The organism is Pseudomonadota bacterium (genome assembly GCA_027624955.1).
Taxonomy (GTDB): Bacteria; Pseudomonadota; Alphaproteobacteria; order UBA828; family UBA828; genus PTKB01.
Genome location: JAQBTG010000032.1, coordinates 1 through 45,172, shown reverse-complemented (window position 1 = coordinate 45,172; position 45,172 = coordinate 1). Strand labels below are relative to the sequence as shown.

General features: G+C 58.6%; 38 protein-coding genes, 1 tRNA gene and 1 riboswitch. Of the genes, 27 read left to right on the top strand and 12 right to left on the bottom strand.

Going from position 1 to position 45,172, the window contains the following annotated elements:
- Positions 1-277: 277 nt before the first annotated feature.
- Positions 278-2,359 carry an FAD-dependent oxidoreductase gene (locus O3A94_12720; protein MDA1357114.1) on the top strand — a complete coding sequence of 694 codons (2,082 nt, stop codon included), beginning with the start codon at positions 278-280 and terminating at the stop codon, positions 2,357-2,359.
- A 22-nt stretch (positions 2,360-2,381) separates the two neighbouring features.
- On the opposite strand, the gene O3A94_12715 is transcribed toward O3A94_12720, so the two are convergent.
- Positions 2,382-3,362, bottom strand: coding sequence for a dipeptidase (locus tag O3A94_12715; GenBank protein MDA1357113.1), 981 nt, complete (start codon positions 3,360-3,362; stop codon positions 2,382-2,384).
- A 77-nt stretch (positions 3,363-3,439) separates the two neighbouring features.
- Positions 3,440-4,672, bottom strand: coding sequence for a crotonyl-CoA carboxylase/reductase (gene ccrA / locus O3A94_12710; GenBank protein ID MDA1357112.1), 1,233 nt, complete (start codon positions 4,670-4,672; stop codon positions 3,440-3,442).
- A 344-nt stretch (positions 4,673-5,016) separates the two neighbouring features.
- Here ccrA and O3A94_12705 point away from each other — a divergent pair, with 344 nt between their 5' ends.
- From O3A94_12705 to O3A94_12690, 4 genes are all read left to right on the top strand, one after another.
- Entirely contained in the window at positions 5,017-5,397 is a 381-nt protein-coding gene (locus tag O3A94_12705) for a cupin domain-containing protein (protein MDA1357111.1), read from the top strand.
- Positions 5,398-5,502: 105 nt separating this feature from the next.
- Positions 5,503-7,980 (top strand): molybdopterin-dependent oxidoreductase, encoded by a 2,478-nt coding sequence (locus O3A94_12700; protein ID MDA1357110.1) that lies wholly within the window; start codon positions 5,503-5,505, stop codon positions 7,978-7,980.
- Between the two features lie 200 nt (positions 7,981-8,180).
- Positions 8,181-8,576, top strand: coding sequence for a heme-binding protein (locus O3A94_12695; GenBank protein MDA1357109.1), 396 nt, complete (start codon positions 8,181-8,183; stop codon positions 8,574-8,576).
- 71 nt (positions 8,577-8,647) lie between these two features.
- Complete coding sequence (locus tag O3A94_12690; protein MDA1357108.1) at positions 8,648-9,889, top strand: diaminopropionate ammonia-lyase; 1,242 nt, start codon at positions 8,648-8,650, stop codon at positions 9,887-9,889.
- On the opposite strand, the gene O3A94_12685 is transcribed toward O3A94_12690, so the two are convergent.
- A complete protein-coding gene (locus tag O3A94_12685; GenBank protein ID MDA1357107.1) occupies positions 9,890-11,419 on the bottom strand; it encodes a Ppx/GppA family phosphatase in 1,530 nt (509 codons plus the stop codon). It abuts the gene before it with no gap.
- 203 nt (positions 11,420-11,622) lie between these two features.
- Here O3A94_12685 and O3A94_12680 point away from each other — a divergent pair, with 203 nt between their 5' ends.
- Together O3A94_12680 and O3A94_12675 are read left to right on the top strand one after the other, a co-directional pair.
- Positions 11,623-12,780: a pyridoxal phosphate-dependent aminotransferase gene (locus O3A94_12680; GenBank protein ID MDA1357106.1), complete on the top strand. Its 1,158-nt coding sequence runs from the start codon at positions 11,623-11,625 to the stop codon at positions 12,778-12,780.
- Positions 12,781-12,816: 36 nt separating this feature from the next.
- Positions 12,817-13,620: a fumarylacetoacetate hydrolase family protein gene (locus O3A94_12675; GenBank protein ID MDA1357105.1), complete on the top strand. Its 804-nt coding sequence runs from the start codon at positions 12,817-12,819 to the stop codon at positions 13,618-13,620.
- Between the two features lie 28 nt (positions 13,621-13,648).
- Here the strand turns inward: O3A94_12675 and O3A94_12670 are convergent.
- Positions 13,649-13,719: transfer RNA gene (locus O3A94_12670), tRNA-Gly, on the bottom strand.
- 166 nt (positions 13,720-13,885) lie between these two features.
- On the opposite strand from O3A94_12670, the gene O3A94_12665 reads away from it, so the two are divergent.
- The 5 genes from O3A94_12665 to O3A94_12645 all read left to right on the top strand — a co-directional run bounded on the left by O3A94_12665 (position 13,886) and on the right by O3A94_12645 (position 19,056).
- Positions 13,886-14,860, top strand: a complete 975-nt coding sequence (locus O3A94_12665; protein ID MDA1357104.1) for a radical SAM protein — start codon at positions 13,886-13,888, stop codon at positions 14,858-14,860.
- Positions 14,861-14,903: 43 nt separating this feature from the next.
- A riboswitch (SAM riboswitch) is annotated at positions 14,904-14,982 on the top strand.
- A 45-nt stretch (positions 14,983-15,027) separates the two neighbouring features.
- Positions 15,028-16,242, top strand: coding sequence for an O-succinylhomoserine sulfhydrylase (gene metZ / locus O3A94_12660; GenBank protein MDA1357103.1), 1,215 nt, complete (start codon positions 15,028-15,030; stop codon positions 16,240-16,242).
- A gap of 110 nt (positions 16,243-16,352) precedes the next feature.
- Positions 16,353-16,745 carry a Co2+/Mg2+ efflux protein ApaG gene (gene apaG, locus O3A94_12655; protein ID MDA1357102.1) on the top strand — a complete coding sequence of 131 codons (393 nt, stop codon included), beginning with the start codon at positions 16,353-16,355 and terminating at the stop codon, positions 16,743-16,745.
- 131 nt (positions 16,746-16,876) lie between these two features.
- Positions 16,877-17,521, top strand: a complete 645-nt coding sequence (gene folE, locus O3A94_12650) for a GTP cyclohydrolase I FolE (protein MDA1357101.1) — start codon at positions 16,877-16,879, stop codon at positions 17,519-17,521.
- 77 nt (positions 17,522-17,598) lie between these two features.
- The gene (locus O3A94_12645) at positions 17,599-19,056 is read left to right on the top strand and encodes a TrkH family potassium uptake protein (protein ID MDA1357100.1); all 1,458 of its coding nucleotides are present in this window, start codon (positions 17,599-17,601) and stop codon (positions 19,054-19,056) included.
- Between the two features lie 5 nt (positions 19,057-19,061).
- On the opposite strand, the gene O3A94_12640 is transcribed toward O3A94_12645, so the two are convergent.
- Positions 19,062-22,205, bottom strand: coding sequence for an efflux RND transporter permease subunit (locus tag O3A94_12640; GenBank protein ID MDA1357099.1), 3,144 nt, complete (start codon positions 22,203-22,205; stop codon positions 19,062-19,064).
- The gene (locus O3A94_12635; GenBank protein MDA1357098.1) at positions 22,202-23,452 is read right to left on the bottom strand and encodes an efflux RND transporter periplasmic adaptor subunit; all 1,251 of its coding nucleotides are present in this window, start codon (positions 23,450-23,452) and stop codon (positions 22,202-22,204) included. Before O3A94_12635 ends, O3A94_12640 begins: the two co-directional genes overlap by 4 nt.
- 171 nt (positions 23,453-23,623) lie before the next feature.
- On the opposite strand from O3A94_12635, the gene argE reads away from it, so the two are divergent.
- Positions 23,624-24,793 carry an acetylornithine deacetylase gene (gene argE / locus O3A94_12630; GenBank protein MDA1357097.1) on the top strand — a complete coding sequence of 390 codons (1,170 nt, stop codon included), beginning with the start codon at positions 23,624-23,626 and terminating at the stop codon, positions 24,791-24,793.
- 13 nt (positions 24,794-24,806) lie between these two features.
- On the opposite strand, the gene O3A94_12625 is transcribed toward argE, so the two are convergent.
- A complete protein-coding gene (locus O3A94_12625; GenBank protein MDA1357096.1) occupies positions 24,807-26,756 on the bottom strand; it encodes an ATP-binding protein in 1,950 nt (649 codons plus the stop codon).
- A 21-nt stretch (positions 26,757-26,777) separates the two neighbouring features.
- Positions 26,778-27,929 (bottom strand): DUF2336 domain-containing protein, encoded by a 1,152-nt coding sequence (locus O3A94_12620; GenBank protein MDA1357095.1) that lies wholly within the window; start codon positions 27,927-27,929, stop codon positions 26,778-26,780.
- 258 nt (positions 27,930-28,187) lie between these two features.
- On the opposite strand from O3A94_12620, the gene O3A94_12615 reads away from it, so the two are divergent.
- The 10 genes from O3A94_12615 to ureG are packed head-to-tail and all read left to right on the top strand — an operon-like array spanning position 28,188 to position 36,782.
- The gene (locus O3A94_12615) at positions 28,188-28,910 is read left to right on the top strand and encodes a cysteine hydrolase (protein ID MDA1357094.1); all 723 of its coding nucleotides are present in this window, start codon (positions 28,188-28,190) and stop codon (positions 28,908-28,910) included.
- Between the two features lie 49 nt (positions 28,911-28,959).
- Positions 28,960-29,580, top strand: a complete 621-nt coding sequence (locus O3A94_12610) for an ABC transporter substrate-binding protein (protein ID MDA1357093.1) — start codon at positions 28,960-28,962, stop codon at positions 29,578-29,580.
- A 16-nt stretch (positions 29,581-29,596) separates the two neighbouring features.
- Positions 29,597-30,415, top strand: coding sequence for a tetratricopeptide repeat protein (locus tag O3A94_12605; protein MDA1357092.1), 819 nt, complete (start codon positions 29,597-29,599; stop codon positions 30,413-30,415).
- Positions 30,384-31,616 carry a VacJ family lipoprotein gene (locus tag O3A94_12600; protein MDA1357091.1) on the top strand — a complete coding sequence of 411 codons (1,233 nt, stop codon included), beginning with the start codon at positions 30,384-30,386 and terminating at the stop codon, positions 31,614-31,616. Before O3A94_12605 ends, O3A94_12600 begins: the two co-directional genes overlap by 32 nt.
- A gap of 58 nt (positions 31,617-31,674) precedes the next feature.
- On the top strand, positions 31,675-32,124 hold the full coding sequence (ureE, locus tag O3A94_12595; protein ID MDA1357090.1) for an urease accessory protein UreE: 450 nt from the start codon (positions 31,675-31,677) through the stop codon (positions 32,122-32,124).
- Positions 32,117-32,797, top strand: a complete 681-nt coding sequence (locus O3A94_12590; protein MDA1357089.1) for an urease accessory protein UreF — start codon at positions 32,117-32,119, stop codon at positions 32,795-32,797. The genes ureE and O3A94_12590 overlap by 8 nt, the downstream gene beginning before the upstream one ends.
- Positions 32,798-32,821: 24 nt before the next feature.
- Positions 32,822-33,517, top strand: coding sequence for an urease subunit beta (locus O3A94_12585; protein ID MDA1357088.1), 696 nt, complete (start codon positions 32,822-32,824; stop codon positions 33,515-33,517).
- A gap of 4 nt (positions 33,518-33,521) precedes the next feature.
- Complete coding sequence (gene ureC / locus O3A94_12580) at positions 33,522-35,231, top strand: urease subunit alpha (GenBank protein MDA1357087.1); 1,710 nt, start codon at positions 33,522-33,524, stop codon at positions 35,229-35,231.
- A gap of 11 nt (positions 35,232-35,242) precedes the next feature.
- A complete protein-coding gene (locus O3A94_12575; GenBank protein ID MDA1357086.1) occupies positions 35,243-36,118 on the top strand; it encodes an urease accessory protein UreD in 876 nt (291 codons plus the stop codon).
- A gap of 28 nt (positions 36,119-36,146) precedes the next feature.
- Complete coding sequence (ureG, locus tag O3A94_12570; GenBank protein MDA1357085.1) at positions 36,147-36,782, top strand: urease accessory protein UreG; 636 nt, start codon at positions 36,147-36,149, stop codon at positions 36,780-36,782.
- A 357-nt stretch (positions 36,783-37,139) separates the two neighbouring features.
- Here ureG and O3A94_12565 read toward each other — a convergent pair whose 3' ends face one another.
- From O3A94_12565 to O3A94_12550, 4 genes are all read right to left on the bottom strand, one after another.
- Positions 37,140-38,174 (bottom strand): ornithine cyclodeaminase family protein, encoded by a 1,035-nt coding sequence (locus O3A94_12565; protein ID MDA1357084.1) that lies wholly within the window; start codon positions 38,172-38,174, stop codon positions 37,140-37,142.
- A gap of 318 nt (positions 38,175-38,492) precedes the next feature.
- Positions 38,493-39,236, bottom strand: coding sequence for a hypothetical protein (locus O3A94_12560; GenBank protein MDA1357083.1), 744 nt, complete (start codon positions 39,234-39,236; stop codon positions 38,493-38,495).
- Positions 39,237-39,249: 13 nt separating this feature from the next.
- Positions 39,250-40,452, bottom strand: a complete 1,203-nt coding sequence (locus tag O3A94_12555) for a thiolase family protein (GenBank protein ID MDA1357082.1) — start codon at positions 40,450-40,452, stop codon at positions 39,250-39,252.
- Positions 40,453-40,486: 34 nt separating this feature from the next.
- Positions 40,487-42,040 (bottom strand): AMP-binding protein, encoded by a 1,554-nt coding sequence (locus O3A94_12550; GenBank protein MDA1357081.1) that lies wholly within the window; start codon positions 42,038-42,040, stop codon positions 40,487-40,489.
- Between the two features lie 619 nt (positions 42,041-42,659).
- Here O3A94_12550 and O3A94_12545 point away from each other — a divergent pair.
- The 4 genes from O3A94_12545 to O3A94_12530 are packed head-to-tail and all read left to right on the top strand — an operon-like array spanning position 42,660 to position 45,008.
- Entirely contained in the window at positions 42,660-43,643 is a 984-nt protein-coding gene (locus O3A94_12545) for a thiamine pyrophosphate-dependent dehydrogenase E1 component subunit alpha (GenBank protein ID MDA1357080.1), read from the top strand.
- Positions 43,643-44,626, top strand: a complete 984-nt coding sequence (locus O3A94_12540; protein MDA1357079.1) for an alpha-ketoacid dehydrogenase subunit beta — start codon at positions 43,643-43,645, stop codon at positions 44,624-44,626. Before O3A94_12545 ends, O3A94_12540 begins: the two co-directional genes overlap by 1 nt.
- Positions 44,627-44,646: 20 nt before the next feature.
- Positions 44,647-44,775, top strand: coding sequence for a hypothetical protein (locus O3A94_12535; protein MDA1357078.1), 129 nt, complete (start codon positions 44,647-44,649; stop codon positions 44,773-44,775).
- A complete protein-coding gene (locus O3A94_12530; protein MDA1357077.1) occupies positions 44,772-45,008 on the top strand; it encodes a biotin attachment protein in 237 nt (78 codons plus the stop codon). Before O3A94_12535 ends, O3A94_12530 begins: the two co-directional genes overlap by 4 nt.
- The last annotated feature ends 164 nt before the right edge of the window (positions 45,009-45,172 follow it).

The window sequence follows — 45,172 nt, the reverse complement described above, 5'->3', positions numbered from 1 at the left end:
GCCATCGACTGGCGCGGGAATTTGAATCGGAAAATCCGCAACATCCGCTGCCCTGGATTCGCGAGCGCCAAATTTGGGGCCACGAAATCTATCCGAAGCTGGCAAAATGATGCGAGGTTTGGAAGCATTGACCAGGCGCAACGGGATTGCGCACTATGACCAAGCGCAATTGGTTTGCGCACTATATCGAAAGCATTGCTTAGAGAATTAGCAAACGCCCCACCACACAAGGCGCGCGTTCCGCTCATCCAAGAGACGCCGCGCCAGGGAGAATAAAATGGCCCGCGATCCGCGCTATGATGTGCTTTTTACGCCGCTCAAGATTGGTCCCAAAACAGCGAAAAATCGGTTCTTTCAAGTGCCCCATTGCAACGCCATGGGGTATACCGAGCATCATGGCGACATCGCCCATCGGCGCATGAAAGGCGAAGGCGGGTGGGCGGTTATCTCGACCGAGCAATGTTCCATCCACCCGAGCTCCTGTGCCGCGCCTTATGGGGAACGGCGCCTGTGGAACGAGGATCACGTGACCCAGTTGCGCGAATGGGCGGACGCCGTGCACGAATATGGCGCCCTAGCGGCGGTCGAACTTACACATAACGGTTCCGGCTTCTCCAACCGCAAGACCAAGGAATATCCGCTCAGCCCGTCGAGCAGTACGGTCCACTATAACTGGGACCCGATCCAGGGGCGCGAGATGGACAAGGCAGACATCCGAGAATTCCGTCGTTGGCAGGTAGACGCCTCCTTGCGCGCCGTCGAATGCGGCTTTGACATCGTCTATGTCTATGCTGGCCATAATATCGCCCTGCCGCAAAGTTTCCTGTCGCCGCATAGCAACCATCGCACGGATGAATATGGCGGCAGCGTCGAGAATCGCGCGCGCCTCATTGGCGAGCTGTTGGAGGACACTAAGGAAGCGGTCGGCGACAAGGCCGCCGTGGCGCTTCGCATCGCGGTCGACGAGATGCGCGGCGCAGATGGCATTCAATGGCAGGAAGAAGGCCAGGCGGTGGTCGAGATGTTTGCCGATCTTCCCGATCTCTGGGATGTGAACATCAGCGATTGGGCCGAAGATTCGGCGACCGCGCGCTTTAGCAAAGAAGGGTTTCAAGAGCCCTACATCGCCTTCGTCAAGCAAAAGACCGACAAACCTGTGGTGACTGTCGGGCGCTTCACGTCGCCAGACACCATGGTCTCGCAGATCGAGCGCGGCATCACAGATATGATTGGCGCGGCGCGGCCGTCCATCGCCGATCCGTTCCTGCCCAAGAAAATTGAGGAGGGGCGCAATGAAGATATTCGCGAATGCATCGGCTGCAATATTTGCGTGTCATCGGAGAATACATCCAGCCTGTTCCGCTGCACGCAAAACCCGACCGCGGGCGAGGAATGGCGACGCGGCTGGCACCCGGAAACCATCGCCAAGAAAGGCTCGGACAATGGCGTGCTGATCGTCGGTGCCGGTCCGGCCGGCCTTGAGTGCGCACGCGCGCTGGGCTTGCGTGGCTATACCGTGCATCTGGTGGATGCACGCGACGAAGTTGGCGGGCGGGTGACGTTTGAAAGCAGCCTTCCCGGCCTGTCCGAATGGGCCCGAGTGCGCGACTACCGCAAGGCTCAGCTCGCCAAGATGAAGAATGTCGAAGTGCACACGGGCACTGAACTTACGGCCCAAGATATTCTCGACTATGGCGCCGAGATTGTCGTCCTCGCCACCGGCGCAAGCTGGCGGCGGGACGGTGTTTCCTATAGCAACGCGCATGCGATTCCGGGAAGTGACGGCAGCCGGGTCTTTACCCCGGATGACATCATGAACGGCAAGAAGGTCGAAGGGCCGGTCATCGTGTTCGATGACGATCACTATTATATGGGCGGCGTGATCGCCGAAAAACTGCGCGCTGAAGGCCATGAGGTGACCATCGTAACGCCGCTGATGGAGCTTTCGCGGTGGACCGAATACACCCTTGAAATGGAGAAAATTCAGAGCAGGATTCTATCTCAGGGCATTCGGATGATTAAGGATCACAATATTGTTTCGATCGGCGATAACAGCATTGAAATCGCCAACGTCTATCATGGCGCGATCCGTGAGAATTTGAGCTATCAGTCGCTCGTCTTGGCGGCGTCGCGGCTGCCGAATGACGCGCTCTATAAGGAATTGTCGGCGAATCCAGAAAAATTGGAAGCGGCGGGTATCACCAAACTGACGCGTATCGGCGACGTCGTCGCGCCGAGCACGATCCAGTTCGCCGTCTTTGAAGGCCATCGCTACGCCCAGGAGCTCGACGCCGCAGCGGCCGGCGACGTGCCCTACAAGCTCGAACAAGTCCGCCTCGAAAGCGCTGCGGCGGAGTAAGGTCAGGGGCGCTTGGCGCGGGTCAGGCGCCCCAAACTTCTTTCAGCACTCGAAGCCAGTTCTCGCCCATAATTTTTCGCACTTTCACCTCGGGCCAACCCTGGCGCAACATTGCGTTCGTTAGGTTGGGGTAATCGCCGATGGTGCGCATGCCGAGCGGATTGACGATCTCACCAAAGACGGTTAGCTCGCGGCCGTCGCCCTTGTCGTGCATGAGCGAGTCGAAAAACGCCTGGTCCTGATCCTGGGTGAAATCGGTGCCGAAGCCGACGCAGTCTTCACCGACCAGATTAATCACGTAGTCCATCGCCTCGACATAATCGTCGACCGTTGAATCAGTGCCGCGCCGGAGAAATGATGGAAACATAGTGACGCCGATAAAGCCGCCGCGATCGGAGATGAACTGCAACTGCTCATCCGATTTGTTGCGTTGGTGCTCCTTCAGGCCGGACGGCAAGCAATGGGAATAGGCCACCGGTTTTTTGGAATGGCGGATAGCTTCGTCACTGGTTTTGGGTCCGACATGGGATAGGTCGACAAGGATGCCGAGGCGGTTCATTTCATCGACGACATCGCGGCCAAAATCCGACAACCCGCTATCGACGCTTTCATAACATCCGGAGCCGACAAAATTCTGCGTGTTGTAGGTGAGCTGCATGACGTTGACGCCGAGCTGCTTGAAGACCGCCAGATATTCGATGCGATCCTCGATCCCGCTGGTGTTCTGCCAGCCGAGAATGATGCCGGTCTTAGCCTCTTGCTTGGCGCGGGTGATGTCTTCGGTGGTTCTGACCTGTAGAATCAGATCGTCATGGGCCGTGAACATGCGCATCCATTCGGCGACATTGTCGAGCGACCCGCGGATGCCTTCCCAGACGGAGCAGGTGCAATTGGCCGCCGTGAGCCCACCCTTGCGCATATCTACAAATACGTTCCGGCTCCATTTTGAAATCACCAGGCCATCGATTATCAACGCGTCATCGTGCAGATCCTTATTCGTCACCGCGGTTACCGTCATGGCCTATATCCTTTCGGCACTGTCTTTAATTCGATGGCTCGCGCGCGCTTGGTCACATGCTCCTAGGACGCCCCTTGGCCGAGCGCTGTCGCATTCACCAAGGCCGCCATGTTGCCGTAGGGGTGACGATTCTCATGCATGAGCTGATGAGCTTTGCCGATTTCGTCGAAGGTGAATGTTTGCGAGAGACAAGGGTCAACTTTGCCGTCGATGACGAGCTGGTTCACTGCTTTCGCCTGCGGGTCATTCGATAGATGGCTGCCCTGGAAGCGTTTTTGGCGCATCCAGTGATAGCGCAGGTCCAGCGTTACATTGTAGCCGCTGGTGCCGGCGCAAATGACGATCATGCCGCCGGTGCCGCAAAGAAAACCCGAGGTTGGTAGGGTCGCTTCGCCGGAATGTTCAAACACAATGCTCGGACTCACTTTGCCGCCGGCAGCTTCCCAAAACGCCTTGCCGAATTCACGCGCGCCTTTGAACCACACCCCCCATTCCGGGCTGTTGGTGTCAGGCATCGTTCCCCAATGGGAGAAGTCATTGCGATTGATGACGCCGACGGCGCCATGGTCGAGGCAGAATTGCCGCTTGGCGTCATCGGAGACAACGGCGACTGGTTTGCCGCCATGCGCTGCGACAATTTGCAGCGCCATGCTGCCCAGCCCACCTGCGGCGCCCCACACCAGGACATAATCATCTTTCTCGACGATGTTCGGCTGCCACCCCATGAGCATGCGGTAGGCCGTTGAGGCGCACAGCAAGTAGCTGCCTGCCGCTTCCCAGGTCAGATGTTTCGGTTTCGGTTGGCATTGATGGGATTGGGCGCGGGCGAACTGACAGTAACTGCCGTAATTGGTCTGATAGCCCCAAATACGCGTGCTCTCGGCGAGCATCGGATCTTTGCCCGACAGCACCCAAGGATCATCCGGCTCCCACCATCCACTATGCACGACAACTTCATCGCCGGGTTTTACATTTGTGACTTGCTCGCCAATTGCCCAGACAATGCCTGAACAATCGCTGCCGCCGGCGTGAAAGTCTTCCGGCTCGCCCTTCTTCTGGCGGTCAGCGATGACATCGACCGGTTTGCCAAGCGCGGCCCACACATTGTTGTAATTGATTCCCGTCGCCATGACGTAAACCAGTACATCCAAAGGCCCGATCTCGGGCGTGTCGATAATCTCACGCTGCCACGCGTCTTCAGGTTCGCCGAACCGATCTTGGCGAACAACGAAGGCATGCATTTTTTTCGGAATTTCAGTTAGCGGCGGATGATCGCCGAGGTCACACAGTTCCATGGGTCCCCAATAGCTCCTTAGTGTTCAAATAATATTTGTTGTGGCGTGCAAGACTCAACAGCGCCCGGCTTCAGAATATCGATTTTCGTCGGATCGGGCGGGATATCCAAAACGATTGGCTCATATTGAGGGCTCCGCTTCAAGATTCGTCAGCATATATCGGCAATTTATATTTCAAGTTTAGCCACGGCAAACGGGCACTCCTGAGACGCCGACGGCGAACAAATGCGACCTGGGTGGAATCTCGGTGCTCGGGAAATCTCCAGGTAATTATTCACGCATTCGGTTATTGTCGGCTTGATGCCCGTTTCTAGTGGGCTCCACTTTAAGAAGGAATTGAATAAATGCTGGATTACACAGCGCTCAAAGACAAAGGCGCACTTGAGCCATGGCCATCATTGGAAGATTTGCCGTTCGTCAATGAGATCAAAGGAAATCCAGTGCATTCTGGGCGTTTTGATGTCGGTGGGTTCGGTAAGCGGACGATGGTCGGCGTCTGGGAATGCACGCCGGGCAGTTTCGAATATACCTATCCGGGCGACGAAATATGCACCCTGCTCGCCGGTAAGATCCGGCTCAAAGACGAAGATGGCAACATGCATGAATATATAGCCGACGATACTTTTTATACCCGCAAGGGGGAAGTCGCCGAGTGGGAAGTCGTGGAGACAATTCGCAAGATCTTCTTCATTCACGACCCCGACGCAGAGCAGCTTGCTGCCTAGACATTTGATCGACATGTTCGGATACGAGCCCTATCGGTGCCGTCAACGCGTCATGGACGCGTCTTTGCGCTAGGCAAACGTCTATCCACATTCAGGAGCTGGGCGATGGAGTCAGAGCAAGCTGCACAGCGTACTGAAAGTTACTGTGCGATGTGCTGGTCAAGTTGCGGCTGTATTACCGTTGTAAAAAATGAACGGTTGATCGCGGTCGAACCCAATCCTTCGCATCCCACCGGAAGAGCACTCTGCGCCAAAGGGCGAGCCGCGCCGGAATATGTCTATAGCGACGATCGTCTGTTATATCCGGTAAAGCGCACACGCCCGAAAGGCGATCCCGACCCGGGCTGGCAGCGGATCAGCTGGGATGAAGCCCTCAGTACGACCGCCAAGGCGCTCAAACTCTTGGCTAAAAAAAACGGTAGTGAATCAGTCGCCTTTAACATTACGACCGCTGCCGGCACCTCGATGCAGGACGGTTATTCTTGGGTCGAACGTCTGAGACAAGCGTTTGGCAGCCCCAATGTGGTTGCCTCTATCGAGCTCTGCGGTTTCACCAGAGATTACGTTTACCCCCACACGTTCGGTGTGAGTATGCCGATGCCGGACCTGGAACATACCGGCTGCATCGTCTTGTGGGGCCATAATCCAAGCTCGACTTGGCTGCCACACGCGACGCGCGTGGCCGATGCCAAAGCGCGCGGCGCCAAGCTCGTGGTTATCGATCCACGCCGCGTCGGCTTCGCATCTAAGGCCGATCAATGGTTACGCGTGCGCCCCGGCAGCGACGGCGCACTGGCGCTAGGCATTGCCGCAGTAATGGTCGACGAAGGCCTGTTCGACCGCGCATTTGTGCGCGATTGGACCAACGGGCCGTTTCTCGTGCGCCAAGACACCGGCCATTTTCTGACCGGCGCGGATCTGAGCGGCGTCGGAAAATCGACCGACCATGTGGCCTGGGACAAGGCAGGCGGTGAACCTGTGCTCTACGATGTCGCGACTGGCAGCTATGAGCGCGCCGGCGCCGACCTCGCACTGACGGGCCAATTTGAGGTAGCCGGTACGCACGGCACAATTCATTGTCGCCCCGCCTTCGACCTTTGTCATGATTTGTGCCGGCGCTATTCGCCGGAGCGTGTTGAAGAACTCACCTGGGTTCCGGCGCACCAGGTGCGCGAAACAGCACGACTGATGGACAACTCCGGCCCGGTCTCTATTTACACCTGGTCCGGTATTGAGCAGCACAGCAATTCGGGCCAGAACAGCCGGGCGATCGCGCTGCTTTATGCTCTCACCGGCAGCTTCGACGCCGAGGGCGGCAATGTCCTTTTTGACTTGGTGCCGGTCAATGACGTGAGCGGCGCCGGATTGATGTCGAGGAACCAGCGGCAAAAGACACTCGGTCTCGACGTGCGGCCGCTTGGACCGGAAGGCATCAACGGGTGGATCACATCAGACGCGCTTTACACCGCGATTCTCGATCAGGAGCCTTATGCGGTAAAGGGCTTGGCAAGTTTCGGCTTAAACATATTGATGTCACATTCGGATGGTGCGCGCGGCGCTAAGGCGCTCGACGCGCTTGAATTCATGGTGCATGCGGACATTTTTATGTCGCCGACAGCGACGCACGCCGACATCGTCTTGCCGGTCAATACGCCGTGGGAGCGCGAGGGCCTGCGAACAGATTTCACGGTTAGCCAAGAGGCTTCCAGCTACGTCCAGATGCGCTCCGCTGCGGTCGAATCGAGAGGCGAATCCCGATCGGATGCATGGATCGCCTTCGCTCTCGCCGAGCAGATGGGGTTTTCCAAATTGTTTTGGGACGGCGACATCGATGCCGGTTACCGTGAGATGCTTGCGCCGAGCGGCGTCGAGCTCGAAAATCTGCGCGAGAATCCCGGCGGCGTGCGTGTTCCGCTGCAAACTCGCTACCGCAAATATGCCGGCACCGGCCGCAACGATGCGCCCGGGTTCAACACCCCGAGCAAAAAGGTCGAGATTTATTCCGAGGTGTTGTTGCGCCACGGATACTCAGCGCTGCCCGAATTTGTCGAACCCGGCATGGGCGCGGTAGGGCGGCCCAATCTGGTTGAGGAATTTCCACTGATTCTCACTTCGGTAAAATCGCCGCAATATCTTGGCAGCCAAGGCCGTGCGATTCCGGCCCTACGCCGAATTGAACCCGACCCCCGGGTGGAGCTTCATCCGAATACTGCCAAAGCCAGAGGTATTCAGAACGGTGACTGGGTGTCGCTTTTGACGCCGCATGGTCAGCTCCGCCTTAAAGCTCATTTTTCGGCTAATTTGCATCCCAAGGTCGTAGTTGCCACGCATGGCTGGTGGCAATCGAACAGCGCGCTTTCGCTTCCCGGCTATGAGGCGATCGATGGCGACGGTGCAAATTTGAACGCAGTTTTTGCCAACGAGACCATCGATCCGATGAGTGGCGCGGCGCCGCACAAATCCTACGCCTGTCAGATCGTAAGGCATGGCGAGTCACTCAAGCCAAATCCGGTATTTAAAAAGAAGCCGACCACCAAAGCAAAACAGGCGGCGGCAAATGCCGACAAACCCCGGGCTCGTTAGGCGTCTCCGGGCGGAGGGGCTAAAGTGCCACCATTCCCGCCCCGGCTCATTTTCTGTAACAGAAAGCCATTCGCTCGTTCTTTTAAACCGGGCTCGCAACACCGGCAGCGGTGAAAAGGGCTGAACCACCATCAGCGGTCGGCTACAGTGGAATTGCCTGGAAGACGGGCCGGAAGCGAATTCATCTCGGAGGTAAAATCATGGCGTTGACGCTTGAAGAAGCCAACCGCATTGGTGCCGGCGCGCTGGCCAAGGCGAAAGAACTCAATATCAAGATAAGCGTGGCGATTTGCGATGCCGGCGGCCGCCTTGTCGCTTTTCAACCTATGGATAACTCCATGTGGGCCAGCGTGTACGGGAGTCAGGGCAAGGCGATAGCTTCGGCATCGTTTGGCATGGCGAGTGGCGGTCTCACCGAGCGCGCCGACCACCCGACGTTTCGCGGCATTGTCGCGGCCGAAGGCGGACACATGATCATGGGTCGGGGAGCGCTGCCGATTGTTCGCGACGGGGCCGTCGAAGGCGCGTGCGGCGTTGGCGGTGGCACCGGCGAGGAAGACGAAATCTGTGCGCGCGCTGGCGTTGATCTGCTCTAGCGCCGACCCGTTTTGTCCCACACCCTTCACCTGATTTCTATAGATCGTTGCGCCTGACAGGAGCTCTGCCAATGACAAAATTACCGGTATTCCCTTGCCGTCATCAGGCGAACGGATTGGCCTTGAAGAATGCTGCATTTGGCGGGCGGGCGGCGGAGATTCTCGGCGCCGAGGCGTTTGCCGAGGCGAAGGGCGAAATTACCGTTTGGCCCGGCTATGCGCCGACACCATTGCTGCGGCTTAACGGCCTGGCGAGCGCGCTTGGCCTCGGCACACTGCATTACAAGGACGAGGGCCAGCGTTTCGGTTTGAAGAGCTTCAAGGCGCTGGGCGGCGCCTATGCGGTGCTCAAGGTTTTGCGTCGCGAATTGGCCGAACGAAATATCCGCATCGCCGGCGTTACCGAGCTGTTGTCGGCGGATCATCAATCGGTGACGTCTGGCATTACCGTCTGCTGTGCCACCGACGGCAATCATGGCCGCTCCGTTGCGTGGGCGGCGCAGATGTTCGGCTGTGGTAGCGTGGTCTACCTGCATGAAGGTGTGAGCGAGGGGCGGGCGAATGAAATAGCCGCCTATGGCGCGCGAATCCGGAGGGTTTCCGGCAGTTACGACGATTCGGTCGAGGTCGCCGCCACTGAAGCCAGCGAACAGGGCTGGTTCGTCGTCTCCGACACCTCCTGGGAGGGCTATGAGGAAGTGCCGGCCTGGGTAATGCAAGGCTATATGGTGATGGCGGAAGAGATCGCCGGGCAATGGCCGGGAGGATTGGAATCACATGACAGCGTGCCGAGCCATCTTTTCATTCAAGGTGGCGTTGGTGGCTTGGCAGCCGGAGTGGCCGGTCAATTCTGGCGCCTGCTCGGCGCGGCGCGGCCGCGCACGGTGGTGGTCGAGCCGGAGCGCGCGGATTGTATCGCGCGTACCATGCGGGCCGGTGAACCGACAATGGTGCCGGGCGATGTCGAGACCTTTATGGCTTGTCTGGCCGGGGCGAATATATCGCCGTTGGCGTGGCAGATATTGCGCGACTGCGCTGACGAAGCGCTCATTGTTCCGGATATCGCAGCAGAAGAGACCATGCGCATCCTGGCGGTAGGAGTCGGCGGCGACCGCCCGATCGTGGCCGGCGAATCGGGTTGCGCCGCGACCGCAGCACTGATTTCAGCGTGCGGCAACGACACCATGCGCAAGACCCTTGGGCTTGACGAAAGTTCGCGCGTCCTCGTGATTGGCAGCGAGGGTGCCACGGACCCCGAAATCTATCGCCAGGTGGTCGGGCGGACGCCCGACCAGGTCGCCGGCGCAAACTGATTAGAGCGCGGCGGTGGTGATGCGAGGCTGGCAGCCGAGCTCCTGGGCGAGCGTGCGGAAGCGGCTCTGCACCACGTCTCCGACCAGCACATCGGCATGGTCGGGCAGCTCCAGCATTAGCCTGTCGCCATCGCGCCGGAGAGCTGTTTGTTCGAGCAGCGATATGACGCCGCCAGAAAAGGTATAGGCCAAGCGCATGGCAAGGCCAGCGGCCTTCGCGCGGCTCGATTCCACGTCGCCGAGCAGGCCATGCAGGAAGTCCGCGCGGAGTTTTTCGCTCACTTTGGCATGGCGCGAGGCGACAGCCAGCGCCATGTAGGCGCGGCCCGGGTGATCGATGCCAATCAACGGATAGCGCAGAATTCGCAGCAGCGCATGTTCGGCCCGGTAATCGGGATGCTCCGACCATTCGAGATCGGCCAACAGACAGGCGGCGCGGCGCAGGCGCGCCTGGTCCTGAGTTTCATCCGCAAATGCCGGAGACATCCAGCGGAACAGCGCATCGCCGTCGGCGGTGGCGCGGCCGGTCATCTCGGCCAGATTTCGGCACGCGGCGATGAGCGGGTCCTTCGCCTTCAAGGAATCGGGCAGGCGGTCGAAAATCAACCCTTCGCGCACGCCATAGGCCGAAAACAGCACGCTTGAGACACCGGAGTTCTCGATCAGTCGTTTCAGCAGCATATTGGCGAATGGAATGGACGCTGCCCGCGCTTCCTCGAGGCCGGCAAATCCCGACAGGGCGTGCGGCGTCAGTAAGGCGATTCGCCCAGCGAATTCGAGCGCCGATTTGGCCGTGATCTCGTAGTGATGGGTGATACTTAGTGGATAATCGACCCGGCGCATATGCATGCGTGCCCAGCTCCGCCATGCCCCGCCGACCGCATAGAACGTACCGCCGCGCGCTGATTGCAACCACCCCATACGGGCGAGATGGTGTTCAATGTCGTCGCGATCGCCGCCCTTTGGATTGGCCTTGTCTGGACCGCAAACCATGCGCAGCGGGCCGATCGGCAACGTCGCTTGCCGTAGGTTTTCGCCGCCCTGGAGATGCGCGATTTCCAGGCTGGCGCCGCCGAGATCGCCCATGATGCCGCTCGCGTGCGGTATTTCCGCGAGCACGCCGAGCGCCGAAAGGCGGGCTTCTTCCTCGCCACTGATAATGCGCACGCGAATACCGCAATCACGCTCAACCGCCGCGACGAAGTCCCGCCCGTCGCGAGCCTCGCGCACCGCTGCGGTGGCGATGGCGTTGATATCCGTCACGCCCATGGCGGCAGTTAGCGCGGAGAAGCGGCGCACGCTGTCATGCGCCTGCTTGGCGCCCTCGGGATTGAGACGGCCCGTTGAATCGAGGCCCCGGCCGAGGCCGCACAGGACCTTTTCGTTGAATATCGGGATCGGCGCGCGCTTGGCCGCGTCATAGACCACCAGGCGAACTGAATTAGAGCCAATATCGATAACGGCAACCGGCGATTTGGTGTCCGAACCCTGGACCCAAGAGGCCGGCGCGATAGCGCTCAATTTACGCAACGCTGGCTGCTGCGGGTTATGAAAATGGTAACATAAATCATGGCTTCGAAGCCCGCTTGGCACTTGATCGCGAGCGGAGTTTAGTAGCCCTGAGCCGATTGGCAACAGAATTGCATTGCCGCTGGCGGCTATGCTCATATCGACCCAGCCGATATCGTTCGGCCATTTTATAGAACATGCCCACAAGATCGGAACGCCTGACCATGACTGCCGAAATCAACCATAGCGTCGCCCAACTGGCGGAAAGCCAGATTCGTCAGATCATGGAGCTTGGTCACAAAATGGAAGATGTGATTGGACTATGGTTTGGCGAGGGAGACGAACCAACACCGGATTTTATTAAGCAAGCGGCGGTGCAAGCGCTAGCCGACGATAAGACCTTCTATGTGCCGAATAGTGGCGTGCCAGAATTACGCCAGGCGATTGCAGATTATATGAGCGGCCTGTATCGGCGCCCGGTGGCGATCGATCGCATTACCGCCACGACGTCCGGCATGCACGGCATCATGCTAGCCTATCAGACGATTCTCGATCCCGGCGACACGGTGGTCATTATCGGGCCGATTTGGCCCAACGCTGTACACGCGGCCGAAGTGTTGAGCGCCAAGGTCCGCGTCGTGCCGCTGCGCGAAGTGGCCGGCGAATGGACGATCGATTTGGATGAGCTGTTCGATGCACTCGGCAGGGGCGTCAAAGCGCTTTTTATCAATTCACCCAACAATCCGACTGGATGGATGGCGGAGCGCGCGGACCTAGAAGCAATTTTCGCTTTCTGCCGCACCCGTGGTATCTGGATGGTGTGTGACGATGTCTATGCCCGTCTGGTTTATGACGGGCGCACCCTGGCGCCGTCTATCGCCGAGTTGGCCGAACCGGACGACCGCGTAATCATCATCAACAGTTTTTCAAAAAACTGGAACATGACGGGATGGCGGCTGGGATGGATCACCGCGCCGCCAGATCTATTGCTCACTTTGGCAAAATTGACGGAGTACAACATCGCCGGGCCAGCCACTTTCGTGCAGCATGCCGGCATCGTCGCGCTGCGCGACGGTGAAGCGCATGTCGCGCGATCGCGCGCCGCCTTCGAGGAACGGCGCGATCTCGTCTATCGCCGCTTGTCGTCTCTCAACCGCATCGGCATGGTTAAACCGAAGGGCGCGTTCTACGCTTTTTTCTCGGTCGAGGGGGAAACCAACAGCCTCGCATTTGCCAAGCGACTATTAGACGATGCCGGCGTCGGCTTGGCGCCGGGAACGTCCTTTGGAGACGTTGGAGAAGGTTATTTACGCCTGTGTTTTGCCGCACGCCCCGCGTTGCTCAACCGGGCCATGGACCGCCTGGAGCGGGTACTCGGCTAGCGCCGCGGGCACCGCCCCGGATAGGAGAGGAACAACATGAACGAACATCAGCAACCCTCGATGCATGAACTGGCGGACCGCCTTTTCACCGAAAACAAAACGCGGACGCCGTTTCGCCCGATCCGCGACGCCTTGCGGCCGGCAACCATGGCAGCCGGATATCAAGTGCAGGACCTGTTGAATGCGCGCTATACCGAGGACGGACGCGGCTCAATCGCCGGCTATAAGGTGGGCTTAACCTCCGAGAAAATCCGCGAATTGTGCGGCGTGCACGAGCCGATCGCCGGCACGATCTTTCAATCCACCGTGCACCGTTCTCCGGCAACTTTGAATTTGGCCGATTTCATGCATCTCGGCATCGAATTCGAGCTTGCGGTCGAAATCGCCAAGGATGTGCCGCTCGATGCGCTGCCGCTCGACGCAGAATCCGTACGTAGCTATGTGGCGGCTTGCGTGCCGGCTTTCGAATTGATCGAGGACCGCAACGCGGACTATAGCGAGTTGGATGCGCTCTCGATTATGGTCGACAACAGCTGGTGCGGCGGCATTGTGCTCGGCCAAGCGGTCGGGGATTGGCGGGCGTTGGACTTCAAAACCAACTCGGTGGCGATGTATTTGAACGATGCGTTCGTTGAGAGCGGAGTGACCGGCGACGCCATGGGTCATCCCTTCGAATCCGTGGCTTGGCTGGCCGGTCTATTGGCCGGGCAGGGCAAGCAGCTCCGCGCCGGCATGATTGTCATGACTGGCTCCACGTTGGCCACGCGGTTCTCTGAGGCTGGCGAAGAGTTCCGCTATGAAATTGAGGGTTTGGGGAGCGTTAGCGCGGCTCTGTCGTAGCGTCGCCTAGCGGTAAAATTGTGCGTTGAGCGGGTGAGGGGAATCGAACCCCCGTCACAAGCTTGGGAAGCTTACGCTCTACCATTGAGCTACACCCGCATGCAGCACAACGATAGTGAAGTTTCCCCCCTCGAAGCAAGCGGCGTCTCTGCTGCCGCCGGACACCGAGAATTGAACTGCCTTGATTTTGCAGGTAGCTCTATGGACACCATTCTGGGGCAAGCGGCCGATTCGGCGGCACTAATCAAATCTGATCGAAAGTTCGATGCATCAGCCTGAACCGTCCGATAGCCTGACTCTGGATCCGCGAAAATTCAGAAACCCCAAGCGTACCGCCGATGGTCAAGAGCGCGCCGAGGTGGCGTTCAAACGCCTGCGCACCTTGTGGTTCAACACTGGCACGCTGTGCAACATTACCTGCGAAAATTGTTATATCGAATCGAGCCCGCGCAACGACCGCCTGGCGTATTTGACTCGCGCCGACCTGCATAAATTTTTAGACGAGTTGGACGGTCCAGCATGGGACGCCGAGGAGATTGGCTTCACCGGCGGCGAGCCTTTCATGAACCCAGAGATTCTTGATCTTTTGGGCGACAGCCTGGCACGCGGCCATCGCGTTCTGGTCCTGACCAATGCCATGCGCCCCCTGCTGCGGCATAAACAAGGCTTGCTCGACCTCAAGGCCGAATACGGCGCAAATCTCGTCTTACGTATCTCGATCGATCATTATGGCGAAACGCTGCACGATGTGGAGCGCGGCGCCGGCTCGTGGCAACGTATGATGGAAGGTTTTCTCTGGTTGGCGCGATCGGGATTTTCCTTGAGTGTGGCGGGCCGTACCCTTTGGCACCAGAGCGAGGCTGAACTGCGCGCCGGCTATGCGACGTTATTCGTCGAGCATGGCGTCGCCCTTGATGCGGAAGATGCGGAAAGCTTGGTGCTGTTCCCCGAAATGGATGCCGGGCGCGACGTGGCCGAGATTACCAGCGCCTGTTGGGGCATATTGGGTGTAGATGAGGCTGGCATGATGTGCGCGACATCGCGCATGGTGGTGCGGCGCAAGGGCGCGGCGCAGGCGGCTGTGGTTGCGTGCACGCTGTTGCCCTACGCACCAGAATTCGAACTTGGCAAGACGCTGGCGGCGGCAACACAGCGTCCGGTAAGCCTCAACCATCCACATTGCGCCAGGTTTTGCGTCCTCGGCGGTGGTGCTTGCAGCGCCACAGTAGGAGACGGTTAGGGCGCCGCCCCTTGACGGCGCGCGCAATACGTGGTTTTCAACCTTTTACGACCGTGGCGATTTGAGCCGACCGGCTTGCGGCCACGTTAAACATCCCGCTAAAAGGTCGAAGCCAGTATGAGCCCTGACCTTGACCCGTCGGGGTTTTTTATTGGAGGTGCTGCAAGATGGCGAAGCCTACAGATACTCAAGAAATTCAAGAAGAACAGTGGCGCCCGGCGACCCGCATGGTACGCGGCGGCACGCGGCGTACGGAGCATGGCGAGACCAGCGAGGCCATATTTATGACCTCGGGCTATGTTTATGACGACGCGGGACAGGCCGAGGCGCGCTTCAAAGGCAACGCGCCGGGCTTCGTCTATTCGCGCTTTGGAAATCCCACAGTCGCCATGTTTGAGCGCCGCCTCGCCCTGATCGAGGGTGCCGAGGCATGTAAGGCGACCAGCACGGGGATGGCGGCCGTGTTTGCCTCCCTTATGGCGCAATTGCGGGCCGGCGATCACATCGTTTCGTCGCGCGCCTTGTTCGGCTCCTGTCTCTACATCGTGAGTGAATTGTTGCCGCGCTATGGCATCGAGGTGACGCTGGTCGATGGCACGGATCTGGATCAATGGCGCGCCGCATTTCGCCCAGACACGCGTTGCGTCTTTCTAGAATCGCCGTCAAATCCTGGGCTCGAGATTATCGATCTCAAAGCGGTTTCGGAGATGGCGCATCAAGTTGGCGCGCGACTTGTCGTGGATAATGTGTTCGCCACGCCCCTGTTGCAGCCCGCCCTGCAGCTCGGCGCCGATATCGTGGTGTATTCGGCAACCAAACATATTGACGGGCAGGGCCGCTGTTTAGGCGGCGCGATCCTCTCCAGCCAAGCCTTCGTCGATGAGGAGTTGCTGCCTTTCATACGCCATACGGGCCCCTCTCTAAGTCCATTCAACGCCTGGGTTTTGCTGAAAGGCCTGGAAACACTGGAACTGAGGGTGGAGCGCATGTGCGCCAACGCCCTCAAAGTTGCAACTTTCCTCGAGGGCCGGAGCGGGGTCGCGCGGGTGCTCTATCCCGGGCTTGCGAGCCATCCGCAATATTCGCTCGCAAAACGCCAGATGAGCGCTGGAGGGACAATTGTCAGTTTCGACGTGGCCGGTGGCAAAAATGCGGCCTTTGCCGTTCTCGACCGGCTCCGACTGATCGATATTTCCAATAATCTTGGAGATTCGAAAAGCCTGATTACCCATCCAGCGACGACCACCCACCAGCGTTTGCCACCCGAGGACCGGGCGACGCTCGGGATTGGCGATGGCTTGGTGCGTCTTTCCGTCGGGCTAGAGGATGTCGAAGACATCAAAATCGATCTTGCTCAGGCTCTGGACGTTCTGAGCAGCTAGCAGGCGGCGGTGGCCCGGTACTGGACAAACTGGGCGCGTACCACAATATTAAACCGGCGCACGGCCGGAGAAGCGCATATCATAGGGGCCGGCGCATAGTGGGCGACATCATGTATCAGAAAATGACAAATTCGGTTGAAATCACGGTTCGACCTTTTTACTTGGACGAGCAGTCAGAGCCGGACAATAATCACTATGTTTGGGGCTATCATGTGACGATTCACAATCACAGCCCCCTGACAGTGCAACTGTTGAACCGCTATTGGCGCATTACCGACGGAATAGGCCAGGTGCAGGAAGTGCGCGGCCCCGGGGTGGTTGGCGAACAACCGGTCCTGGCGCCGGGAGAAAGTTTTGAATATACCAGCGGTTGTCCGCTATCGACGTCGTCCGGCATTATGGTCGGCTTTTATGAAATGGAAGTGGACGGCGGCGAGCGTTTTGAAGCTATGATTCCGACTTTTTCGCTGGATGACCCTAATCAGCAAGTGAGACTCAATTGAAGTCCGTTAAAAGTCGCGCCGCTGTGAGTTGCAAGGGCGTGAATTAGGCGATAGACATTGCCCGCGTCCCCGCCGCCCTAGGCAGGACTGGCGTTATACCCCACAATTTATTTGCCTATAGGAGTGGTGTCTTGAGCAAACACGTAACAAATGATTCCAGCTCGGCGGGCTCTTCCGCCCCTATCGATCAACGACCCACTAGAGATGAGGCGTGCGCCGCCGTGCGGACTCTGATCCAGTGGGCCGGAGACGACCCTGACCGCGAGGGCTTGTTGGAAACGCCCGACCGAGTCGTTCGTTCCTATGAAGAATTTTATTCTGGGTATGGCCAGGATCCGATGGAAATCTTGAAGAAGACCTTCGAGGAGACCAACGGGTACGACGAAATGGTGGTGCTCAAGGATATTGAAATCAGCTCCCATTGTGAGCATCACATGGCGCCCATTATCGGCCGTGTGCATATTGGCTATTTGCCTGATAAGAGCGTCGTCGGCATCAGCAAACTGGCCCGTATCGTGGATGTTTACGCCCGGCGTTTACAGATCCAGGAAAAAATGACTGCGCAAATCGCAGACGCGCTGGATGAAGTGATCCATCCGCGCGGAGTCGGCGTCGTGGTCGAGGCGGCGCATCACTGCATGACGACACGCGGCATCCAGAAACGAGGCGTTATGATGGTGACGAGCCGCATGCTCGGATCGTTTCGTTCCGATCCGAAGACCCGGCGCGAATTCCTCGCCTTCATCGGACATGCGCTCGGAAAGGCCTCCAGCTAACGATCTTCGTCCGCCAGGTAGGCGATTGCCCGAACCACGCATAAGTTTCCTTCCGCTTACGCTGGAGCATTTGCTGAATGGGCTCGGTTAAAGATTTTCGCCCCATATTCTTTGTAATTGGGGTTCTGCTGACGACGGTCGCGCTGGCTATGTTGTTGCCTGCGATCGCTGACGCTATCGCTGGCAATCGGGACTGGCGGGTTTTTCTTGCCGCCGCCATGTTCACGCTGTTCATCGGCGTCGCCATGGCCTTGGTCAACCGTACCGGCGAAGCGAATTTGAGCGTCAAGCAGGCGTTCATCCTCACCACGTTCAGCTGGATAATCATTTCGGCCTTCGCCGCGCTGCCCTTCGTCTTTTCCGATTTGGGCCTGAGTTACGGCGACGCTTATTTTGAGGCGATGTCCGGCCTGACAACCACCGGCTCGACCGTCATCATTGGGCTCGATGATGCACCGCCGGGAATCCTATTGTGGCGCGCGCTCCTCCAATGGTTGGGAGGTATCGGCATCATCGTTACGGCGATCGCAATTTTGCCGATGCTCAATGTGGGCGGTATGCAATTGTTCCGCGCTGAATCCTCTGACCAGTCGGAGCGGGTGCTGCCGCGCACGGCGCAGCTCGCCGGAGCCATTTTCTCGGTGTATCTGGTACTGACCGTGATCAATTCGCTAGCCTACTGGCTGGCCGGTATGACCGCGTTCCAGGCGATCTGCCACGGCATGACCACCATCGCCACCGGCGGCTATTCAACGTCAGATCGCTCCCTGGGATTGTTCGACAGTCCGACGATCGAAGCCATTGCCATCGTCTTCATGATATTGGGCTCGTTGCCGTTTGTGCTCTATCTGCAAGCCGTGCGTGGCGGCGCCAAGCGCTTGTGGCGTGATACGCAGGTGCGGTGGTTTATGGGAATCCTACTGGTCGCGCTGTTGGCGCTTTCGGGCTGGCTCTGGCTGTCAAGCGGCATGGCAGTGGACGATGCGGTGCGTTATGCCGCCTTCAATGCCGTTTCGATTTTAACCGGAACCGGCTATTCCTCGGCCGATTTCGGCAGTTGGGGCAGTTTCGCTTTGCCGGCCTTTACCGTGCTGATGTTTATCGGCGGCTGTACCGGCGGGACCACTGGCGGCATCAAGGTGTTTCGCTTCCAGGTGCTTTACGCAACCGCGCGGGTGCAAATCAATCAATTGATCCAGCCGCATGGCGTTTTTCCCATGAAGTATAACCATCGGCCCATTCCGGAAACTGTGCCGGGCGCCGTGATGGGATTCTTTTTTCTTTTCGTTGTCAGCTTCGCCGTATTGGCCATGGCGCTTTCGCTGATGGGGCTCGATTACATTACCAGCATTTCCGGCGCTGCCACGGCGCTCGCCAATGTTGGACCCGGGCTCGGTCCCGTCATCGGCCCAACAGGCACATTTCAATCCCTGCCCGAAGCGGCCAAATGGTTGCTGTCCTTCGCCATGTTGTTGGGACGCCTGGAGCTGTTTACGGTTTTGATTTTGATTGTGCCGAGATTCTGGCGCGACTAGGACAACTAAGAGCCGGATTTCCCCTGCCGCGCCGCGCCGAATGACCAGTAACGGACAAACAGGGCGGTAATGTCGCCCTGCACGGCCAACAGCACCGGCACCAGAATCAGCACGATCACCGTCGAGCCTAACAAGCCGAATACGATGGTCACGGCCATAGGTTTGAGAAACTGGGCTTGAAGGCTGGTTTCGAACAACAGCGGCAACAGTCCGAACATTGTCGTAACCGACGTCAAAATAACCGCGCGCAGCCTGTCGCGCGCGCCACCGACAAGGGCTTCCGTGAGGGATTCGCCGTTGCCGGTGCGGGTTTGAATGGCGCGTACCAGAATAATCGAATCATTTACGACGATTCCCGACAGGCCGAGCAGGGCGACCAAGCTGAGAACAGAGACGTCATAGCCGAGCACAAGATGCCCGATTATCGCGCCGATGATACCAAAGGGGATCACCGCCATGACAAATAGCGGGCGGATATAACTTGAGAATATCGCCGCCAAAATCATGTAAATCGATATCAATGCGATCAGCGCGCCGAGTTTCATATCGCCTAGGGTACGCTGTTGCTCTTCCGCCTTGCCGCGAAACTCGGCGTTCGCGCCGTACTGCCGCATCAGCGCATGTAATCCTTCCTGTTCCAGGGCCTGGATTACCGCGTCGCTGGTGTTTAGGCGCTCGTCGACCTCCGCCGTGATGCTCGCGGTTCTGAGGCCGTCCTCACGGCGGATACGGGCAAATCCGGTTTTTTCACGGAATGCGACCACTTCGGAGAGCGGCACTTGCTGGCCGCCTGGACTTAACAGATAGAGACCTCGCAAATCCGCTTCGCTCAAGGATTCGCGGTCATAAAGTACCCGCACCGTAATTTCCTCGTCGCCGCGGGCGAAGCGCTTGGCGATCGCACCTTCAAATGCATTGCGCACTTGGCGCCCAACGCTTTCGGTGTTGAAGCCGAGCGCACGGCCACGCGGCGTCACCTCGATTATTGCCTCTTGTTTGCCGTAAGGCAGGTCATCATTCACGTCGCTCACGCCGGGAAAGCGTTCGAGAAGGGCGCGCGCTTCGAGCGCCGCCGCCTTGAGATCATCCAGCGATTGACCGCTGAGGCGGAGCTCGATTTCCCGCCCCGGCGGGCCGGATTGCTCCTCGATCACGGTAAAGTTCTCGACGCCGGCCATCAGGCGGGTTTCATCGCGCCAGGTGTTGAGTAGTTCTTGGGTGCGCACCGCGCGGCTATCCGAGGGCACAAGCTCGACCCGCATGCCGACAATGTGATCGCCGCTGCCTAGAAAGAAGCCGTCGGAGCGCCCGACCGGTTTTCCGAGCTGCCCTATACTGACGACGATAAGCTCGCCTTTGCCGCCGGTAAGCGTCTGCTCGCTGGCCCGGAGCGCGCGTTCGAGCTCTTGCAACATGGCAAAACTGGTTTCGCGCTTGGTCCCTTCAACAAATGCGACGTTGGCATAAACCGTATCGGACTCTGGGGAGGGGAAAAAGACGAAGCCGATCCGCCCGCCGGCCATGAGGCCGAACACCAACACCAACAGGGCGACGCCGAAGCTAAGCGAGAGGTAGCGCCAGGCCACGCAAGTCCGAACGAAGCGTTCAAAGTGGCCATCGCGAAACGCCTCGAAGCGCGGATTGAACCAGCGCGCGAAGCGATTTTCGTGCCGCGGATCGTGGCGCAGTGCCCCGCGAAGGTGTCCGGGCAGGATGAAAAAACATTCGATCAAGCTGGCAATCAGGACCGCGATGATGACCATCGGAATCGCAAAGATGATTTGGCCGATGATATCGGACACCAAAAATAACGGAAGAAAGGCCGCGAGGGTGGTCAACGTGGCCGCGATCACCGGCGCCAGCATGTGCTTGGCACCGATTTCGGCGGCTCGCGTGGGCGAATCGCCGGCCGCGCGCCGGGTCACCGAATGTTCGCCGACGACAATCGCATCGTCGACGATGATGCCGATGGCCATAATCATGGCGAACAAAGAGACCATATTGATTGACTGGCCCATCAGCGCCATCGCCGCCAGAGTTGCCAACATGGCGACGGGAATGCCCACGGCCACCCAAAATGCGACGCGCCCGCTCAGAAAGACAAACAAGACCGCAACGACCAACAACAACCCGCTGGCGCCGTTTTTGAGCAACAGATTGATGCGGTCGTTAATCGCCTCCGCCACATCATTATATTGCTCGAGCTTCAAATTGGGCGGCAGGGTCGGCCGGATTTCGCGCACATACTCATCGAGAAACGTCGCTTGCTCCAAGGCGTCGGAGGCAGGTGCGCGTTGGACCTGAAGCTCTATGGCGGCCTCTCCGCCACGGAAGACAAGCGGATCGTCCTTATTGAAGCGATTCGTGATGTGGGCGATCTCACGTAGATAAATCTTTTCCCCATTGTCGAGCGCCCGCACCTCGATGTGCCCTAGGGCCTCAGCGGTTTTCGCCAGGCCGAGACTGCGGATTTGCTTATCGGTGCCGCTCGGGACAATGCCGGAGGGCAAGTCGAGCGAACTTTGGCGAATGCTGGCTGCGATGTCCGCCACTTCGAGATCCAGCTGGCGCATGGTTCGCGGTTGCAATTCCGCCCATATCTCTTCGCGCCTGGCGCCGGCCAGTTCAACCCGATCAACTCCTTTTGCCAACAGGCCCTCACGGATGTCCTTGGCGAGCGATTTGAGCGAACTCTCGGGATAGGGGCCTGACAGCACTATCCGGCCGATGGGTTCATTGCTAAATACCCGCTGAATAACTGGCTTCTCGCTGTCTTCCGGCAGGGTGGTAATTTGCGCGATTTCCGATTCCACGTCACCCAGAGCCGCTTGAAGATCGGTGCTTTGTTGAAACTGGATGGCGACCAGGCCGATCCCTTCTGACGACATCGAAGAAACGCGATAAACATTATCGAGAAAGCGCACCTTCGGTTCGATTGCACCGATGATGTTGGCGTCGATGTCCTCGGCGCTGGCGCCGGGCCATTCGACGCTCACGGTGACCCAGTCGACGGTGAATTTTGGAAAAAACTGGGTGTTCAATTGGCCGAGAGAAAACAGGCCTATGACGATTAGAAACACCATCAAAAGGTTGGCGGCCGTGCGATGGCGCAAGAAAACGCCGATCAAATCACGCCGCGGCGATTTCATCTGGCCGCGACTTTCACTCCCGGGCCGATGCCGGGGAAGCGCGTGGTCGCAACGATTTCGCCATGCACGAGTTCGCCGCGCACCAGAACATCGTTGCCGATGCGCGCCGCCAACTCAACCAAGCGCGTCTGCAAGCGCCCGTCGACGACCACGTAAATTCTTTCATCTGCGTGCAGGGCGCTTTCCGGCAGGCGGACGACTTGGCGATAGAGACGGTCGCTAAGATACACTTCGACGAACGCGCCGGGGCGGAGCGATGTGCGCGCTTCTGTCATGTCAATTCGGGCATACGCCTGGACGCCGCCGCTTGCCGCATTGATTTCTGCGCCGACGCGGGCGATTTCAGCGTCATATTGAAACATCTCGGTTCCGACCCGCCACACCACGCGCGCCGCGCGTTTCAGCAAGCCCTCCGGCGCGTTGATGAGGCGGCCAAACTCATCGTCGCTGAGATGAAACTTGGCTTCGAGTTGGCCTAGGTCGATCAACCGCGCCACCTGCCCGTTGACCGGGAGGCTCTTGCCGATGGCGGCGCCGGTTTCGGTCAAATAGCCGTCGAAGGGCGCCAGTAAGCGTGTGTTGCGCAGGTCGCGCCGCGCCCGTTTTAGAGCCACTTCGGCTTGCGCGATCACCGCCTGCTGGCGTTCCGCACTGGCGCGTAGCATTTGCAGATTGCGTTCGCTCAGGGCGACGGTTCGCGCCCGCTCGTTGCGCGCGAGTCGGGCATCGTCTAATGCTTTTTCGGAAATGACCTTGTCCTTGGCCAGCACTTCGCGGCGCTGTAACTCGCGCTCGGCAATTTCGAGCTGTTCCCGGTCATAGGTGATATTGCTCAATTCGGCGTCGATTTGCGCCCTAATTTCAGTCAATCGGGCGCCGACTTCCATGACCTGGGCCTCTCCCGAAGCCACCGCGGCATCAAATTCGAAGGGGTCGATCTGGGCCAGAAGATCGCCCTTGCGAACCCATCCACCATCGACAAAATTCTCGCCTACAGCGACAATTTGGCCGGCGACGAGCGCTCGCATTTCGACATCACGCTGGGCGACGATTTCGCCGTAAGCCCGCAATTCGGGCCGGCGGTCGGCGACTGCCGCGGCGGTAGTGGAAATTAACCAAACGCGTTCTACGGGTGCTTCGGGCCCGAGTTGCGGCTTTGTTGCTTGTAGATATCCAGCGACGGCCACGGCGCCAACGAGCACAAGAAGCGGAAGCGCAATTTTCAGGATTTGTTGGCGGCGGGCCAAAACGCAAGCTTTTCAGTTATTTCGAGGCTGCTTCTGCCCACGCTATATGGGGTATCGGCGATGTTAATGCAATGTTCCGCCAGGTGAAACTGCTAGGCCAAAGCCGTTCTTGAATTGTCGGGAGTGGGAAGCGAAAATCACACCCCGCAGCCAAACATTGGAATCCCTCACATGCCCGAAAAACGATACAGCTCCGTCGATATGATCAAAAAGCTAGTGTCCTTCGATACCACCAGCCGGGCGTCTAATTTGGAGCTAATAGATTTCGTCGTGAGCCATCTTTCTTCGCTCGGCGTTGAATCTCACTTGATCCATAGTGAAAATGGTGAAAAGGCCAATCTTTACGCCACCATCGGGCCGCGGGATGTGCCTGGCATTGTTCTTTCGGGACATACCGATGTGGTTCCGGTGGACGGGCAGGCTTGGGATACCAACCCTTTCGAAGTTGTTGAAAAAGATGGCCGGCTGTTTGGGCGGGGCACCTCGGACATGAAAAGTTTTATCGCCATCGCTCTGGCCATGGCCCCCGACTTTGCCAGCACAAAACTGAAAACGCCGATTCACTTTGCGTTGTCGTTTGATGAGGAAGTGGGTTGTTTGGGCGCGCCGCTGATGATCCAGAAGATGGATGAATTTGGCGCCAAGCCGTTTGCGGTGATTGTCGGAGAACCGACAAAAATGTCGGTCGTCAACGCGCATAAAGGGGTGTGCAGCTTTTTCACCACGGTAACCGGCCTGGAACGCCATTCAAGCGAAACCCACCGCGGCGTCAACGCTATCGCATACGGCGCCGAACTGATTGCATTCCTAACGACGGTTGGCGAGGAAATGCGTGATGAGCGGAGCCACGACGAAAGCGGATTTGATCCGCCCTACACGACCGTTCATGTGGGCACGATGCATGGTGGAACGGCCCAGAACATCGTACCGCTCACTTGTACCTTTAGTTGGGAATACCGCCTGATGCCCGGCGAGGATGCGAACGAAATTAGAAATCGTTTTCAGACGCATGTAGATGACGTCGTATTGCCGAAGATGCATGCGGTCGACAAATCGACCGGAATAAACACTGAGGTGCGTGCCTTTGTACCCGGGTTGGCGCCGGAGGACGGCTCACCGGCGGAAGCGCTCGTGCTCGCGTTGGCGCGCAAGAATACGACCGAAGTGGTTGCCTATGGAACCGAGGCCGGACAGTTCCAACAAGCGGGCAACCCGGCTGTGGTCTGCGGACCTGGCAGCATCGCGCAAGCGCATAAGCCAAACGAGTTTATCGACCTGAGCGAAGTGCGCGCCTGCGAGCAATTTATGCGTCGATTGTTGGAAGAGGTCTGCGCCGCCTAACGATAATACTGCGTCAAACTTGGATGATGCGCTCCGCCGGCAGGGTCACGATGGCGCAAGTGCCGACCCCCGGTTCGCTCTCAAGTATTAAATCGCCGCCATGCAGTTGTGCCAACGAGCGCGACAACGGCAGGCCAAGCCCTGTGCCCTCGAACTTTCGGCTGAGCGCGCTGTCGACCTGTCCAAACAAGGAGAAAGCTTCGGCGATATTTTCTTTGGCGATGCCGATGCCGGTGTCGCGTACCCGGATCACGACTCCCACTTGAGGGTCGATCTCTGCTTCGACCGTGATCGTTCCCTGTTCGGTGAACTTTACGCCGTTCGACATCAGGTTGAGAATGATCTGCTTTAATCGCATGGGATCGGCGCTGATTTGCGGGAAGTCGCTCGGGATTTTCGTTTCCAGCTTGACCCCGGTTTGTTTGGCCCGCTCCGCCAACAGGCGTGTGCAGGATGCGATAATATTAGCCAAACCAAGCGGCCGGTTGTCCAATTTTATCTTGCCGGCTTCCGCTTTGGAGAAATCGAGAATGTCGTTGATGAGGCCGAGCAAATGCAGGCCGTTATCATGGATATCGAGTGCGTAGCTATTATATTGCTGGCTGCCGAGCGGCCCCAGCACCTCATCTTTAATAATTTCCGAAAATCCGATAATGGCGTTGAGCGGCGTCCGCAGTTCATGGCTCATGTTGGCGAGAAACTCGGATTTTGTCCGGTTGGCATATTCTGCCTGTTCACGCCCATGTCGGGCGAGCGCCTCAGCCTCAAGCAACTCTGCTTCACGGCCCTTCATGCGGGTGATATCAATCCAGGTCTCGATCACGCCGCTGTCTTCGGTCATTTCACTGACCACCTGCATCCAACGACCGTCCCTTAGCTGGAATTCGGATTCCTGCGCCGCCAATTCATTAAGCGCGAGCCGCTCTGCGACGAAGTCGTCGAGTTTGTCATCCGGACAACCAAAAATGCCGCGCCGTGCAGCGTCCTTGATGAGCCCCCGAAAATCGGCGCCCGGTGAGACCATGGCGCGGTCGGGGTGGATAATTTCCTCGAAATTGCTGTTGCACAGCAAAATTCGATCTTGTGAATCGCGTAGCACGAAGCCCTGGGGCATGGTTTCGACGGCGTTGACCAGATGGAGCTGGGCCTGGGTGGCACGATCTTCGGCTTCGGAACGGGCCGTGATGTCTTTGGCCGTGCCGCGATAGCCGATGAATTTTCCCGAGCGGTCATCGAACATGGGAAGGCCGCTCAATTCGAACAGGCGCGTCGTGTTGTCGCCGAGCGTCACACGGTAGGTAATATCACTAAACGGCACCCGGGACTCCGGCGCCGGATGGTCGCCTTTGTTGGCCTGTTCGAAGCCGTCGAACAATCCGATGTCAAAAAGATTCTTGCCGATTAGGGTCGGCGCTGGCATGTGCAAAACATCGGCCACCCGAGATGATACATAGGTAAAGCAGAATAGTTCATTCACCTCCCATACCCAATCTGAGGTCAGGCGGGCGATATCGTCAAAACGCGCTCGTGCCTGACCGCCGAGGCGCTGCGCCTCAGCTTCGCGGCTCTCATCGAAAATGAGGCCGGCGATTTCTTGGCCGCGGCCGCTATCGCAGCTCGAGCCGTGGGGCAACCGCCAGTAGCGGCCCCGCGTGGCGATGAAGCTGTCCTCGTTCCGATGCTGCTGCCGGTCCTCGAAAGGCCCTTCTTCGTTCAGAACGCGCAGCAGGAGTTGGTGTGGAATGATCGCCGCCTCGCCAACCTCACCAATGAGATTGGAATCGATCAACCGGGCGAGCGTTTGATAGGCAGAATTCGCGTAGAGCAGTTTGCCGCCCGCGTCGATAATGAGAGAAGCGGGGCCTCCTTCCGCCAACGCCTCCAACCAACGGCGAGACGGGCCATCGGCGTAGGGCGGCGCGGATTGCTCCGGCAAATCACTGCGCAAGTGAGCCTGCTGCATCACGGAATGCTTTCCCCCAACCTAAGCATTGTTTGATATTCGCTTTACGGCGAACAGGTAGTCCGAGCTTCGGCGCCAGCGCTTGAGAATGCGTTTTGCATCGTCTGGTTTGGATTTATCGTAGAGCGCCAGCAAACGATCCTTTTGTTCGCGCGTAACTTCTTGCTGCCGGTCTTTGGCTCGGCGTGACAGCTCAAACAGTTCGCTAAATGTCTCGCGGTCCAAATCGATGGCCCGACATAGCAGGACAAGCGCTTCACCGCCCGGCTCGAATAAAATGCGCCGCAGCAGTTTCAGCTTCAGCCCGGTGAGTTTGCAGAACGCCGATTCGAACAGCGAAATCTCGCCCTGGCGCAACGCCTTGACGAGAAAGGAAGCATCGACCTCGCCCAAATCGGAGAGCCGTTCGACAAGCTCATCGGCTTTCGTGGCGGGCGGAGACTCCTGCTGTTTCTTGCCGAATTGCTCTGATGTCGCGGTCTCGATCGCGTCGTCCAATTCGCCTAGATCGAGGCTGAATTTGTGGGATATATGTTTGCGGAGTGCCGCCGAAACCCACCACGACATACGCTCCGCCAATTCCGGCGGCAGATCAGGGCGCTGCACTAGAGGGTTTTGATAGGAATCAACGCGCTTGGATTCACTGACCAAATAATCCATCACATGGCGCGAAACCTTGGCGCCGTGATTGTTGAGCAGACTGGCAATGACGTCTTCCCGTCCGGTGTCCACCAACGCTTCGGACACGTCTTCGCTTAGATTTTTGCGCATCGAAATGGCGAGTTGATGCTCCATGGTCCGGTGCTTGATGGTTTCAATCAGGTCCGCATCTTGCAGGATGTTGCTCTCCATCAAGATAGGGTGGGCGACTTCATAGTCATCGTTAGCCAATTCAACGATCAGGGCATGCGGCGTATCGGTACGCTTCGACAATTTTTCTGCCAGGCTCTTGCGCAGTTTGAGCTCGACGTCATGCACGAGACGGCGCAGAATTTCGCTCATGAGCGCCCTTTCACGGTCGCTGACGCTGCTGCCATCGTCTAAAAATAGGTCGCGCATGTTTTCGAACAGGGATTGGCGGCCCGATGCCGATTTATCCTGGGCGAGCGCAAACATGTCCTCCAAGGACATATCTTCGGAGCCGAAAACTTTTGCAGCATTCGTTGACGGCATGACGCCTCCCTTGCTGTTCATGCGACCGTACATCGATCGCGCTAGACGAGCGGACGGGTTCCGCGTCATCTGGCCAAATCCTCACTCTCCATTTACCTACAGTTATGATTAAGGTTTTGCTAAAGCCGCCAGCTGAATTGCTATTAATTTGAAGTCGCGGACGATAATCGGCGGACACGGCCGGCGCATAGATTTCAGACGGGTAGACAGCCATACTGCGAAGTGAAAAAATGCCGTCCTGTTTTCAGGGAGATAACCATGCATAAAGTTGAGTTTTCGGAGCAGGTCTTGGCGCGTATTGCCCGGCGCCGAACCAAACTTCATATGTATGAGGAAATGGACGCCTCCCGCACTGCATTGGTGGTGGTCGATATGCAGACGGCGTTCGTCGCCAAAGAAGCTGCGGCGGAAATCCCGGTCGCGCGGGAAATCATTCCCAACATCAATGAATTGGCGTCTTGTGTTCGCGAAACCGGTGGTATCGTGGTGTGGGTGATATCGACTTACGGGCCCGACGAAGCGGACCGCTGGCCGACATTTTATAATGATGTTATGGACCCGGAGCCTGGCAATCGTTTCCGCGACGCGCTCAGCACGGGCGCGCCCGGACATACAATCCAGTCCGATATGGATTACCAGCCCAAGGATGTGGTTGTCGAGAAGAACCGTTTTGGTGCTTTCATTGGCAGCCAGGGCCGGCTCGAAGCGGAATTGCGCGGGCGCGGCATAGATACGTTGCTGATCACCGGAACCGTGACCAATATTTGTTGCGAAACCACCGCTCGGGAAGCTGCGGCCTTGGCGTTCAAGACCGTCATGGTGGAAGATGCCAATGCTGCCAGGAATGATGAGGAGCATAATGCGACCTTGTCGACCTTCTTGCAGGCGATGGGTGATGTGCTGCCTTGTCAGAAAGTGATGTCGGCGCTTCGAGCCAGCAGTGCCGGTGCGCCGGAAAATTCGGTGGAGCTGGCCAGTTGAGAATAATTTCACGGGGCTTCGCCGGCGTATCCCTGCGCCAGTTGGGCGCATGATGTTTCGCCGCACCATATTTTGTCTGGCGCTGGTTGTTCTGATGCAGGCTGGTTGGAATCCCGCGGCGCGGGCGTCTGAAACGGCGTCCGGATTTGTGCAGCAGTTGAGCAGTCAGGCGATTCACGTGCTTCGGGATGACAGTGAATCGCTAGCGCAAAGGGAAACCCAGTTTCGCGCGCTCCTTGTTGCGGGTTTCGACCTGAATCTGATCGGCCGATTCGTTCTTGGCCGTGCCTGGAATTCCGCCGATGAATATCAGCGCGAAAGTTACTTGCGCGCATTCGGCGAATTCATCGTGCGCAAATATTCCGCCATGTTGGGCGGCTATGCCGGTGAAACTATGACGGTGGTGTCTGAGCAGGCCTCGGGCGAGAAAGACATTCTCGTTCATACGCGCATCGACAGACCGAGCGGACCGCCGATCGAAGCACGTTGGCGCGTGCGGGCCCAAGGCGGCGCCCAGCGCATCATCGATGTGACGGTCGAGGGTATCAGTATGGCGGTAACGCAGCGCGCCGAATTTAAATCAGTGATTCAGCGTCATGGCATCGATGGGTTGATTCAAATCTTGGATGCGCAATCCAACAAATTAAGCGCGACCGCGGCCGCGAACTGACACTGGAGACAACGTGATGACAGCTTCAGAAATTCGAAGATCCGGAATGTACGCCGCTTTGCTGTGCCTTTCCCTCGCCCTGTCGGCGCCGGGCGCGCACGCCGATTTCGACAGCGGTTGGCAAGCTTATCAGAAGGGAGATTTCTCAACGGCACTGAAGGAATGGACCCTGTTGGCGGAGGTCGGGGACGCCCGCGCTTTGTTTAATCTCGGCACCATGTATGACGAAGGCAAGGGGGTCGAGCGCGACCTGACGCGTGCCACAAAACTATGGGGCGAGGCGGCTGAGGGCGGATATATACGTGCTCAGCACAATCTCGCGCATGCTTTTATTTCTGGTGACGGCATTGAGCGCGATTTGGATCGCGCTGTGCATTGGCTGCATGCGGCCGCACACCAAGGCTTTGACAAGTCGCAATATACACTTGGAAAAATGTTCAGTTACGGGCTTGGAGTCCCGCGCGATCACGTGCGGGCGTTCGAATGGATTCAAAAGGCGGCGGAAGGCGGCAACGTCCGCGCCGAATATAATCTCGGCAAGCTGTATCGCGATGGCCAGGGTACGGTAGTGAGTTTTGAGGACGCCGTTGCCTGGTACAAGCGTGCTGCGATGCAGGGCTATGCCAAGGCGCAGGCCAGCTTGGCGCGGCGCTACGCCGCCGGCGAAGGAGTCGCGCGCGATATGGAGGCGGCCCTTTTTTGGATGACCCTGGCGGCCGATCAAAATCTGCCACGCGCGATGGCGGGCAGGGACGAGCTCAGTGCTGAAATGAACGCCACAGATATCGAAGCGGCGAATAAACGTGTGGCCGCCTGGAAAGCCAGGACAAGCTAGTCCGTCGGTCGCCGCTGTGCACAACCTAAAGCGCGCCGCAATCACCGCAATCATTGCCGCGTGCTTTGCTTTCTCTCTTGCTGCTAGCCTGACACCCGCCGCGGCGGCAATTCCGGCCTATTTAGCGGTAGAAATTGAACGCATCGCTGCGAACTATGGGGCTGATTCAGCCGCCCAGTTTCAACAGTTGCCCGCCGACAGTATCGACAGTGATATTGCGAGCATGGCGCAGCGCGCGGCGCGGCGCGGTGCCGAAAGCCAATTGGCCGCTGCGGTGATCGGCGCGATCTCGGAGCAGCCGATGTTGACGGGCGAAATTGTTGAGGCGGCGATCCGCGCCATGCCCGGGCTCGAAGCGGGCGTGGTCAGCAAGACAGTGACGGCGTTTCCTGGATTTCAGCAGATTGTCCTAGCAGCCGCCGCGCGGGCCAGGGTGCAGCCGCCACACGAAATCGCCGTGGCGGTGACATCGGCGACCGATGCTACTGATTCGACCCCTGACGATTATGCATCATCTCACGAGGAGAAGGCCGCCGGCGAGGGGCCGGAGGAAATCAGTGACCCCCTGGAGGGCGTGAACCGCGCGGTATTTTTTCTCAATGACGGGCTGGACACGGTCCTGATTCGGCCCATTGCCTATGTTTATGGCAATGTCGTACCGCCCTTTGTCAAACGCCGGGTGAGCAATTTTTTTAGCAACATCAAAGAACCGGTAGTGTTCGCTAATGACCTCCTGCAGCTTGAATTGGAGGACGCAAGCGTCATCGCGGCGCGATTCCTGGTTAATTCCACGCTTGGGCTAGCCGGGCTATTCGATGTGGCTTCTGAAATTGGCCTGCCGCCGCACAAAGCGGATTTTGGCCAAACTCTGCATGCTTACGGTGCCGGTCCGGGCCCCTACTTGGTCCTGCCGCTGCTCGGCCCGAGCAATCTTCGCGATGGCATTGGCCTCGCAGTGGACGCCCTGTTGAACCCCTTCACCTGGCTGTTGGAACCTGAAGGGAATCTGATCATCACTGCTGGCACCGGGCTGGTGCGCCGCGAAGAGCTGTTGGTTCCGCTCGATGCGCTGCGTGAGTCTTCAGTCGATTATTATGCAGCGCTGCGCAGCCTCTACTATCAAGACCGGGCGGTGACATTGGGCCGCGGCGCGCTGCCGGATAATTCGGCCCTCGACGCCCTGTTCGAGGCGTTTGAATAGAGCGCAGAAATCGTCCGTCAGAATATCGCCCGGCCCTAAGATTGTGTATGCTGGCAGCATGTTGCATTTGAACCGGATAGTCGGAAATTCGAGCAGTGGCGAAATGGCCGAGGCAGTTCACCGCCTGTCGCATCATGGCCAGCTTGAGGAAATTCAGTTGAGTGCTGCAGATACCGCGCGCAAGCGTCTCCGGGTAACCACCAACAAGGGCACAGACTGCGCCATCGCGCTTAGCCGTGATGCGCGCTTGGAGAATGGCTCGGTGCTGTTGTTCGAAGAGCAGCGCGCCATCGTTGTGCGCATGTTGGAGACGAAATGGCTGCGAATCGCGCCAACTGATTCGACCGCAGCGCTGGAACTGGGATATTTCGCCGGCAATTTGCATTGGCGCGTGCGATTCGACGGCGCAGTGCTGGAAATTGCCTTGGAAGGCCCTGAGCAGAACTATCTCGACCGCCTGGCCAACCATTTTGAGAGCGGACGGGCGCGGCGTGTGGACAATGCCTGACGGGCGCGCTCTTCTCACCATGTTGCAGCATGGCGATAGCTTTTTCCCCTCCGGCGCGGTGTCGTTTTCTTGGGGCATCGAAACACTGGGCGCCGACGGCAAAATTCTAAAGGCAGGCGATGTGGAGCGCTTTGCGGCGCATCAGTTGAGCGGGCGCTGGGCGACCTCTGATCGTCCCGTCCTTGCCGCGGCGCACGCCGCCGGCGGGAATCTCGAGCAAGTTTTGACCGCCGACTCACTGATGGAAGCGAACAGCCTGGCGCATGAACAACGCACTGGCTCCAAGCGTATGGGGGCGGCGTTGTTGAATATTCATGTCCGTTTAGAAACGCCAGGCGCGCTCGACTATCAGACGCGGGCGCGCGCCGGCACGGCTCCCGGCCATGTCGCTGCCGTTCAGGGCTTGTTGTGGCAGGCGCTCGGCGTCGACGCCGATACGGCCTGCCGCATGGCCGCGCATGGAGTCGTTGTAGGCTTGTTGGGCGCGGCGCTTAGGCTCGGCATTATTGGTCATATTGATAGCCAGGCCATTCTTGGGCGCCTGCATCCGGTCATCGAAGAAATATTAAACGTGCCACCAATACCGCTGGATGACGTGCATGCTTATGCGCCGGCGGCGGATATCGCCATGATGCGCCATGAAACGCAGGAAAGCCGACTGTTCTACAATTGAATTATTTGTAGCGGGAGACGAAAGATGAATTTAACCCCCACCGAACAGGAACGCCTGATCATATTCTCGGCGGCCCAACTCGCGCGCGAGCATAGAAAACGCGGAATTGCGCTCAGCCATCCGGAGGCGATCGCCTACATTTGTGACGAATTGCTGTATAGCGCGCGCCTCGGCAAATCACTGAAAGATGTGATGGGCTTCGGTTCTCAATTGCTGACGACCGATGACGTGCTGCCCGGCGTGGCGGAGTTGATCCCGGTAATTCATGTAGAGGCGATGTTCCCCGATGGCACCAAGTTGGTGACCGTGCACGAACCTATCCGCCCCGGTGCCAAAGAACAGCCGGCGCGGCTGCAAGCTGGCGAGGTCATGACACCTGACGGCGACATTGAGATAAATGCCGGTCGGCGCAAGCTGACACTTGTAGCGACCAACAGTGGCGATCGGCCGGTGCAAGTCGGCAGCCATTTCCATTTTTTTGAAATCAATAAGGCGATTGATTTCGACCGCGCCGCGAGCTTCGGCATGCGCCTCGACATTCCTTCCGGCACGGCGGTGCGCTTCGAGCCGGGCCAGGCCTTAGAAGTAAATTTGGTGGAGGTTGGTGGCCGGCGGCGTGTCAGCGGATTCAACAGCTTGACCGAAGGCTCGATCGATTCTGATGAGATCAAACTGGCGGCGCTGACACGTGCTCGCGAACGCGGCTTTAAGGGGGCTTAAGATCATGGGAACAATCAGCCGAAAACAATATGCCAGCCTTTATGGCCCGACCAAGGGTGACAAGATTCGATTGGGCGATACGTCGCTGATCGCCGAGATCGAGCATGACCATACCGTCTATGGCGAGGAATGCTGGACCGGCGCGGGGCGGGTGATGCGAGACGGCATGGCCTATGACGCCCATACGTCGCGTGCCGACGGAGCGATCGACATGTTGATCGAAAACGCCACCATCATCGATCCAGTACTGGGCGTCATCAAAGCCGATATCGGCGTGCGCGACGGCAAGATCGCCGGCGTCGGTAAGGCCGGAAATCCCAACATCCAGGATGGCGTGAGCGATAATTTGGTATGTGGGCCGAACACCACCTATTACCCGGCGGGCGGCCTGATCGTGACGCCGGGCGGCATCGACGTGCACGTCCATTTCCTTTCCACCGAGCAATGCGAAAATGCCCTCTCGACCGGCCTGACGACGATGATCGGCGGCAGTATGGGGCCATTATTTGCCATCGATTGCGGCGGTCCGTGGAATACCCATCGCATGATCGAGGCCTCGGAAAAATGGCCGATCAATTTCGGTTTCTTTGGACGCGGCTCATCGCATGATCCCGATACGGTCGCCGAACATCTCGACGGCGGAATCATTGGCGTGAAGATACATGAGGATTACGGCGCCATGCCGGCGACCATCAACGGCGCGCTCACCGCCTCTCAGGAGTATGATTTCCCGGTTATGATCCATACCGATACGCTGAACGAATCGGGATTTTATGAGGATACGCTGGCCGCCATAGCCGGGCGCACCATGCATATGTATCACACCGAAGGCGGCGGCGGCGGCCATGCGCCGGATATCATTCGCTGCAACGGCGAGCCGCATTTGTTGACATCTTCCACCAACCCGACCAACCCTTACACCTTGAACAGCTTCGACGAAGGCCTCGACATGACCATGTCGTGCCATCTGCTGCGCTACGATCTGCCTGAGGATGTGGCATTCGCCGAAAGCCGAGTGCGCCCGCAAACCATGATGGCCGAGGATGTGCTGCATGATCTCGGCGGGATTTCCATGTTCGGCTCGGACAGCCAGGGCATGGGGCGGGTCAACGAGGTGATTTCGCGCTGTTGGCAGTTGGCCAGCAAGATGCGCGACCAGCGCGGCCGTTTGGCGCATGAAAAAACCAAGGATGCGGACAATGAGCGCATCAAACGCTACATCGCCAAATACACCATCAATGCAGCGCGCGCCTTCGGCATTGACCGCTATGTCGGGTCTATTGAGGTCGGCAAGATGGCCGATCTGGTGACCTGGAAGCCGGCTTTTTTTGGTATCAAGCCGTTCGGCGTCATTAAGGGCGGTTTCGTCGCTCATGGCGCGAGCGGAGACAGCGCGGGCAGTTATTTTCAGACCGAGCCGGTAATGCAACGCGCCCAGTTCGGCGGCTGCGGTAAGGCGCCGCAATCCCTGAGCGCAACCTTTGTCCACCAACGCGCTCTCGATATCGATGTTGCCGGGCGGTTGGGTGTTTCTAAACCGATGATGCCGATTTCCAGCTTCACCAGCCTCGGCAAGAAGGACATGCTGCACAATGATGCGTGCCCGGATATCCGCGTCGATCCATCGACGTTCGAAGTGTTCGTCGACGGCGAACTGGCGGCCTGTGATCCGATAGCGAATGTCACGCTCGGCCAAAACTACTTGATGCGCTAAGGAGTCCACCCTTGCACGGATCGCAATCAGTGGGTCAAAGCGGCCTCGCTTGGGCGAGTGCCGGTCCGCAGGCCGAGCTCGTGTTCACGCGCGCACCGGATGGTCACACCTATATTTCTCATCAACGGGTCGGGTATCCGTTTCATATCACGCGGCCGTTCTATCTCGATTCGGTCCCCGCCGGCATGCTCACGCTCTATCTGCAGTCGGTTTCGGGCGGCGTCTATCGCGGTGAGCGTTTGGCGCTCAGCCTAGAGGCCGAAGCGCATGCCGAGGCGCAAGTGACGACCCAGTCTGCGACCATCGTCCATCGCATGAAGGATGGCGGCGAAGCGTATCAGGAGATGATCATCCGTGCCGGTGACGGGGCGTTGCTCGAATATCTGCCTGATCCGCTCATTCTCTTTCCCGGCGCCCGGTTTCATACCAAACTGCGTGTGATAGCCGAGCCCTCCGCCACAGTGATCGTCTGCGACGCGTTCACCCAGCATGATTCGGATTCCGCCGGAGGGCGCTTCGAGCGCCTGGCGAGCGAAACCCGCATTGAGCGGCCCGATGGCTCTCTGCTCGCACTGGATCGATTCGATATCAGCGGTGACTTGGACGAAGCGCATTTTGCCGGCGCCGGCAGCGCCTATCCAGCGCATGGCACGGTGATGGCCGTTCATAACGGATGCCCGGCGGAGGAGCTCGCGAGGACGCTCAGCGAAGCCCTCGGTGAATGCGGCGGTATTTACGCTGGCGCTTCGACGATGCCGCATGAGAGCGGCGCCTGGGCGCGTATTTTGGCCGAGGATGGTCACGCCTTGCGCGCGGCGCTGAAGGCGGCCTGGACGGCGGCGCGGTGCAAAATCAGCGGCGCTGAGCCGGCACGCCGGCCAAAATAGAATTACGGCAATCAGGAGAGAATACGACATGGCCAGTCCGATGGAAATTCCCGCCACCTCTTCAGCTCGCCTCGGCATTGGCGGGCCGGTGGGCGCCGGTAAAACTGCTTTGATCGAGCAACTGCTGCCGCTTTTCGCGGCGCGTGGGACCTCGCTCGCCGTCGTAACCAATGACCTGGTAACCAAAGAGGATGCCGAGCGCTTACAACGAAGCGGTCTAATAGCGCCCGAGCGTGTCGTTGGCGTCGAAGCTGGCGCCTGCCCGCACACCGTCATCCGGGAAGATCCAACGCTCAATATCGAGGCGGCGGATCTGCTTGAGGCGAAATTCGCACCGCTTGATCTCATCATCATAGAGAGTGGTGGCGATAATCTTGCGTCCACATTTTCACTCGATCTGGTGGATTATTGGATTTTCGTCATCGACGTGGCGGGCGGCGACGATATACCGCGCAAGAAGGGCCCCGGCATCGTGCAAGCCGATCTGTTGATCATCAACAAGATCGACCTGGCGCCGCATGTCGGCGTCAATGTGGCGGCCATGGCGGCGGACGCCGCCAAGGTGCGCGGCGGCAAGCCGGTAATTCTCACCAATTGCCGCGACGGCCAAGGATTGAACGACGTCGTCACGCGCTTGGCCCATGATTTGTTGATGCAGGAGTGATCCGGCGCGCTTGCTTAGCGGTGGCGAGGAGCTGCGGCGGTGGAGGATATCCAGACTATCCAAACTCAGTCGATATCGATCGCTCGTTTCAGCGCTTAAGCCGTTGACTTCGATTTTCTGAATTGTAGGACATAGCGGCGAGCACGCGATAATACCAGCACTGGCAGGCGCATAATTCGATTTGGGCCTGACTCTAGCGCACTCTTGAAGACAAAGCCTCTATCGCCACGCAAGTCTCCGCTGAGCGACGATAGAAAGAATGCCCGGAATCCGCTCGTTGGCAGCACCAAGATTTGTTTAATAATCTATGCGCGCCGCCGTCTTTGGACCAAAAATCGATTTTCCGGTCGATACGCCCTAGGTGCTGATCATCTTTTTTTCGACGCCGACGCCGGCGGTTACCGCGCGCTGGTATTCGAGCGGCACAGTGGCCGAGTCCTGGATCGCGATGCCGGTCGAATCGAACAGGGTGATTTCAGCATCCGATGTTCGGCCCTGTTTCCTGCCGCTGATGATCTCGCCAATTTCGCCGGCCACGTCGGCCTCGGTGATATCGCCGTTGGCGAGTGGCATATTGATTTCGCCGTCGCTGCGGCATTGACGGATGTCGTCGACGAATATCCGCGCGCGTTTGACGATCGCGCTTTCCAACTCCTGATTGCCGGCGAGATCAGAGCCGAGCGCGGCGATATGCATACCTTCTGAGATATATTCATCGCGCACCACAATATTGCCGCCGGTGGTCATGGTGACCACCACGTCTGCGCCCGGCACCACATCCTCGATATTCGTCGAGGGTTTGATGGTGAGATCGGGATGTCGGCTTTCTTCGCTCGCCATGAAATTATCCAGCGTTTTGCGCCCGCGGCTCCACACCCGAACTTCATCCCAATCGAACACGGTAGCGCAGGTGCGGAGCGCGCCGATGCCGACATCGCCCGCGCCCACCAGCGCCAGCACCTTCGAATTCTTGCGCGCCATCCAGCGCAGCGAGGCGGCGGCCGAGGCGCCTGTGCGCATCATGGTGTGATAGCTGCCATCGACGATGGCGAGCGGGAAACCGGTTTCGGGATCGGTATAAATGAGGATAGAAAACACCGTAGGAAGGTCGAATTTGGCGCGGTTGTTTTCGCGGATCGACACCCATTTGCAGGCGGCAGCTTCGTCGACGCCCTCTATCGGCGCTTCGATGTAGGACGGCATGACTTCCCATTCGCCGGGATACTTATCCAACACGATATGGCCTTTGGGCTCGAGATAGCAGCGCCCTTCACCATGGCGGCGAAACGCCATTTCCACGCAATCGACATATTCCGCCGGTGTTACCAGGCCCATCATGTCGGTGCGGCTGAGGATCAGTGTCTTGCGGTTGCGCCAGCTCGTCGTCGCCATTTTCTCTCTCCTGAAATTCGATGATCGTCCATCTATTAAAAGTTCGCACCCTGCACCCGTCCCACAATCACGTCGCGCGTCACGATCACTGTTTTACACGCAGTTTCATGTCCGCCTCCAGCCCTAGCGCGATATCAGCATATCGGGCTTTGCGTAGCACATCTTGTGCTCCGCAGCGCAGGCTCGAAATTATGCCGCTGAAAGGCGCTGCTGAGGTGTCTGGGTAGGGCCGGGCAAATGCTGTCAAACTTGCAATTCTACGTTTGTCGGACGGGGTCTCCCGATTTTGACATTTCAGGACCGCAAAGTTTTCGGGGCCTAGTCGAAGCTGTCCGGCTTAGTTTTGCCGACACGGGTCCAATATGTCTCAGGTATCAGTTCGGGGTTTTTATAAAACCGCCAGAGGCAAGGCTTTGACGCGTCAGGGTCGAAATCAGTGACCCACAGGGGGTAGCCGCCCCATTCAATGGGGAGGATTTCGTTCACCGCGCAATGGGTGCAGTAATACGGTACGTCCTTGCGTCCCCACGACCAGGGGTGTGCTTCTTTGGTAACGCCAAAATCGTACGGTGGGCCGAGGCGCGACGGCGTGCCGTCCTTGGTATCGCCGCGCCGCATGCGCCCGCCGCTGCCGCACGGGTCCATGACGATGGTAAATTTTTCGTCGTCTTCCGTGACCGAGATTTCGCCGTCCTGTTCTGGCCCGCAGCGATGGGCACGCATCATTTCGGCCGTGAGATCGACCTGGGTCTTGACCGCCATGTTGCGGAACGCTTTCCAGGTGCGGCGCAGCATCCATTTATCCTGGGTCGCGCGCAGCATGGTGTAGACCTCGGCCTCGCCGAAGCGCTTGGCAATGTTGCTGAGCATGTCCCACATCCAATCGCAATAAAGATCGTGCAGCGATTTGAATTCGTCGTGCGCGGTGCGGGTTAACTGCTTGGCTTCTTCCAAACGGCCAGCGTCGATGGCTTCCTCGGCAAGCAGGTGGGACGGCTTGCCGAGAGTTTCCGGTGCGTCGGTGCGCAGCAGGCGTCCGGCAAAATCACTTAATTTGAGCATTGCGCTGTCCTACTCAATGCCGTGCGGTGGCGCCGAGGATGGTGACGACGGCGGCGGCAGCGTCGTTGCCGATCCAGCCGCCGCCATTCTCGGCGAGGCCAATCCGCGCACCTGGCACCTGGCGCGAGCCGGCGCGGCCGCGCAATTGATCGGCCAATTCGACCAATTGTGCCGCACCAGTAGCGCCGATGGGGTGGCCCTTGCTGATCAGGCCGCCGCTCGGATTGATCGGCATGGCGCCGCCGAGCGCGGTGCGCCCAGAATGGAGTAAAGACACGGCCTCGCCCTGCGCACACAAACCAAGTTGCTCCGAGAGGATCAATTCTGCCGGCGCCGCTGCGTCATGCAGCTCGACAACGTTCAAATCTTCTGGCCCCAACCCGGCCGTCTCAAACGCGGCGCGCGATGCCGCCGTGGCGACCGGCAGCGCTTCCGGATCGTCGCCCTGGCCCGAGCGGATTTCACAGGCCAGGATTTGCACCGAGTGGATGCTCCGCTTCGCCGCTGCCGCCTCGCTCATCACGACCAGAGCGGCAGCACCGTCGCCGATTGAAGAGCACATCATCAGGGTGATCGGATCGGCGATCATGCGGCTCGTCAGCACGTCTTCGAGGTTCACATCCGCGCGAAACTGAGCGATAGGATTGAGCGCGCCAGCATGGCGTTGCTTGACCGAGATACGGGCGAAATCTTCCGCTGTGGCCCCGCTCGCCGTCATGTAGTCACGTGCAACACTGGAGTAAAGATCCATAAAAACCGATCCGGTGCCGGCGCCGTCAGGTGAAATGCGCGCCTTTAACGCTTCGAGTTCTTCCAAATCCGCCGCCGCTTCAAGCGCCTTGATGGGTTTGCTGCGATCTTCATTGCTCATTTTTTCGGCGCCGATGGCAAGTGCCACTTCGGCGCTACCCGAAGCAACCGCCATATGCGCGAGGCGAAACGCTGTAGAGGACGAAGCGCAGGCATTTTCCACGTTGATGATCGGCTTACCAAGCAGACCGGTGTTCCGAAGCGCGACCTGGCCGCGCACACATTCCTGACCGGTCAAAAGACCGCCGGCGGCGTTGCCGAAGAACACCATGTCGACATCGTTAATCTCTACCGCGGCGTCCTTCAGAGCGTCCGCGACGGCGCGCTCGGCGAGCGGGCGTATGCCGCTCTCCATGAATTTTCCAAACGGTGTAATACCCGTTCCGCCGATCACCACCTTACGCATGTTGTCGTCCCCACTTCATATTCTGCGTTGATGCTCATATCTTGCGCTCATGGCCGGCCCAGAATCGCTCGCGAATTCTTCGCTTGAGCACCTTGCCAACGCCGCTTCGCGGCAATTCATCCCAAATCTCTACGGTTTTCGGCGCCTTGTAGGCTGAGAGCTCATTCTTGCAAAGCGCGATGATTTCCGCCTCCGTGACCGAATGTCCCGTCTTTAGTTCGATCACCGCTTTAACGGCCTCGCCCCATTTTTCATCGGGCACGCCGATCACGGCGCAATCCTGCACTGCCGGGTGGCTCCAAATCAAACGCTCGATCTCAATCGGAAAGACATTAAGCCCGCCCGATATGATCATATCCTTTTTCCGATCGACAATGTAGACGAAGCCGTCCTCGTCTTTGTAGCCGATATCACCGGTATGGTGCCAGCCGTGGGCACGGTTGGCTTCGCTGGCCTCCGGGTCGCCGTAATAGCCGAGCGAGACCAGAGTGCCGCGCACCACGATCTCGCCCCATTCGCCTTGGGCGACGAGATTGCCGTCATCGTCCATCATCTCGACTTTTACGAACACCGGTGGGCGGCCGCAGCTTGTCAGGCGCTTTTCTTTGCCCGGCGTGCTGAGTGCTTCGAAATGGTCGGCCGGTGAGAGGATGCCGATGACGCACGGACATTCCGCCTGGCCGTAAATTTGCGCCATGCACGGCCCGAACAATTCGATCGCCTGTTTCACTTTGTCCGCCGACATCGGCGCGCCGCCATAGACCAGATAATCCATGGCCGAAAAATCGAATTCCTTGGCGCGTGGATGGGCCAGCATCATGTACACGACCGTCGGCGGCAGAAAGGTGTGCGTGACGCGGTAGGTATGCATTGCCTCGAGCACGGCGAGCGGCTCGGCCCGGGGGATGCATACCAAGGTCGCGCCAAAGGCCAGCGCCGGCCAAGCGAAGGCGCCGGCGCCATGCGACATTGCTGCGGCGAGGAGAAACACTGGCGGTTTTTTGACAGGCATATGGGCGTAGACATTTGCCGTCCACGCCTCCCAGATGAGGTTGGACCACATTGCGCCTTTGGGCAGGCCAGTGGTGCCGCCGGACGTGAAATGGCATATCACCTGGTCGCGGCAATCCGGCAGCTCGGGCGCCTCCGCCTCAAATTCGGCAATGAAATCGCCGAAAAACGGGTGACTCACGCCAGATTTGTCTAGGCAGATGACATGTTTCAGCTTTGGGCACGCCGCCTTGATGCGCTCGATCTCGCTCTCAAAGCTGGAATGGTAGAACAGCCACGCTGCATCGCGGTTGTTGATGACATAGATATTTTCATCGATGGAGGCCAGGGCGGCGAGGCCGACCCAAGCGCCGCCGGCTCGCGCAGCGCCGATCCACGCTTCGAAGGCCGGCGCGCCGTTGGGGCTGAGAATGGCAACGGTGTCTTCGACCTGGAGGCCGCCGGCAAGCAGAGCGTTAGCAGTGCGGTGGCTGCGCTCACTGACTTCGCGGTAGGTATATTCGCCGCTGGCGTCGATCAGGCAGGCGCGCGTCGGGTAATAGCGCAGGCCGCGTTCGAAATAGTCAATGAGGCGCATGAATGGTCTCCGGGCAATGCCGCGTCTGTAAGCGTTCCAATTTCGTACTAGAATTGGCGCTTTATTTCAAACCTGAGATTGTGCGCTGGCGCCTCGTTTGAGCTCGCGCTACGCATTGTACTGGTTTCCTCCCTGCTATAAAAAATTTAGCAAATGTTCAATTGGTAGTGTGCTGAGGCCCTAATGGATTTTTCGCTTACCCCAGAGCAACAGAAAGTATTAAAATTTGCCCGGGATTTTACTCGCGCCGAGGTCGTACCGGTCCTCCCGCGCGGGTGCCTGGGGAAATCCCTGGCTTACGCATTGGAGCGCCGACAATTCGGCCAGCGGCCTTCAAGTTTCCTGCCTGCTCAGGCCAAACAGTCAAACATGGCCTGAGGCATGGAAGCGTCGCGCCAACTTAGCCATTGTACCGCCCGTCTGTTCAGCGACGATACGGAATGTCGAAAAAAAGCGGCGATGGATTGCTTTCAACTGCATCGAGGCTCAGCCTTCATGTAGGACGCCAAGACCAGCCGCTTTTACCGCGAGGCGAAGATCCTCGAGGTTGGTGAAAGCACTAACGAAATTCCGCAACTCTATATCGCCCGCAAAATGGGCTGCTTGGGGACTATATTTGATGCCCAAATTAAACGAACAAACGGCGCGCGCGATGCACCGCACCATGTGCCGCATCCGATATTTTGAGGAAGCGGCGTCGGCGAAATACAAGGAAGGCGTTCTGCCGGGATTTATCCATCTTTCGATCGGCCAGGAAGCCTGCGCGGTCGGCGTCTGCGCCACCCTCGCGGTCAGCGATTACATCACCAGTACACATCGCGGCCACGGCCATTGCTTGGCCAAGGGCGGCGATGCCAAGCGCATGATGGCGGAATTATTCGCCAAAGAGGCGGGCTATTCTAAGGGCCGAGGCGGGTCCATGCATATAGCCGATGTCACGGTTGGTATGTTGGGCGCTAACGGCATCGTCGGGCAATCAATGCCGCTTGGCGTCGGCGCCGCCCTGACCGCACAGGTAAAGGCAACCGGTGCCGTGGCGGTGGCATTTTTCGGCGAGGGCGCGTCGGGCGCCGGCGTCGCCCATGAGGCCATGAACATGGCGTCGTTATGGCGTCTGCCGCTAGTATTTTTCTGTGAAGCCAACCGCTATGCCGAACTGTCGCCATACGAGACGCATGTGCCGGTGGCCAATGTTGCCGACCGCGCGCCGGCCTATGACATGCCCGGTGTCACCATCGATGGCGGCGATGTCGTGGCCGTCTTTGAAACCATGACGGAAGCGGTGGCGCGCGCCCTGGCAGGGCAGGGACCGTCGCTGGTGGAGGCCAAAACCTATCGCTGGCACGGCCATTACGAGGGCGACCCGCAGGTCTATAAGCCTGAGGAAGAAACTGAGGCCGAGAAGCTGCGTGATCCGATCCTGCGCTTTGAAGCCATTCTGGAGGAGGGCTTTGGCATCGCGGCAGCAGCGCTTGAAGCGGCACATGCCGAAGAAAAAGCCGCTATCGACGCGGCAGTATTATTTGCCGAACAGGCGCCTGATCCGGACCCTTCGCCGGCGGGACTGATGGCCAACGTCTATGCGCAAACGGGAGGCGCCTGATGGCTAAGCTCAAATATTATCAGGCATTCAACCGGGCGCTTCGCGAGGAAATGGCGCGCGATGAAAACACCATCTTGATGGGCGAGGATATCGGCGAAAGCGGCGGTATTTTTGCTCAAACGCGCGGCCTTTATGCGGAATTCGGCGCAAACCGCGTGCGCGACACACCAATAGCCGAAAACGGCTTTGTTTCCGCGGCGGTTGGCGCGGCGATGACCGGTCTGCGCCCGGTCGTCGAGATCGGCTTTGAGGATTTTCTCACCTGCTGCATGGACCCATTGGTCAACCAGGCGGCCAAGCTGCGGTATATGCTGGGCGGACAGGTGACGGTGCCGCTCACCGTCTACACCTTCGGCTCGGGCGGTGTGAATGCCGGGCCGCAACATTCGCAAAGCCTCGGCGCCTGGTTCGCTCAGGTGCCCGGCCTCAAGGTGGTGGCGCCAAGCACGCCGCGCGATGTCCTCGGCCTACTCAAATCTGCCATCCGCGATGACAATCCTGTGCTCTGCCTGTTTGCCAAGCGCTTGATCGGCTCGTCCGGCGAAGTGCCGGAAGAGGGCGAAGATTTCACTTTGCCGATTGGCCGCGCCGAAGTGCGCCGGGAAGGCGGCGACATTACCATCGTCGGTGTCTCGACCATGGTGCGCGCGGCGCTTGCTGCTGCCGAGAACCTGGCCGAAAAGGATGGCATCGAGGCTGAAGTGATCGACGTGATGAGCCTCAGCCCGCTCGATAGCGACACCATCATCGCTTCGGTGAAACGCACCGGGCGGCTCTCGATCGTTCATGAGGCGCATGCGCCTTGCGGTATCGGCGCCGAGATCATCGCGCGAGTCTCAGAAGAAGCGCATGGCGTGCTGAAAGCGCCGCCGCTCCGCATCACGCCGCCTTTCGCGCCGACCCCGTTCGCGCCGGTGCTTGAGAAAGCGTATCTGCCGGACGCGGCGCGCATTGCCGCTGAAATCCGCGCCCTCCTCGCCTGAGCGCATCTGGAGTCGACCGCATGGCCTATGAAACCATCCTTTATGACGTGCGGGATGCCACCGCCCATATCACCCTCAATCAGCCGAAAAAACTGAACGCGAAGCGAATTCCTCAGGCCTCTAAAACCGCCAAGAGCAGTCGAACATGAAGGTCACAGTTAAGGTGCCGCGCCTCGGCCTCACCGTCGAAGACGCCATGGTGATGGAATGGCACAAGAACGTCGGAGACGCCGTCGAAGCTGGCGAGGTGATCGGCGTCATCGAGGCCGACAAAGCAACCGTGGAGCTGGAAAGCCCAGCCACCGGGACGCTGAGTGAAATCATAGGCAAGATTGGGGAGACCTACGAGATCGGTGAAGCACTTGCCGTGCTGGAAGTTTGACGCCGGACGTCTGACTTAAACTAGGCGAGCGGCCGTGTCTTCAGTGGCGCGCCGCTCACCAGGAGCGAGCGCGCCGCCGAAGGAATTTCGAGAGGGGCGCCGAGCGTGTCCCGAGTTATCACCGAATCTGGTGTTTGAACATTTGAATTGAAGCGGCGTATCAG

What these genes read in the sequence shown, in the direction of transcription:
- O3A94_12720 (MDA1357114.1), top strand. Translation starts at nt 278, where the DNA reads ATGGCCCGCGATCCGCGCTATGATGTGCTTTTTACGCCGCTCAAGATT.
- ccrA (MDA1357112.1), bottom strand. Translation starts at nt 4,672, where the DNA reads ATGGAACTGTGTGACCTCGGCGATCATCCGCCGCTAACTGAAATTCCG.
- O3A94_12705 (MDA1357111.1), top strand. Translation starts at nt 5,017, where the DNA reads ATGCTGGATTACACAGCGCTCAAAGACAAAGGCGCACTTGAGCCATGG.
- O3A94_12700 (MDA1357110.1), top strand. Translation starts at nt 5,503, where the DNA reads ATGGAGTCAGAGCAAGCTGCACAGCGTACTGAAAGTTACTGTGCGATG.
- O3A94_12695 (MDA1357109.1), top strand. Translation starts at nt 8,181, where the DNA reads ATGGCGTTGACGCTTGAAGAAGCCAACCGCATTGGTGCCGGCGCGCTG.
- O3A94_12690 (MDA1357108.1), top strand. Translation starts at nt 8,648, where the DNA reads ATGACAAAATTACCGGTATTCCCTTGCCGTCATCAGGCGAACGGATTG.
- O3A94_12680 (MDA1357106.1), top strand. Translation starts at nt 11,623, where the DNA reads ATGACTGCCGAAATCAACCATAGCGTCGCCCAACTGGCGGAAAGCCAG.
- O3A94_12675 (MDA1357105.1), top strand. Translation starts at nt 12,817, where the DNA reads ATGAACGAACATCAGCAACCCTCGATGCATGAACTGGCGGACCGCCTT.
- O3A94_12665 (MDA1357104.1), top strand. Translation starts at nt 13,886, where the DNA reads ATGCATCAGCCTGAACCGTCCGATAGCCTGACTCTGGATCCGCGAAAA.
- metZ (MDA1357103.1), top strand. Translation starts at nt 15,028, where the DNA reads ATGGCGAAGCCTACAGATACTCAAGAAATTCAAGAAGAACAGTGGCGC.
- apaG (MDA1357102.1), top strand. Translation starts at nt 16,353, where the DNA reads ATGTATCAGAAAATGACAAATTCGGTTGAAATCACGGTTCGACCTTTT.
- O3A94_12645 (MDA1357100.1), top strand. Translation starts at nt 17,599, where the DNA reads ATGGGCTCGGTTAAAGATTTTCGCCCCATATTCTTTGTAATTGGGGTT.
- O3A94_12640 (MDA1357099.1), bottom strand. Translation starts at nt 22,205, where the DNA reads ATGAAATCGCCGCGGCGTGATTTGATCGGCGTTTTCTTGCGCCATCGC.
- argE (MDA1357097.1), top strand. Translation starts at nt 23,624, where the DNA reads ATGCCCGAAAAACGATACAGCTCCGTCGATATGATCAAAAAGCTAGTG.
- O3A94_12625 (MDA1357096.1), bottom strand. Translation starts at nt 26,756, where the DNA reads ATGCAGCAGGCTCACTTGCGCAGTGATTTGCCGGAGCAATCCGCGCCG.
- O3A94_12620 (MDA1357095.1), bottom strand. Translation starts at nt 27,929, where the DNA reads ATGCCGTCAACGAATGCTGCAAAAGTTTTCGGCTCCGAAGATATGTCC.
- O3A94_12615 (MDA1357094.1), top strand. Translation starts at nt 28,188, where the DNA reads ATGCATAAAGTTGAGTTTTCGGAGCAGGTCTTGGCGCGTATTGCCCGG.
- O3A94_12610 (MDA1357093.1), top strand. Translation starts at nt 28,960, where the DNA reads ATGATGTTTCGCCGCACCATATTTTGTCTGGCGCTGGTTGTTCTGATG.
- O3A94_12605 (MDA1357092.1), top strand. Translation starts at nt 29,597, where the DNA reads ATGACAGCTTCAGAAATTCGAAGATCCGGAATGTACGCCGCTTTGCTG.
- ureE (MDA1357090.1), top strand. Translation starts at nt 31,675, where the DNA reads ATGTTGCATTTGAACCGGATAGTCGGAAATTCGAGCAGTGGCGAAATG.
- O3A94_12590 (MDA1357089.1), top strand. Translation starts at nt 32,117, where the DNA reads ATGCCTGACGGGCGCGCTCTTCTCACCATGTTGCAGCATGGCGATAGC.
- O3A94_12585 (MDA1357088.1), top strand. Translation starts at nt 32,822, where the DNA reads ATGAATTTAACCCCCACCGAACAGGAACGCCTGATCATATTCTCGGCG.
- ureC (MDA1357087.1), top strand. Translation starts at nt 33,522, where the DNA reads ATGGGAACAATCAGCCGAAAACAATATGCCAGCCTTTATGGCCCGACC.
- ureG (MDA1357085.1), top strand. Translation starts at nt 36,147, where the DNA reads ATGGCCAGTCCGATGGAAATTCCCGCCACCTCTTCAGCTCGCCTCGGC.
- O3A94_12565 (MDA1357084.1), bottom strand. Translation starts at nt 38,174, where the DNA reads ATGGCGACGACGAGCTGGCGCAACCGCAAGACACTGATCCTCAGCCGC.
- O3A94_12560 (MDA1357083.1), bottom strand. Translation starts at nt 39,236, where the DNA reads ATGCTCAAATTAAGTGATTTTGCCGGACGCCTGCTGCGCACCGACGCA.
- O3A94_12555 (MDA1357082.1), bottom strand. Translation starts at nt 40,452, where the DNA reads ATGCGTAAGGTGGTGATCGGCGGAACGGGTATTACACCGTTTGGAAAA.
- O3A94_12550 (MDA1357081.1), bottom strand. Translation starts at nt 42,040, where the DNA reads ATGCGCCTCATTGACTATTTCGAACGCGGCCTGCGCTATTACCCGACG.
- O3A94_12545 (MDA1357080.1), top strand. Translation starts at nt 42,660, where the DNA reads ATGCCCAAATTAAACGAACAAACGGCGCGCGCGATGCACCGCACCATG.
- O3A94_12540 (MDA1357079.1), top strand. Translation starts at nt 43,643, where the DNA reads ATGGCTAAGCTCAAATATTATCAGGCATTCAACCGGGCGCTTCGCGAG.
- O3A94_12535 (MDA1357078.1), top strand. Translation starts at nt 44,647, where the DNA reads ATGGCCTATGAAACCATCCTTTATGACGTGCGGGATGCCACCGCCCAT.
- O3A94_12530 (MDA1357077.1), top strand. Translation starts at nt 44,772, where the DNA reads ATGAAGGTCACAGTTAAGGTGCCGCGCCTCGGCCTCACCGTCGAAGAC.